The sequence below is a fragment of the Bradyrhizobium sp. STM 3557 genome (genome assembly GCF_045571465.1).
Taxonomy (GTDB): domain Bacteria; phylum Pseudomonadota; class Alphaproteobacteria; order Rhizobiales; family Xanthobacteraceae; genus Bradyrhizobium.
In genome coordinates this window covers 1,817,711-1,873,188 of record NZ_CP120697.1, presented here as the reverse complement: position 1 = coordinate 1,873,188, position 55,478 = coordinate 1,817,711, and the positions used below count along the sequence as shown (strand labels likewise).

Below are 55,478 nucleotides of genomic sequence, written 5' to 3'. Positions count from 1 at the left end.
TGCAGCAGGTCGACATTGGTGCCCTTCACCGAGACGATGGTGACACCGAGCGCAAGCGAAGCGAGATAGAACGTCGCAAGCGACGCATCCTCCTTCACCCCGGTCGAGCGCGAGACGAGGCCGGCAAGCAACGCCACCGCAAAGCCGGCGACCAGGCCGCCCGTGGTCATCGCGAACAGGTTGAGACCTGAGAGCAGGAAACCGATGGCGGCGCCTGGCAGGATCGCATGCGCCATCGCATCGCCGACCAGACTCATCCGGCGCAGCATCAGGAACACGCCGATCGGGCCGCCGCCGAGCGACAGCGCGATCACGGCGGCGAACGCGCGGCGCATGAACTCGAACTCGGAAAACGGGCTGAGAAGGATCTGGCTGATCATCATGCCGCCCGCGACGGCCGGTGGGTGGGCACGCAGGCGGCTGCGGTGTCGTCGAAGGCCTCGCACATCCGGCGCGCGGCGAGCAGGTTCTCGGACGTCAACGCCTCGGATGTCGCGCCCCAAGCGACCGGCTCGCGCGCCAGCAGCAGGCTTTGCGGGAAATGCGCGCGTACCATCTCCAGATCGTGCAGCGCCGCCAGCACGGTGCGTCCTTCTGCATGCCATTGCGCGATCAGCGCCAGCAGATCGGCCGAGGTCTTCGCGTCCATCGCATTGAACGGCTCGTCGAGCACGATCACGCGCGCGTCCTGCAGCAGCACGCGCGCGAACAACAACCGCTGCATCTGCCCACCCGATAGGGTGCCTATGCCGCGATTCTCGAATCCGGTCAGGCCGACCGTCGCGATCGCCAGCGCGATTGTCTTGCGTGCCGCCGCACCAACGCCGCCGAAGATGCCGGTCGCACGCCACAGCCCGGTGCTGACGAAATCGATCACCGAGATCGGGAAGCTGCGATCGATGTCGGCGACCTGCGGCAGGTACGCGATGTCACGCGCATCAAGGCCGCTCATGATGATCCTGCCGGCGAGCGGCTTGAGCAGACCGACGATGCCGCGAAACAGCGTCGACTTGCCGGCGCCGTTCGGGCCGACCACCGCGAGCAGCGCGCCGGTGTGCACCACGCCTGTGAGATGATGCACCGCCGGGTGACGGTCATATCCGAGCGTGACGTCGTCGAAAGTGAGCTGCGCGGCCATGGCCCTCATCTCATCGCCAGCCAGACGACGGCCCACAGCCCGGCGCTCGCAGCCGCGGCGGCCGCAAGGCGCGCCATGACTGGCATGCGCAGGATCGACCATGACATCGGCTGCGCCGGATGCGGCATTGCCGGACCGTGGCTGTGCCCGTGCCCGGAGGCGCGGCCATGACCATGGCCGTGATGTGGATCGGCTGGAACCATCTGATGATGTTATATTATAACATTACAGCTGTCCAATACCGGGCAGAGTTGTCCAACAACCACCTCGTTTACAATCGAGGTATTATAACACCTCTACGGAACTCGTGCGTCAGCTCAGCCAGCGGATCAGAGCCAATCCCGCGAACAGCCCGGCAATCGACAGCATGACCGACCCGGCGACGTAGGCGGCCGCAAGCTCCAGCGCGCCCCGCTCATAGAGCAGCGCGGTGTCGAGCGAGAACGCCGAAAAGGTCGTGTAGCCGCCAAGGATGCCAGTCATCAGGAACAGCCGCCAGGGCTGCGAGGCCTCCCCCTTGAAGGCGAGGTAGCCGGCGATGAGGCCCATCACGATCGAGCCTGTAATATTGATGATGAAGGTGCCCCAGGGAAAGGCGGTCCCGATGCATTTGGCGCAGGTGACGTTGACGGTGTGGCGGAGCGAGGCGCCAAGCCCGCCGCCGACGAAAACCAGGAGATAGTTGAGCACGCTGCGTCCGCTTGTTGCATCCGGCCATGCTGTTGTGCCGTATGCCGGCGGCTGCCGCAAGCAGAAGGGCGGCAGCTTGCGCCGCCGCCCCCCAAACATTCTCCCTCATTGCGAGGCGTCTAACGCAACCTCATTGTCATCGTCCGCGAAGGCGGACGATCCAGTACGCCGTGACATCTCGGTTCGATCTCTTCCGCCGCGGCGTACTGGATGCTCCGCCTGCGCGGAGCATGACGGTGGTGGAGATGGCGGGACCTCAGCCCACCTTGCCGAACAGCTCGTCGACATACTCCCAGTTGATGAGGTTCTCGACGAAAGCCTTCAGATAGTCCGGACGGCGGTTGCGATAGTCGATGTAGTAGGAATGCTCCCAGACGTCGCAGCCAAGGATCGGCGTGGCGCCGTGCACCAGGGGATTCTCGCCGTTCGGCGTCTTGGAGATCTCGAGCTTGCCGTTCTTGACCTGCAGCCAGCACCAGCCCGATCCGAACTGACCGGCGCCCGCGGCGGCGAAATCGGTCTTGAACTTGTCGAAGCCGCCGAGGTCCTCGTTGATCTTCTTCTCAAGCCGGCCCGGCAGCTTGGAGCCGCCGCCATTCGGCTTCATCCAGCTCCAGAAATGGATATGGTTGTAGTGCTGACCGGCATTGTTGAACACCGCAGCGTTCTTGTTAAACGACCCCTTCACGATCTCTTCGAGAGACTTGCCTTCGAATTCAGTCCCCTTGATCGCATTGTTGCCGTTGGTCACGTAAGCCTGATGGTGCTTATCGTGATGGAATTCCAGCGTCTCCTTCGACATATAAGGCCCGAGGGCATCATAGGCGTAAGGGAGGGGGGGAAGGGTAAAGGTCATGGCGTGATTTCCGCAACTTGTGGGAGGACTGGACTTAACGGGACCCCCTTATAGAAGGTTCCATGAGTGTAAAACACCGTGAATTTGGAAAAAGCAGGCCCACTCCATGAGCATCGAGATCGAGGTCCTGAATGGCGATGCCGCCTGGAAGCTCGCCGAGCCGCTCTACCAAGCGATCTGGCCGCCCGAGGTCGTCGCCACATTGCCTTGGGCCGGCGTCACCTTTGCGCATGCCGATCTGCGCGTGCTGGTGCAGGACGACGCCGGCGACGTGATCTGCCATGTCGGCCTCTATCGCCGCATCATCACCTGGAACGGGCAGAAGATGCATGTCGGCGGCATCGGCGGCGTGCTGACCCGCGCCGACGTCCGTAATAGAGGCCTTGCGACGATCGCGCTGAATGCGGCGATCGAGACGTTTCGTGCCGAAGATTCGGTCAATTTCGCGATCCTGTTCTGCGAGCCCTATCGCGCGCCGTTCTATATGGCGCGCGGCTTCAGGCCGTTCGAAGGCGACGTCTATGTCGAGCAACCAGACCGGGGCCGTGTGCGATTCGATGCGATCGCACCTTACGTGCATGATCTTAAGCGCACCGCGCCGACCCGCGGCACGCTCGATCTCTGCGGCCTGCCCTGGTGAGGCGTCCGTCTCTGAGACAAGGCGGCAAGGCATTGAGACGCATACCGGCGCGAGCGAGATCGACACCGGCTCGTGATGTGAAGTCATGGGACAAAACGGCGCAAGCCGATTGCGCGGCCGTCATTTGCTGATATGGAAACCACCTCGATTCAGGGGGCACCATGATCAGTCAATTGCGTTTCGCCGCGCTCGCTCTCGCGGCCTTGTTCATCGTCGCGCAGCCAGCCTTCGCCGCCGACGATGCGGCCGGCACTTGGCTCACCCAGGCTGGGGACGCCAAGGTGAAGGTTGCAAAATGCGGCGGCGGCCTGTGCGGCACGGTGGTCTGGCTGAAGCAGCCCACCGACACGGACACCGGCAAGCCAGCGGTCGACAACAAGAATCCTAACCGCGAGCTGGCGAACCGTCCGATCATCGGCCTGCAGCTGTTCGAGAGCATGCACGCCGATGGCCCTAACCGATGGTCGGGCCGGATCTACAACGCCGATGACGGCCAGAGCTACGACAGCCACATCTCCGTGCTGGGCCCCGACGCGCTCAAGGTCGAAGGCTGCGTCGGCTCGCTCTGTGGCGGCGAGACCTGGACACGAGCGAAATAGTTTCAGCCCGTGGCTTTCAGCGCCGTGGCCGCGGATGCATAGCCGCCGCGGGCACCGTCGATGAAATGCACATGATCTGACCGCACCGCCGATGGTGTGAAACAGGTCATCATGGCCGCATCCTGGGGGTGCAGGCCATAGCGCACGATGCCGCGCGCGGCAGCCTCGGTCAGCCGCGCGTTCAGCTCGTCCGCCAGTTCCTGCGTGCAATCCAGGATCATGCGCAGGGCGTCATCGTATTTGCGGAAGTCGGAATTCTCGACCACCTGCTGCCGATAGACGGCTGGAACGAAGCGGCCGACCCGAATGCCGAAGCGCATGATCGCATAATAAAGCAGCGTGCGGCCGAGCACAGAGGCGCGCCGTCGCGCCAGCGAGCCGCCACGCGCGGCACGCGCCTCGAAATCGACGCCCTGCGGTGGCCAGCGCAGCGGCGGTCCGCCCGCCGGCACCGGGCGGCCCGCATCCGGGCTGCGCTCGACCAGTGCGACGATCTTTTCAATGGTCTCGCGATAGGCGGCTGGATCGGCCCCGCGCGCCGGCAGCACCAGCACCGAGAGGATCAGCCCGCGCGATGCGGTCATCTCCTCGAACCGGCAGGAGAGCCCGGACAAATCGGGCTGCGTGCCCGGCGGGGCCGGCGCCACGGCGAACTCGCCGCGCTTCATCGCGGCCTCCGCCCAGCCGAGCCCGCCGCCGGAAAACATCGCATAGGACAAGTTGGCGGATGGACCAAAGCGCGCGATGCGGACGTCGAGCCCCTCGGCGCGGATCGCAGCGATCGGCACCAGCGCGACCCGCATCTTGAGCCCGAGATCCTCGGCGACCCAGATCGCGGTCGCCGCCAGCGCCGCGCGCGCCACCGCGACCTGATCAGGGGCAACCGCAAAGCTCGCGCCATCGCCGCCGAACACGAAGGGAAATTCCCGGCCCTCCAGCGCATTGGTCACCGCCGCAATCACCGCGGCGCCCGCCATGTTCACCGCCTTGTAGCGGCGCTCGGCGATCGCCTTGGTCGACTCTACGACATCAGCGACGCCGACCGTCCAGTCGTCCGGCAGCGGCCTGTAGAGCGCAGGGTCCATGAGGCGAGCGAAGCTGCGGAAGACGGGAATGGAGCCGTAGAAGTCGGTGGCATTGGCGTTCGACATGGATCGATCATCCATCCCCATTGCGACCTCGGCAAGGAGATACGGCCCGCAATCACAGCGGGTTCAACTTGCGCAAATTGAATTCAAATTCACACGAAAGCAAAGACCTGCCTGCGGGATCACAGCTCGACCTCATCGAAATATTGCCCGGGCCCTGCTACGCTCGACCGATGAATGTGCAGAACCCACCTGCCCCCGGCCTTAACGCCCACGCGCTGCAGCTGGCCGACCGCATCAACACTGCGGGTTTCGAAGGCAATGTGCTGTCCGCGACGCCGCTCGCGGTGCGTATCGGCGAGACCGGCATGGCGGTGGTGTTTCGCTATGGCGTCGTGGTGTTCATGGGCCTGTCGCCGCAGGAGGAGAGCGCGTTCCTCGATCGGCTGAGGCCCCGCCTGTTCGGCGTGATCAGCCCGCACGAGGAGGAGACGGCGAAAATCCAGCTGGCGCGCGAGGCCGAGGAGATCCCGGTTGGCGGCCCGGTCCTGGTCCGCGAATTCTCGCTGGAGCGGCTGTTGATCGTGGCCGACGCGCTGGCCAAGAGCGTCGTGCTCGGCCGCGGCGAGCGCGAGATCGCGGGCGTGTTCGATATCATCGATCCGTTCGCGCGCGAGCTGGCCAAATTCGGCCGCACCTCGAAGAGCCGCACCGCGATGCTCAAGCTGCTCGGCGAGGCTCTGCTGGTGCAGCACCGGGTCTCCGGCCGCGTCGCGGTCGGCGAGAAGCCGGATGCGCTGTGGGACCGGCCCGACCTGGAGCGGCTCTATGCGCGGCTCGAGGACGAATACGAGCTCAGCGAGCGCGTCGAGACGTTGAACCGCAAGCTTGCGGTGATCGCGGAGACGGCGACGACGCTCGCCGACATCATCGACACCAAGCGCTCGCTGCGGCTCGAGATCATCGTGGTGATCCTGATCGCGGTCGAGGTCGTGGTCGCTGCCTACGACATCTATGTGCGTGGCGGGCATTGAACCGGAAGCACCGTATCGCCGACCAAAATCCATGGTTGTGTCGGGATGCCGACACACAGACATCGTATCGCGATCAGGCCGTAGCCCGTCGGGATCGGCCAGGCCGTCTCGCCCGGCGGCCGTGATGCACCGGTCGCGTCCGGCGACGTCGGCCGTTGCACCAAATAGCGCCGACCGGCTGAACAGGCGCAGGAGGGTTTGTCGTGACGCTGCCTTACGGATTCGTCAAAGCCAAGATGGCCTCCGAGCCGCATTTGAAGCCCAGCCGTCACCATCACGAAATCCAGTATCACCTGCATTTCAGCCTGCAGGTCGATGGCGGCAACTGGGACGTCGCGGTCAATGTCGGCACGAATGACGCCGACGACTTGCTCAAATACAAGCTGGTGTTCGACTTCCGTCACCCGATCATCCAGACGCTGGCAAGCGCCGAGCCCGGTCCGCATGATCTGACCGACCAGGACGCGCTGCCTGCGCTCGACTTCCTGCGCAGCACCGACCTGCTCAGCAACACCGGCAAATGGCGCGACAGCGACGTGATGGACGGCTCCGACCAGACCGAGCCGGTGGCCTCGCTGAAGCGGCTGCTCGTGCGCGCCCATCGGGAAAGCCGGGATGTCTACATCTTCGGCCGCTTCTACAGCGAAAGCAACGGCATCCACGACGTTCATCTCAACCAGGGCTCGACATCGAGCTTCATTCACCGCGCCGGCGACGATTCGAACGACCACAACGACATCTGGCAGGACGGCGCCGTCATGGTGGATATCGGCGAGCCGGAATGGGCGGCCTATTTCTCGGCGTTCAACCAGCAGCTCGTTCCGACCGACGAGCTCGGCAATCCGCTGCCCGACAGCGTGACAATCTGAGGCAGCCTATTCCAGCGCACTGACGTTCCAGGTGGCGTGGCGTACGCCCGGCATTCTGGCAAGATCGGCGGCGACGCGGTCGAGCTCCGCAGCATCGACAGCCAGCGGCACCAGCGTCGCGATGATCTCGACATTGTCCTCGGAACGATAAGCGACCTCGGTCTCGCGCACCGGGTATTTGGCGGCTTCCAGCCGCTCGTCGAGCGCTTCCCTGATCTCGGCAGCACGTAAGCCATCCGTGGTCACCACGATCTCGTAACTGGCCTCGGACGAATGCACGTTGAGGGGGATGCGGTCGATGGCGTTGACCAGCGGCCGCAGCAGCGTGTTGCCGGCCAGCACGAACACGGTCACCGCCGCCGATTGCGCTACCAGGTCGGCGCCCGCGCAGGCGCCGACCGCGGCGGACGCCCACAGCGTGGCAGCCGTGTTGAGGCCGCGCACGTTCATGCCCTCCTTCATGATCGCGCCGGCGCCGAGAAAGCCGATGCCGGACACCACATAGGCGACCACCCGCACGCTGCCGTCCGTGCCGGTCAAATGATTGCCGAGGTCGACGAAGGCCGCGGCGCCGACCGAGACCAGCACATTGGTGCGCAGGCCGGCCGAGCGCTGCCGGTACTGCCGCTCGGCGCCAATCAAGGTGCCGAACACGAAAGCCGTGAACAGGCTGACCAGCGTATCGAGGAAGTCATAGAGCTGGAACGTATGCAGGAACTTCATGAACGCGCCTCGACCTCCTCATTTGCCCACCATGCGGCAAGGCCGCTCATTCCCTTGGATGGCCGACCATATCGGGCAGTTTCCTGCACGAATTGGATTTGATCGGAATCAAACGTCGTCTCGCCCGGTTCAGCTAGGCTGCCGTGCTTAACAGAAGAATGACAAGACGAACATGTCGGGCCAACGGGACCACAGCCCTGCCGTCCGACCCGGAGAGGACGTTGTCAGCGCCGTCGAACTGTCGCAGCAGTTGACGGCCGTCGTCGATGCCTGGGCGGAGGCACATCGAATCACGCGCGCCGACGCCATCCGCCGGCTATTGGAGCTTGCGCTCGCAGCATCACCGCCGATTCCGGCGGAGACCCCGTCCGGCGATCCCCTCGCGATCGAGCGGGAGGCGATCAGGCAGATCGAAGAGATGCTCGATCCTGCATTGCCGGCTGGCGAACGTGAGCGCCGTATTCGCCGCCTGACCGAGGGGCCACCGGAATTTTCCAAGCAGCGGGTGGATCTGCCAAAACATCGGACCTGAACGTCAGGCGGCCTGCACCGTCACCGCCTCGTAGATGTCATCTTCCTGCGCCGTGTGCATCCGCACCAGAATCTCGATCGCCTCGATGGCGCGCTGAGCATCGCGAACGACATAGCGATCGATCTTCTCCGAAGGCAGGTCGCCCGCGATCCGGTCGAGCAGCCTGGCGAGATGGAGAATTTCCCGATGCGCGCGGCTCATTGCCGCCAGGCCGTGATGCTCGTGCAGCAGCCTCGCGAGCTTCGGATAGATCGAACCTTCATCGTCGCGCTCATGTGCGACCACCCGGTCCTGCACCAGCTGATTGGCTTCCGTGATCAGGCCGGTGCAACTCTCGGGCGCGGTGTCATCGAGCGCGTCGACGATCGCACGCAGGCGGTCGAGGCTGCGGATCAGGGTCTGATGCTCGTGTCGCAGCCCGCGCCCATCCTCCATCGTGATCCGTCCCGCGGCATGAGGATGCGCCGGCAATAGCGCCCGCAAGGCATTGAGGATCACGGCAACGTCGATCGCCTCCTGCACCAGCGCCGCAGGCACCGGCTGCAGCCAGCCGAATGCCGCAGCGCCCATTGCCAGCAGCGACAGGCTCATGCCGGCGACGATGCTTTGCACCGCGATCCGCCGCGCACGCTGCGCGATCATGATGGCTTCGCCGACCCGGTCGAGCCGATCGGCAAGGATCACGACGTCGGCGGCTTCCGACGACGCGCTGGCACCGCGCGCGCCGAGTGCGATGCCGACATCGGCCGACGCCAGCGCCGGCGCATCGTTGATGCCATCCCCGACCATGATGGTCGGCTGCAACCGCTGCTCGGTCCTGACCGCATCGACCTTGTCGGACGGCACGCGGTCGGCCAGCACCGCATCGAGATCGAGCGCCGCACCGATCGCCTGGGCCGCCGCCGCGCGATCGCCGGTCACCATCACCATGCGCGCGATGCCGGCCTGGCGCAGCAGCCGGATCGCGCGCGGCGTGTCTGCGCGCAATTCGTCGGCCAGCAGCAGCGCGCCGATCAGCCGGTCATCGACGGCGACGAACACGATCAGCGCGGCGCGCCATGATGCGCGCCGGATCGCGCGGCGTGCCCAGGGCGCGGGGCTCGCCTGGCCGAGAATCATGTCAGGGGAGCCCGCGCGAACGTGACGGCCCTCGATGGTGCCCTCCAGCCCCGAGCCCACGCATTCCCTGACGCCCTCCGGCACCTTGAGTTTCAATCCACGCGCAGCCGCGGCCTGCACGATCGCCTTCGCCACCACGTGATGCGAAGCCTGCTCCAACGAGGCGCCGAGCAACAGCGCGAGGTCGGCGCTTTCTCCTGGCGCGGCCTCGACTGACAGCAGGCGGGCGCCGCCGACCGTCAGCGTCCCCGTTTTGTCGAACAGCACAGTACGCGCCCGCGCCAGCGCCTCCAGCTTGCCGCCGCCCTTGACCAGGATGCCCGCACGTGCGGCGCGCGCCACCCCGGCGATGAAGGCCACCGGCGCCGCCAGGATCAGCGGACAGGGTGTCGCCGCTACCAGCACCGCAAGGCTGCGGGTCAGGTCGCCGGACGCGAGCCAGGCCAGCGCCGCGATCAGGAGGCTTACGGGCAGGAAAACAAGCGCATAGCGATCGGCGAGCCGAACGAACGGCGCCTTGGCCGTCTGCGCCGCCGTCACCAGCCTGACGATCCCGGCATAAGTGCTCTCGCCGGCCGTCGCCGTCACCGCCAGCTCGAAAGTCTCGCCCGCATTGACTGCGCCGGACAGGACGGCAACGCCGCGCGATTTTGTGACCGGTATCGGCTCGCCGGTCAACGCCGACTCATCGAGCACGGCAACGGTCGATTCGACGACACCATCGACCGGCACGACCTCGCCGGCCCGCACCATCAACCTGTCACCGACCGCGACCTCCGCAACCGGAATATCTTCGATGCCGCCACCAGTCCGGCGGTGGGCCTCGCGCGGCGCGCGGTCGACCAGCGCCCGCAGATCATGCGCGGCGCGTGCGACCGCGATGTCCTCGAGCACATTGCCACCGGAATACATCAGCGCCACCACGGCGCCGGCGAGCGGCTGTCGCAGCGCGACGGCCGCGCTCATCGAGACCAGCGCGATCGCATCGACTCCGAGCCGGCCATCCAGCACATCGCGGACGATCGAGACCACAAGACCCAGAATCACAGGCAGGGTCGCCAGCGTGAAAGCAAGGTCGGCAAGGTCGGAGCGGTCAGCGGCATGGGCCAGACCACCGGCGGCAAGACCTGATACAGCGATCGCAACCAGCATCCATCGCAGAATGCGCTCAAGCATGATCGGCAGATCCGTGAACGATAGCGATCGCTATCGCCCGAAATCTCCCCTCATGGCTTGACCGAAATCAACGCTTGAACCGCAGCCGGAGGCTTGCCGCGTGAGGCGGTGTCAATCGGGAGGGTTAACCGGATGACAGTTTGCTCGTTGCGATTTGAAATCTGTCCTTTACGAAGTTGAGGCGAATTGGCGCTAGCCTGACTGCTGACGAACAGCCCAGGCGAATGCCGGCATGCCGATTGACGGGACGATTACGAGACGAGCGCTGCTGCGTGCGGCCACCTGCACCGCGATGAGCGCGCTCGCAGGTCCCGGACTGGCCGAGGCGGCCTATCCCTCGCGCAGCGTGACCTGGGTTCTTCCCTTTGCGGTGGGAGGAGCGACCGGGCGTCTCGCCCGCCCCATCTGCGAGCGGCTCAGTAGCCGGCTCGGCCAGCCCTTCATCCCTGAGAACAGGCCAGGCGCCGGCGGCAATGTCGGCACCAAGAGCGTCGTCGATGCCGCACCGGACGGCTATACGATCCTGGCGACGTCGACCGCGAACGCCATCAACGTCACGTTCGATCCGTCGCTGCCGTTCGATGCCGCGCACGACCTGATCCATGTTGCCACGCTGGCGCGCACGCCGCTGCTGCTGCTGGTCAGCAACGAGCTGCCCGTCAAGACGCTCGCCGAGTTCCTCGCTTATGCGAAGGCCAATCCGGGCAAGCTCAGTGTTGGCTCGGCCGGTCCCGGCACCGTTCAGCACCTGTCGGCGGAGCTGTTTCGTGCGATGGCCGGCCTGGAATGGACGCATGTGCATTATCGCGGCTCCGGCCCCGGCCTGGTCGATCTGTCGTCAGGCCATGTGCACGCGATGTTCGACAATATCGCCTCATCCCTCGAGCTGCTGCAGGGTGGCAAGATCCGGGCGCTTGCGGTCACGACCCGCGACCCGTCCAAGCTGATGCCCGATCTGCCGCCGATCTGGACTGTGCTGCCGGGCTTCGAGACATCAGGCTTCTACGGCGCGGCGGTACCGCGCGGCACTCCGCAGGAGATCGTCGACTTGCTCAACCACGAGATCAATCTGGCGATCGCCGATCCCGCGATCCGCAAGGCGTTCGACGAGATCGGCGCCATTCCGATCACGTGCAGCGCCCGCGACTGCGGCGGCGTGTTCGCCGCCGAGATCGTGCGCTGGCGCCAGCTCATCGCGCTCTCCCGCGCGAGCAGCAACGGCTGATCAGGCGGCTACGCCCTGCAGGACCAGCCGATTGAGCCTTGCCGCGAACGCGGCCGGATCCTCCGGCAGCTCGCCATCCAGGATTTGCGCCTGCTCTAGCAGCAGGAAGGAGAGATCGTCGACTTTGGCCTGATCGGCCGCAGCCTTGGCGGTCGCCAGGACGAGCGGATGGCGCAAATTGATCTCCAGGATCGGCTTGCTTCGTTCGCCGCGCGCCTGCTGCGACAGGATCCGCTCGAGCTCACGATCCGGACCATGGCCGCTTGCGACGAGGCATGACGCGCTGGTAGTGAGCCGCGTCGACGCCTTCACATCGCTCACGCGCTCGCCAAGGCTTGCCTTGATCAGCGCGATCGTGTTGGCCTCGTCGGCCGCCGGCTCGTCCTTCTTCTCGGCCTTCTCCTCTTCGGTCAGTGGAATCGGATCGAAATTGATGTCGCCCTGGCTCAGCGACTTCAGCGGCTTGCCGCCATATTCGAGCCGTGCCGAGGTCCAGAACGCGTCGACCGGATCGGTCAGCAAGAGCACCTCGACGCCGCGCGCCTTCGCCGCCTCCAGCCGCGGATTCGACTTCAAGCGCTCGACGCTGTCGCCGACCAGGAAATAGATCTCGGTCTGATTTTCCTTCAGGCCTTCGACATATTGCTTCAGCGACCTCCGCTCGCCGCTGGTGGTGGTGAAGCGTGATAGCGCCAGTAGCTTCTCGCGGCGCTCAAAGTCCTCGTAGATGCCTTCCTTGATGACGGGACCGAAGGCATCCCAGATCTTGTCGAAATTCTCCGTATCCTTCTCGGCGAGTTGCTCAAGCTCGCCGATGACCCGCCCGGTCACGGCCTTGCGGATCTGTGCGAGCTGCGGATTGTTCTGCAACATCTCGCGCGAGATGTTGAGTGGCAGATCCTCGCTGTCGACCACGCCGCGGATGAAGCGCAGGTAGGCCGGCATCAGGTCGGCATCATCGGTGATGAAGACACGCCGGACATAGAGCTTGACCTTGCCCTTGCGCGCCGGCTCGAACAGATCGAACGGCTTGGTCGAGGGTGCGAACAGCAGCACCGCGTAGGAATAGCGGCCCTCGGCGCGATAGTGCAGCGTCATCGCCGGCTCGTCGAAGGCATTGGCGATCGACTTGTAGGCCTGCTTGTAGTCGTCGGCGGTGAGCTCGGACTTGGAGCGCTGCCACAGCGCGCTGGCCGAATTGATCTGGCGCGGCTCGCCCTCTTCCGGCACCAGCAGAATCGGAAACTGGATGTTGTCGGAGTAGACGGTGACGATGCGCTCGATCTGATAGGTTTCAAGATACTTCTTGGCGTCCTCCTTGAGGTGCAGCACGATCTCGGTGCCGCGGGTGACGCGAGCCGCCTCCTCCTCCGAGGCCGGCGCAACCTCGAAGCCCGAGCCGCCCGACGAGGTCCAGGTCCAGACCTCGTGCGAGCCGGCTCTCCGGCTGATGACGCGGATGCGATCGGCCACCATGAAGGCGGAATAGAAGCCGACGCCGAACTGGCCGATCAGGCCGGCGCCATCCTTGGCCTCCGACAGCTTCTGCACGAAAGCCTTGGTGCCGGAGCGGGCGATGGTGCCGAGATGGTCGATCAGCTCCTGCCGCTCCATGCCGATGCCGGTGTCGGCAACCGTCAGCGTATCGGCGGCCTTATTGGGAATGATGCGGATCTTCGGCGCCTCGCCGTCGCTGATCAGCTCCGGCCGGGCGATCGCCTCATAGCGGAGCTTGTCACAGGCGTCAGAGGCGTTGGAAATCAGTTCACGCAGAAAGATGTCAGTTTCCGAATAGACCGAATGCACCATCAGGTGCAGCAGTTCGGAAACTTCGGCCTGGAAAGGTTGGGTCACGGGGGCGGTGTCGGTCATCGTCATACGTCGGCCCAAAGAGTGGAAGGGAAAACGTCGATATAGCGCCGACACCGCCGGGATCAAGTGTGCGAAGCACGCCCCCTTCACGCTGGCACAAGGGCTTCGCGCTGCGGCCGTGCCGTGAACGTGAAGGCCACCGCGACCGCGCCAAGAGCGACGCCGGAGGCGCCGAGATAGAGCCACATGTAGCTGTTGAAGGCATCGAAGATGCGGCCGCCCGCCCATGGGCCGAATGCCATGCCAAGGCTGGACGCCATGGTCATGGCGCCGAACAAGGTGCCCATGATGGCCTGGCCGAAGGACTCGCGTGCCAGCACCGCATACAGCGGCATCACGCCGCCGTAAGCGGTGCCGAACACGACGGCCAGCGCGTAGAACTGGCCGAGACGGTCGACCACGAGATAGGTCGCGATCGCGAAGGCCTGCACCAGCAGCCCCGCGATCAACACCCGCTTGGCGCCGTAACGGTCGGCGAGCAGGCCGAGCAGGATGCGGCCGCCGAGCCCGGCAAGCCCCTCGACGCTGTAGATCGAAACCGCTTGCATCGGCGGGATGCCGCAGCCAATCGCGTAGCTGACCATGTGAAAGATCGGCCCGGCGTGCGCGGCGCAGCAGAGGAAGAAGGTGGACGACAGCACGACGAACTGGGGCGAGCGGAAGGCTGCGCTGAGCGACAGCGCCGGCGCCCCGGACGACGCGCCTGCCAATGCGGTCTCCCGCGCCGCGACCGGCGGCCGGCGAACCAGCAGCGATGCCGGGATCAGCAGCGTCCAGGCACCGATGCCGATGATCAGCATCGCGCTGCGCCAGCCATAGCTCGCGATCAGCCAGCTTGCGAAAGGCGAGATCGTCATCGGCGCGACGCCGACGCCGGCCGACACCAGCGACACCGCCAGGCTACGGTTCTCCGTGAACCATCCCGTGGCGGCTGCGATCATCGGCGCGAAAAAGGCGCCGGCCGCCAGCCCGACCAGAAGGCCATAGGTGAGCTGGAACTGCCAGAGCTCACTGGTGCGGCTCGCCAGCGCCAGCCCCGAGCCGAGCAGCACCGCGCCGGCAAGCGTCACCAGGCGCGGGCCGATCCGGTCGCTGAGCGCGCCCCAGCCGAAGCCCGCAGCGCCCATGACCAGGAAATCCAGCGTCATCGCAGTCGATATGCCCGTGCGCGACCAGCCGGTCTGCCCCGACATCGGTGCCAGGAATATTGCCAGCGAGAACATCGCGCCGATGGCAACGCAGGTCATCAGGGCGCCCACCGCGACGATGACCCACCGATACGACAAGTTCATCTGCTCTCTCCCATTTTCGTCCTGTTCCCCTGCAAGACGAATGGCGGGTGTCGTTTGCGACAGTGCCTCGGAATTTTTTTCGGGGTGGGCCGCGGCCTCGCTGCTCCCGATGCAGCCGAGCTGGTCCCTGCCAGGATTTGGAAAAGTGAAGCAGCAGAACGCATGATTTGATCTTGATCAAAGCGCATCAGCCAGCATGCAGGCAAGCTGATTGGTTGGCCCTGCCAAAAGAGCGCTGATTTGTCAGTTGCACATGCAACTAATCATACTGACGCGATCATTTTCACTGTGACAACATCATTGTGTCACGGCACGTTCACGCAAGCAAACTACGCGTCCCGCCATTCGACAATGGCGAAGGACATTCGCATGACCAGCTTCAAGCGGACACTGCAGACGCAACGCTTCGACGATTATCGCTACTATCACCAGAGCCGGATCAATCAGACGCTGCATCTGATCAGCGCCGTGATCTTCCTGGTCTGCTACGCCCTCCTGTTCAAGGATCCCGCGCTGTCTGGACTGGTCGGCTGGCTCGCGATGCTGACGCGCCAGACCGGACATTTCTTCTTCGAGCCGAACGGCTATGACGAGGTCAACGGGGTCAGCAACGAGCACAAGGAAGCGATCAAGGTCGGGTATAACCAGAAGCGCAAGATCGTGCTGCTGGTGGTGTGGGGCTTGGCGCCGGCCTCGCTAATTCTCGCGCCCACGCTGTTCGGCCTGTTCCCACCGCCGGCCGGCCGGATGGACTTCGTGCGCCATGTCGGGGTGCTGTGGCTTCTGGTCGGTATTGGCGGCGGCCTGTTCCGCATGATCCAGCTGTTTGCGATGCGAGGCGTCGGCATCGGTTTGATCTGGGTCACCAAGGTGCTGACCGATCCGTTTCACAATATCGCGCTCTACTGGCGATCGCCGCTGGCGCTGCTGCGTGGCGAGATGATCGACCCGACGATCAAGGGCGCGCGGTGGGCCGAGGAGGAGACGGACGGCGACGCCGAGCCGACGCCGCACCTGACCTGAGGGGGCGGAATACAATTCACACGCGTGAAATGGAACAAGTGCGAGCTTCTGAAGTTGCGGCCTCAGTGCTGGTGGCATTCAGGAGCTCCTCCCCATGTGTGACTACAGCTTGCATACCGTCGCCTCCCGAGACGCCGAGATCTCCGACGTCCTGGTGTCGTGCCGCTTCCCCGACACCGAGACCCGCGGCTTCTGCACGGCCGACGATCCCTTGACGGCGGTGTGCCTGCGTCCGGGCACCGAGCTCGCCTTCGAAGCCGACGTGCGGGTGAAGGGCTTCATCTTCCGCCGCAAGATCGGCGCCCATCTGGCGCGCTTCCGCCAGGTCGACATCCACAGGCCGACCGAGCACCACGACGCGCTGGAATTCTCCAACGGCCGTATCGTCAAGGTCACCGACCTCGCGACCGGCCAACGCGCCCGCGTGCTGCAGCTTCCGGCCGAGCCCGCCATCAAGCGCGCCGCGACGCCCGAGATCGTCGACCTGCGGGCACCGCTGCCCTAACCGTCGGGCAATTTTTTCGCCAAGGCGGGGTTGGGAAACGGCCAGCCTTGGCGCATATCTGCCTTCAGGGCAAGCCGTCGCGGTGCCCTGAAGGGCTGTGCAAAGATGCAGACAATGCAGACCCGCGCGGCCGGTCGTGGCGGAGCGCCTGACGTGATGTTCTCGCCGCTTTCCGGTTGGACGCGCGAGCAAAAACATGTTGTCGCCGCAACTTTCCTCGGCTGGACGCTGGACGCGTTCGATTTCTTCCTGCTCGTCTTCGTGCTGAAGGATATCGCAGCCGAATTCCAGACCGAGATCTCCACCGTCACCTATGCGATCCTGCTGACGCTCGCGATGCGGCCGGTCGGCGCCTTCATCTTCGGGCGGGCCGCCGATCGCTGGGGCCGCCGGCCGACCTTGATGGTCAATGTGTTGCTCTATTCGGCGCTCGAATTCGCCTCCGGCTTCGCGCCGAGCCTGACCGCGCTGATCGTGCTGCGCGCGCTCTATGGCATCGCGATGGGCGGCGAATGGGGCGTCGGCGCCTCACTGGCGATGGAGTCCATCCCGCCGCATGCCCGCGGCTTCGTCTCCGGCCTGCTGCAATCCGGCTATCCAACAGGCTATTTCCTCGCCTCGATCGTCTACGGCGTGCTGTTCCAGTATATCGGCTGGCGCGGCATGTTCATGGTCGGCATCATTCCGGCCCTGCTCGTGTTCTACATCCGCCGCACCGTGCCGGAATCGCCGGCCTTCGAGCGCAGCCGCCTCGCCGAGCGATCGGGCACACTGCAATTGCTCCAATCGCATTGGCGGCTCGGCATCTATGCCGTGGTGCTGATGACGGCGTTCAACTTCTTCAGCCATGGCACCCAGGACATCTATCCGACCTTCCTGGAGGTCCAGCACAAGCTCGGCACACACGCCGTCAGCCTGATCGCGATCGTCTACAATATCGGCGCGATCTGCGGCGGCATCCTGTTCGGCGTGATGTCCGAGCGCTTCGGCCGGCGCTTCTGCATTGTCGCAGCCGCGATCCTGTCGCTTGCCGTCATCCCGCTCTGGGCGTTTGCGGAGAGCATCGTCTGGCTCGCCGCAGGCGCATTCCTGATGCAGTTCATGGTGCAGGGCGCCTGGGGCGTCATTCCCGTGCATCTCAACGAGCTGTCGCCACCTGATGCGCGCGGCACCTTTCCTGGATTCGTCTACCAGCTCGGCAATCTGATCGCCTCCGTCAACGCGCCGCTGCAGGCCGGCATCGCGGCGCATTTCGGCGGCAACTATGCGCTGGCGCTCGCTGCCGTCGCCGGCACCGTGGCGATCGTGATTGTCGTCCTCACCGCGCTCGGCCGCGAAGCCCGCGGCATCGACTTCGCGCCGGCAGCGGCAAGTCCCTGATCATGCGATCGGCTCGCCGAGGGTGTGCATCAGCCGGTTGGCCCAGCCAAAGATCGCTGCGGACAGCACCAGATCAAGCTGCTCCAGTTCGCTCAGTCCCGCATCCCTGAGCGCCTGCGCATCGCAGGCATCAGCCTCGATCGGCGTGGTCGAGAGTTTTGCGGCGAAATCGAACAGCGCCTGGTTGCGCGGCTCGAGCTTGGCCGCGCGCTCGTCGGTGAAGATCGCAGCGATGATGTCCTCGCGCTTGGTATGATTGATGAAGCGCGAGGCATGGACCGCGACGCAATAGATACAGCGGTTGACGATCGAGGCGCCGATCGCCCCTAGCTCGCGCTCCGCTGGCGGCAGGCCGTCCTTGCCGTACATGATCAGGTTGAACAGCGGCGAGCGCACCTCGAGCGATTCCGGATCATGCGCCAGGGTTCGCACATAGGGCGAGGCGCCGGTGTTCGACGGTGTCACCTTCATCGCGGCAAGCTGCTCGGGCGTAGCAGTCGCAAGCTCGACCGGCGCCACATAGGGCGACCAGGTCGGCACGTTGGCGGTGAAACTGTGAATCGGCTGGCTCATTGCACGTCCTTCAGCAGCTTGAGGCCGGCGATCACGCGCAGCTGATAGTTGACGAAAGCCGCAAGTTCGGAGAGGCGGACGATGTCCGGCTCGCTGATGCCGACTGCCCTCAAGGCTTCGATGTCGCCCTTCGTCGCCTTGCGCGGCGCAAGCGTCAACAGATCGGCATGGCGCGCCATCGCGTCCTGACGCGGCTCACCGCATGTCCCTCCCGGCTGCGCCAGGACAGCGACATCCGCATCTTCGGAATGCGCAAGATAGACGTCGTAATGAGCAGCCGCCGCGTCGTTGCCGACATGGCGGCACATCCGCGCCGCGAGCGCCGCACGCAGTGCGTGGCTCAAGCCGCCGGGCTCGCGCGGCACCAGCACCGCGTCATGCGCGGCTTCGCTCAGCCGCATCACCTCGGCGCGCGTCTTCAGAGCTGCGCTGAGCTTGGAGCCGGCCGGCACGCCGGCGAGGGTTTCGATCAGCGTGGTCAAGCGGCACCTCGTGACAGCAAGGGATTGTCGGCGTCATCGATGACAAGATCGAGCGGCTCGCCGCGCTCCAGGAACGCAGTCAGTGCAGCCTCGTAGGGCGCCGGATCGAGGCCGCGCGCGGCAAGCCAGTCCGGCGCATAATAGCTCTGGCGATAGCGCTCGCCGGAATCGCAGATCAGCGTCACCAGCGATCCGGTCTCGCCTCGCTCACGCATCTCGGCCGCCAGCCGGCACAGCGCCAGGAAGTTCGTGCCGGTCGAGCCGCCGACGGCGCGGCGCAGCCGCCGCGACAGCACGTTCATCGCTGCGATCGAGGCTGCGTCCGGCGCCTTCATCATGCGGTCGACGACTCCAGGCATGAAGGACGGCTCGCAGCGCGGCCGCCCGACCCCCTCGATCAGCGAGGGGCGCTCGCAGACCTGCGTGCAATCGCCTTTGCAGAACGCGTCGAAGAACGCGGAATGCTCGACATCGGCGACGCACAGCCTGCTCGGGAAACGACGATAGCGCAGATAGCGCCCGATGGTGGCGGACGTGCCGCCGGTGCCGGCGCCCATCACAATCCACACCGGCAGCGGATGGCGCTCGCCGGCGAGCTGGCTGAAGATCGACTCGGCGATGTTGTTGTTGCCGCGCCAGTCGGTCGCCCGCTCGGCAAAGGTGAACTGATCCATGTAGTGACCGCCGAGCCGCGTGGCGAGCGCGGCGGCCTCCGCATAGAGCGCCCGGCCGTCGTCGATCAAATGGCACTTGCCGCCATAATGTTCGATCGCAGCGATCTTCTCGGCCGAGGTGGTGCGCGGCATCACCGCATAGAACGGCACGCCGATCATCTGCGCGAAATAGGCCTCCGACACGGCCGTCGATCCCGAGGACGCCTCGATCACCGGCGTGCCCTCGCGGATATGCCCGTTGCACAGCGCATAGAGGAACAGCGAGCGCGCCAGCCGGTGCTTGAGGCTGCCGGTCGGGTGAGTCGACTCGTCTTTCAGATAGATGTCGATGCCGGGAAGCGCAGGCACGATCAGCCGGATCAGGTGCGTGTCGGCGGTGCGGCACTGGTCGGCCTCGATGGCCGCCACGGCCTCGTCGACCCAGCCGCGCCGGTAGCGCGGCGCGGACGCGCAGGTCTGGACAAAGGCAGTCGGTCCGATCGGCATGAGGGCAAAAGGATCATAATTCATTTTGCGCATCAAGTTTAATCCGTCATTCTACTGATGAATGATACGGCAGGACGAGACGAAACTTTATGCTTTCGGCAAATGCATATTGATGGATAATCCAGCTTATGCATGATGAGGTGATCGATATCAGGCTGCTCGAAGCCTTTGCCGCGGTGATGTCGGCCGGCAGCATCACCGGCGCGGCGAAGCTGCTCGGCCGCTCGCAGCCGGTGGTAACGCGGCAGATCCAGGATCTCGAGGCTGACGTCGGCTATCTCTTGTTCTCGCGCAACGGCCCGCGCATCAGCCCGACGCCGAAGGGCATCCTGTTCCACGCCGAGGTCGAGCGGCTGCTGCGCGGGCTGAAGCACATTCGCGAGCGCGCGGACGCGATCGGCGCCGGCGCCCTGCCCGTGCTCAGCCTCGCTGCGATCCCTGCGCTCGCCGCCGGCATCGTGCCGGTCGCACTCGCCACTGTCGACCGCGGCCTGATGCCGAGCCAGGTCCATGTCCAGGCGCTGTCGGCGGAGAACGTTGTCCAGTCGGTGCTGGCGCAATCGGTCGATTTCGGCCTCGCCAGCCTGCCGGTTCAGCATCCCGGCCTCGACATCCAATGGGTCTGCGAGGTGCCGTGCGTCGCGTGCCTGGCCGCCGATCATCCGCTGGCAAAGAAGAAGGTGATCCGGCTCAAGGATCTCAACGGTCGCCGCCTGCTGACCATGGCCAATCCGTATCGGCTGCGGCGGCGGGTCGAGACCGCGCTGGAGCGCGCGGGCGTCGCGCCGACCGAGCTGATAGACACAAACGCCTCGCTGACCGCGATTGCGATGGCCAAGCAGTCGCTTGGCATCGCCATCGTCGAGCCCGTCTTGACCGCCAGCCTGCAGCTGGACGGCGTCGTGACGCGCCGCCTCGACGCGACGATCCCGTTCCTGTTCGCCGCGATCTCGCCTGCGGGCCGCGAACTGACTCCAACTGTCGCCGCACTGAACGATGCGCTGCGCGCAGCGATCACGCTGATGCCGGGCGCCAAGCTGCATGAGGGCGCCGCCGCGCTCGACGATTTCACCGATCATGCCGACCAGTTCGAGAGCACCGAGTAGATGATAGCGATGACGCCCGACGCCGCCGGCCTTGCGGCCCTCGAGGAGCGCCTGCGCCAGGATCTCGCCTGGCTGGAATGGCCGGCGAAATCCTGGGTGCCGCGCCGCGTCGTCGACGGACAGGACGTGATCGACGTCGTCATCATAGGCGCCGGCATGGCCGGCCTCACCGCCTCCGGCCTCTTCAAACGCATGGGCGTCGACAACCACCTGGTGCTCGATCGCGCCGCGGCCGGCCGCGAGGGGCCGTGGGTCACCTACGCCCGCATGCGAACCCTGCGCTCGCCGAAGGAATTGACCGGTCCGGCGATTGGCCTGCCGGCGCTGACCTTCCGCGCCTTCTACGAAGCGCAGTTCGGCAGGGAGGCGTGGCAGAAGCTCGACCGCGCGCCGCGCACGCTGTGGATGGATTACCTCATCTGGTACCGCAAGGTGCTGAACCTGCCCGTTCGCAACGAGGTCAGCGTCACCGCCATTCATGGGCGGTCTGACGACCTGCTCGCGCTCGACATCGCCGAAGGCGGCGCGCCGCGGCGCCTGCTGGCGCGCCATGTCGTGCTGGCCACCGGCCGCGACGGTCTCGGCGGCCCCTCCGTGCCCGATATCGCTGAGAAGATCGATCGCCGGTTCTGGGCCCATACCGCCGAACCCATCGAATTTGCTGCGCTCGCTGGCAAGCGCGTGGCCGTGGTTGGCGCCGGTGCATCCGCCATGGACAACGCCGCGACCGCACTGGAGGCGGGAGCTGGCCGGCTCGACCTGTTCATCCGCCGCGCGGACATTCCGCGCGTCAACAAGTTCACCGGCATCGGCAGCCAGGGCGTCGTGCACGGCTTTGCGGGCCTGCCAGACGAATGGAAGTGGCACTTCCTCGACCACACCCTCAAGGCTCAGACACCGCCGCCCCGGCCGAGCGTGCTGCGCGTCTCGGCGTTTCCGCAGGCGCATTTTCACCTCGCAAGCCCAATAACCGATCTCGGCATGGACGGTGAGCAGATCGTCGTGACCACGCCCAAGGGCCGCTACGCGACCGACTTCATCATCTTCGGCACCGGCTTCAAGGTCGACCTCGCGCTGCGGCCGGAGCTCGCCGCGTTCGCGCCTCACATCCGGCTGTGGCGCGATCGCTTCGTAGCGCCGCACGGCATGGACAATGTCGAGCTCGAGACCTCGCCCGATCTCGGCGAGGCCTTCGAATTCCTGGAGAAGGTGCCCGGCACCTGCCCCGCGCTGGCGCGCCTGCACTGTTTCAACTATCCGGCGACGATGAGCCACGGCAAGCTCTCCGGCGACATTCCCGCGATCAGCGAAGGCGCCGACCGGCTGGCGCGCGGCATCGTCCGCCGCCTGTTCGTCGAGGATCGCGCGCGCCATTTCGAGAACCTCAAGGCGTTTGCAACGCCCGAGATCCTTGGCGACGAATGGACCGATGCCGACGCAGAGCCGGCGCACGCATCTCATCTCGGCATTCCCTCATAGACATTCTCAACTCATTCGCTTCCACGGGGCATTCGCACATGCAGACGACGAACAGGACGGCCATCGTGGCGGCAATCGCCGGCAATGCGATGGAGTGGTACGATTTCACGGTGTTCGCGCTGATGACCCCCGTCATCAAGAACCTGTTCTTCCCGGTCGATCCCAGAGTGCCCGGCAGCGAGATCAATGCGCTGCTGCTCACCACCGCGCTGTTCGGCACCGGCTTCTTCATGCGGCCGGTGGGCGGCATCGTGCTCGGTTATTTCGGCGACATCCGGGGACGGAAGGCGGCAATGACGCTCGGCATGGCGCTGATGGCGCTGTCGGTCGCGCTGCTCGCGCTGACACCGACCTACGCCACCGCGGGAATCGCCGCGCCGCTCATCGTGCTGCTCGCTCGCCTGCTGCAGGGTTTTTCGGTCGGCGGCGAGTTCGGCACCTCGACGGCCTACCTGATCGAGGCGGCACCGCCCGGTCGCACCGGCTTTTACGGCTCCTGGCAGATTGCCGGACAGTTGATGGCCAATGTGCTGGGCGCCGTGCTCGGCGCCATGCTGACGCTCACCTTCACCCAGGACCAGCTCAATGCCGGCGCCTGGCGCATCCCGTTCATCGTCGGCCTCATCATCGTGCCGATCCTGTTCGTGATGCGCGCCCGCATCGTCGAGCCCGAGGCATCGCGGCAGGCCCGCGCCTCCGCCCACAAGGAGCGCTTCGGCGCCGCGCTGGCCTATCCCGGCCGCAACTATCTGGTCGGCATGGGCATGGTGGTCGCGAGCGCGGTCTCCTTCTACGTCACCTTCGGCTATACGGTCACCTACGCCAAGGAGGTGCTGAAGCTGCCGCTGATGGAGAGCTTCCTGGTGCAGATGATCGCGGCGATCGTGATGGTGATCGTTGTGCCGCTTGCCGGTGCCGCCGCCGACCGCTATCCGCGCAAGCCGCTGCTGCTTATCTCGCTGATCGGCTATTTCGTGCTGCTGTACCCGCTCTATGCCTGGGTGATCGCCGCGCCGTCGATCGGCAAGCTCCTGGTCTGCCAGGTCGTGATCGGCTTTTTCGGCGCCTGCTTCCTCGGCGTCTACTGCACCACTTTGGTCGAGCTGTTTCCGGTGCGCATCCGCTCGACCTCGCTGTCGATCGTCAACAACGTCGCAGTCCTGATCTCCGGTGGCTTCGCGCAGTTCTTCGTCACCTGGCTGATCGCGCTGACCGGCTCGGCGCTGGCGCCGATCTATTATGTGATGATCGGCGTCGGGCTCGGGCTGATCTCGGTGATCGCGATGCGCGGCGAGACGGTAGAGGTGTGAGCTGCACGGAACGCTCTGCCGTCATTACGAGCCAACGGGTCCGCGCGAACGCGCGGCCCGATGACAGGCTCCGCGACATGTCCGCCATAGCCCGAAGGGCGACGGCGGAAGCAATCCAGCCTTGCGGTCACTTCACCCTGGATTGCTTCGTCGCCTTGCTCCTCGCAATGACGGCTGAGGCTGGTTCCTATTCGAATGTCAAATAACTGAGGACAGACGATCGCATCCTCGCGGCATGATCTGCCCGAGCTTTGCGAACGCGGCCGCCCTCGAATGAGCAGAGGGCGCAGGGAAGGCCGGGTGCAGGCCGCACCCATGCTCCGCGTGCAACAAGAAAGCACGCGGCAGAACCACTGGTACGAGCCGAACAACCGGCCTTCCCTGCGCGGCGGTTTTAACGCTTATACGTGCTCTCCTCGAGGACCGGCGTTCTTGCCCCCGTGTCGCGACAACGCGCGAGGCGCGTTGCGCTGGGCATCAGCAACGGGATGCCAGGACCACACGATTTCGCCGTCCGCATCATGCCGTTCGTCCGCGTGTGAAGCACACGCTGCGACATGACACGTCCACCGCATCTACGGCCCAACGTTCGTGACGATCGCGAAGCGCCCCTCTTGGCCGGGCCGAGACGGGCGGAAATGTGCAGCTGATTTGCCCGACGACGCAAGCTTATTCTTTTTATCCGAAGGGCTGGACAGGCTTTGCAAACCACGCCCGTCGGGCAAATCGGTCCCTCGCGGCAGCGCCGGTCTGGCGCTCGAACAAACAGGTTGAGCCGGGCTGGCCTATGGCCGGTCGAACCTGCTAGCTTGCAGTGATCATCGTTTGACCGGGGGGCCGTATCGATGAACATCGCCGTTGTCTGCACCGTCGTGCTCGGCCTGTTGCTGTTCGGGCTCGGTCTCAACGTCTCGGTGACGCGCAAGCGCTACGCCAAAGGCATCGGTCATGATCTGGGGGCCGACGACCCGGTGCACCATGCGGTACGTGCGCACGGCAACACCGCCGAGTACGCGCCTTTCCTGGCCGCGCTATTCCTATGGTACGCGGCGCGTGGCGCCCCCGTCTGGATCAACGTCACGATCGTGATCGCCACACTGGCCCGCCTGCTGATTGCCGCCGGCCTGTTGTGGGGTGGCCCGCTCAATCTGGCCAATCCACTTCGCTTCATCGGCGCATTGGTCACCTACCTTGCGGGGCTGGTGCTTACGGTGTCGCTGCTCGCGGCCTGAGAGCGAGCCGCGGAAGCACGCGTCGCACCGTGTGGAGCGACAGTTCGCAATCCGTACAGACTATTCCGCGTCAGCGTAGTCCACACGCGATCGAGCGCCCGGCAGATCGCTTCGCTCATCGACAACCAGTCATGCAACTGGGGCGTTTGTCCCGGGAGGTCGTGACCTATGCCCACAGGCCGTAGTCCCGACGATAGTCAGCCAATACTGCCGCTCTATGTCGAAGAGCTCGGCGTCAGCGACCATGCCGCGATCTTGCAAATGGTCCGGCATGGCCTTCGGCGCGACCTTCTTCACCGCAGCGCCGGCGGCTATGTCGGCGGCCATATCGGCGAGGTCGGTGTTCCTGGTGACCTGCGGCTGATGGCGTGTAGTGCGATCGGCAATGTCGTTGTCGCGAGAGGGGTGAAGAGAGGGCTAGCGGCGGTATGACTGCGGTAGCCCGCATGAGCACAGCGACGTGCGGGTACCCTTTCGGTGATCCCGGATATCGCTATCGCTCATCCGGGCTACGCAGGCAACGACCGACGGCCGCGGAGTATGGCGCAAGGCCGGGACGACAGTGGAATTCGGAGCTTCGGCCCAGGGCACCTCACGCGATCGCGGCGAGATAGCGCTTCACTGACGACTCGAATGCTGCCTTCGCATCCGATTCGATGTTGCGCTCCCACCAGGCACCGTAGACGCGATCGAAGCCGAGCGGTGCTGTCACATCGGCAATGCGGCGCACGGCGGCGGCGCCGAGCGGGATGTAGTTCGGATAGGAATACATGAAGCTGACGTGGCGGCGATCCATCGCCACCATGGCGATGTCGCCGACCAGCAGCGCGCCCTTGCCCTCCGCACCCTTGCGCCAATGCAGCACGGACGCGCCGGGGAAATGCCCGCCGGTCCGATGCAGCCGGATGTCGTCGGAGATCTGCAAGCTGTCGCCGGTCCAGGGCACGATGGAAGGGTGTGGCCGCGTGACGAAGGCACGGTCCTCGCCGTGCAGATAGGCCGGCACGCCGCCGAACGCCTCGCTCCAATCGGCCACCGCCCCATAGTAATGCGGATGCGAGATCGCGATCGCCTTCAAGCCGCCGAGCGCACGCAGGTGGGCGATCGCCTCGTCCGTCGCGAGCGGCACGCAATCCCACATCACGCAGCCGTCGGGCTCACGCACCAGCAATGCGCGCTGGCCGATCGCAAAGCTCGGCTCGACCTGCAGGCCGGTCAACCCGAGATCGTCGCGCCAGATCAGCCTGTGCCGCTGCGACATCTCTTCGCGGCTGAGGAAGCTCTGCCCGCTCCAGTTCACGAACTGCCGCTCGTCCTCGCAGATCAGGCAGGCAGTCGGCGGATGGGCGGCGTCGGGAAACTGCGCGCCGCATTGGGAGCAGGACCAGAGAGGCATGGCAACGCACCTGATAAGAGACCAGAGACTTCAGCCGCCTCAGCCTATCACGGTCATGCCCTGCATTGCACCGCCTCGGCATCGTCGCATAACCTCAACTGCCGCCACTCCAGAGGTTGCTCATGCCTTCCATGTTCCGCCGCGCTTATGTCCACCGCCTGCCGATGCGCAGCCCCGACGACACCGGCGCGCTGGTGGCGGCGATCGGCCGCGGCGACATCGACCCCAAGGGCATCGTCGCGATTCTCGGCAAGACCGAGGGCAATGGCTGCGTCAACGATTTCACCCGCGCTTTTGCGGTCCGCGCGTTGCAGCAGGCGCTCGCGGCGCATATCGACCCGAAAGCCGTGGGAGAGATCGCGATGGTGATGTCGGGCGGCACCGAGGGCGCGCTGTCGCCGCACATGATCGTGTTCGAGACGCGGCAGGCCACGGAGGGTGATGCAGATGGGCCGTTCGCGACATCGCTCGCGCTGGGACGGGCGCGTACGCCGGTGCTGGCAAGCGAGCATCTCGGCCGCATCGCGCAGGTCGAGCAGGTTGCCGAGGGCGTTCGCGCCGCGATGGCAGATGCCGGGATCGCCGATCCCAACGACGTCCATTATGTGCAGGTGAAATGCCCGCTGCTGACGATGGAGCGCATCGAGGCAGCGGAAGCGCACGGCGCCCGCACCGTGGTGCGTGACACGCTGAAATCGATGGGATTCTCGCGCGGAGCTTCGGCACTTGGCGTTGGCGTCGCACTTGGCGAGATATCGCCAGGGCAGCTCTCCGACGAGATGATCTGCCGGGATTATTCCGTCCATTGCGGACGCGCCGCGACCTCTGGCGGTGTCGAGCTGCTTGATCACGAGATCATGGTCGCCGGCATGTCGAGCGCGTGGCGCGGGCCGCTCGCGATCGATCATGCCGTGATGGGTGACGCGATCGATATCGAGCCGGCGCGGTTGGCGCTCGCGCGGCTGGGGCTGCCGATCGCCGGACAGGTGCCGGCAGCCGAACGCGGCCGCATTGCTGCGGTGCTGGCGAAGGCGGAAGCCGCGCAATCGGGCCAAGTGCGCAGGCGCCGCCATACCATGCTCGACGACAGCGACATCTCTTCCACGCGCCACGCCCGCGCCTTTGTCGGCGGCGCGCTCGCCGGCCTGTTCGGCTTCACCGACCTGTTCGTCTCCGGCGGTGCCGAGCACCAGGGCCCCGACGGCGGCGGCCCGATCGCGATCATCGTGTCGCGCGCGTAAGCCCGGCGCTCGACGTCGCCTGGCGTGCGGCGCCTGCGGGCAAATGAAAAACGACGGACGAATTGACATTCGTCAATGCGAGGAGCGTAAGCTCCGAAGCAATCCAGTCTTAGTTCGTGCGAGATTCTGGATTGCTTCCGCCGTCGCCCTTCGGGCTATGGCGGACACGTCGCTTCGCTCGCAAAGACGCGCCACTAAGCCGGCGTTAACGGGTGCAGTCTTGTAGCCCGGGTGAGCGGAGCGACACCCGGGGGGTCACGGGCACAGGCCCCGGGTATCGCTTCGCTCACCCGGGCTACATCCTTCGCGTATGAACCGTCTCGTCGTTGCGAGGAGCGTCAGCGACGAAGCAATCCAGAATCTTTGCGCGGCCCTGGATTGCTTCCGCCGTCGCCCTTCGGCTATGGCGGACACGTCGCGGAGCCTGTCATCGGGCCGCGCGTTCGCGCGGACCCGTTGGCTCGCAATGACAGAGATTGCGGGTCACACGTTGAGATTCATCCACACCGCCTTCGGCTCGGTAAAATTCTCCAGCGCTGCGGTGCCGTGCTCGCGGCCAAGGCCGGAGTCGCGCTCGCCGCCCCAGGGCAGCCGCACATCGGTGTAGCCATAGGTGTTGATCCATACCGTACCGGCGCGCGCCCGTTTGGCGAAACGCTGCACGCGGCCCATGTCGCGGCTCCAGACGCCGGCAGCCAAGCTGTAGGCCGTGCCGTTGGCGATCCGCAGCGCGTCAGCTTCATCCTTGAACTTGATGACGCTGACGACGGGGCCAAAAATCTCCTCCTGCGAGATCCGCATCTCGTGCTTGACGCCGGCGAACACCGTCGGGCTGATGAAGTAGCCGCGACCGCCGACGCGTTCGCCGCCGGTCACCAGCGAAGCGCCCTCTTTCTGCCCGATGTCGATGTAGTCGAGGATGCTGCGCATCTGCTTCTCGGAGATGACGGGACCAAGCGACGTGCCGCGATCGAGCGTGTCGCCGATGCGCAAGCTTTGCGCCCGGTCGGCGAGCCGCTCGACCACCGCGTCATAGACGCCCTCCTGCACCAGGACGCGCGAGCCGGCCGAGCAGACCTGGCCAGCGTTGAAGAAGATGCCGGCCGCTGCAGCTTTCGCCGCCGCATCGAGGTCTGCATCGTTGAAGATCACGTTGGCCGACTTGCCGCCGAGCTCCAGCGAGACGCGTTTGAAGTTGCCCGCTGCGCCCTTCATGATGCCGCGGCCGACGCCGGGCGATCCGGTGAAGGTCACCTTGTCCACGTCTGGGTGGTTGACCAGCGCATCGCCGACCACGCGTCCGGGGCCAGTCACGATATTGAGCACGCCCGCCGGCAGGCCGGCCTGAATCGCGAGCTCGCCGATCCGCAGCGCCGACAGCGAGGTCAGCTCGGCCGGCTTCATCACCACCGTGCAGCCGCAGGCCAGCGCCGGCGCCAGCTTCCACATCCCGATCATCAGCGGGAAATTCCACGGCACGATCGCGGCGACCACGCCGACCGGCTCTCGCACCGTGTAGGTCAGCGCATCGTCGCGCGTCGTGACGACGTCGCCACTGATCTTGTCGGCCCAGCCGGCGTAGTAAGTGAGCGTATCGATCGCGGCCGGGAAGTCCTGTCGCAAGGTGGCGGCGATCGGCTTGCCGGCGTCGAGGCTTTCGAGCTCGACGATCTCCTCGGCATGGTCGCGCAGCAGCTGCGCCCATCGCAAGAGGATCTGTCCGCGCTCGGACGCGCGCATCGTGCGCCAGGGTCCCTCGAAGGCGCGCCGGGCGGCGGCAACCGCGCGATCCACATCCTCGGCACCACCTTCGGCCACGGTGGCGATGACCTGCTCGGTCGCGGGATTGAGCGATTTGAAGCTGCGCCCTGATACCGACGGCACATGCCGGCCATCAATCAGAAGTTTCAACGGCTTGGCGAGCCAGGCTTCGGCGGCCGATTGCCGGTCATAATCATATGCAGTCGACATCATATTTCCTCCGTATCTTGTATGCCAAGATAGAAGGAAATGTTTGACCGTAAATATGATATCTTCTGCCTATCCTCGCGCGAGATATGAACTCGCCTTCATAAGGAACACAGATGCTGCGGATCGAGATCGAACCTGTCTGGCGCTTTCACAGGGATGGCCATCCGCAGAGCATCGTGGTGATGCTCGGCGTGCTCAGCGAGATCAGGAAGACCGGCAAGATCACCTCTGCCGCCAGCGACGCCCACCTCTCCTATCGCCATGTCTGGAATCTGATCGAGCAATGGTCCGCGTTCTTCGGCGTGCCGCTTGTGGAGACCCAGCGCGGCAAGGGCTCGCGTCTGTCCGCCTTTGGCGAGAAGCTGGTGTGGGCCGGGGAGCGCATGCAGGCCCGGCTCGGCCCACAGCTCGAGAATCTGGCGCAGGAGCTTGCCACCGAGATCAAGCCGTTCCTGCAGCAGCGCCCTTCCGTGATCCGCGTGCATGCGAGCCACGGCTTTGCGGTGGCGAAGCTGCGCGAGCTCTTGGATCGCGAACCCGGCATCGGCGTCGATCTTCGCTATGTCTCGAGCCAGCATTCGCTGGTGTCGCTGGCGCAAGGCGCCTGCGATCTCTCGGGCCTGCATCTGCCGCGCGGCGAATTACGCGCGCAAGGCATCAAGGCGTGCCGCGAATGGCTCGATCCGAAGCAGGATCGCGTGATTAGCTTCGTGACCCGCGAGATGGGGTTGATGGTCAAGCGCGGCAATCCACTCGGCATCAACGGACTTGCCGATCTCGCCACCAGCAAGGCGCGCTTCGTCAACCGCGATCATGATTCCGGCACGCGCATCCTGTTCGACCAGTTGCTCGCGCTGCACGGCATCGATGCTACCGACATCAAGGGCGCGCAGCAGATCGAATTCACCCACGCCGCCGTGGCCGCCTATGTCGCCAGCGACATGGCGGATGCGAGTTTCGGCGTCGAGGCCGCCGCCCGGCAGTTCGGGCTCGATTTCATCCGCATCCTCACCGAGGATTATTTCTTCGTCTGCCGGCAGACGTTTCTCGAGACCGAGCCCATGCGCCGCGTGATTGCGTTGATGAAGGGCGCCGAATTCCACCAGGCGATCGCGGCGCTGCCGGGTTATCAGCCGGCCGAGACCGGATCGGTACACACGGTGCGCGCGTTTCTCGATCGGCTCGACGCCGCGGTGTAAGGCGCGCAGCCGGCAATCGGATTGTTACTTTCGTAACTGAGACATCCGGGGTTCTCCGACTTGTGAGTATCTGCGGCAGGCCGACTCACGCAAAGCTTGGTCCGGAGCGCGCTACGACCCCCGCGACGATCCGCAGGAGCCACCGCGTGGAGGCGGATGCGAATTGCCGTACGTGTCTCTATTGCGGTGTGACATTGAAGCCGCTTTGCCATATTGCACCATCAATGTCCGGCGCGCGGCCGGCGCTATCGACTTGGAGGATGAAGTGAGCACTGCCGTCGTTCTTGTTGCGATCCTGGGCTCGTTGCTGCTTGGCGTGATCTCGCCCGGGCCGAGCTTCGTGATGGTGGCGCATACCTCGATCGCCCGGTCGCGGCGCCACGGCGTGGCGTCGGCGCTCGGGATGGGCGTCGGCGGCGTGGCGTTTGCATCACTGGCGCTGGTCGGCCTGCAGGCCCTGCTGATGCAGGTCACGTGGCTCTATCTGATCCTCAAGATCGTCGGTGGCGCCTATCTGATCTATATCGCCGTCCGACTGTGGCAGGGCGCACCGCGTCCGTTCGCGATCGCGCCCGCAACCTCGATGGCGCCGTCAAGCGTCGCGCGCACGTTCTGGCTCGGCCTTGCCACGCAGATCAGCAATCCCAAGGCCGCGATTGTCTATGGCAGCGTGTTCGCCGCCCTGCTGCCGCCCGCCCCGCCGTTCTGGTTGCTCGCCCTGCTTCCGCCGCTGATCTTCGCACTGGAGGCCGGATGGTACGTGATCGTCGCCATCATCTTCTCGTCGGATCGGCCGCGCAGCGCCTATCTGCGCTCGAAGTCCTGGATCGACCGCGCCGTCAGCGGTGTGATGGCCGGGCTCGGCGTTCGGCTGCTGGTGGATGCCGCCGGGCGCTGACGCACGGCCAAGAGGCTGCACAAGCCGGCTCCCCTTCAGCCGACTTGTGGCGAGCCAGCACTCATTGCTCGCCCGGGACTATCCTTGCAAGGCCGTTTCGCGCAAGGATGTCCTGCCCCTTGTCCGAGAGCAGGAACAGCGCAAGACGCGCGGCGGCCGGATTGTCCGTGAGCAGCGCCAGCCCATAGGTCGCGACGACGTCGATCTCCGGCGGCAATCGCGATACTTCCAGTCCCGGCACTTCGCTGAGGATCTGCTCGTCGCCGCTGCAGTATGACAGCAGGATGTCCGCCTGATCGGCGAGGAAGATGCTGGCGGGGGGCGTGTGGCCGTCGATCGGCGCCATGGCGGTCGGACCGCCGATCAGCCGCAAAGCCTTCCGGCTGAGCGCAGCTTCGGCGCCGGCGCGGACCTTTTCGGCACGCTTGAACACGGCAAAAGCGTAGTCGCCGCCGGGGTCGATGCCCGGCGTGGATGTCGCCAGCCGCATATTGGGATCGAGCATCTTGTCGATCGCATTGGCCTGCGTGAGACCGACGGCGTCGCGGCTGATCAGACAGAGATTGTTGCGCGCGAACGGGATCACGAGCGTCTTCGGCCTCTGTGCGGCCAGCCTACGCGGATGCTCCATGTTGGCCGAAAGATAGAGATCCGCGGCTTCCCCTCTCTCGATCCGCTCGCGCAAGCCGCCGGAAGGACCGAACGTGGGATCGGCAATATCCGTTGCACCGAAGCCCGCGACCCTGATCGCCTGCGTGAGCGGCGCAACCAGGCTTCCCGCCGCGTAGACATGCGCAGGGATGCGGGCAGGCTGCGCCTGAGCGGGCGCGAGAGCGATCAGGACGAAACACGCGGGGATGACGGACAGCAGTTGTTTCGCAGCGTGGACCTTCAGTTGCACCGAAACGCAAACGGCATCAGCTCAGCCGAACGTGAAGGCGTAGGCCTGCACGCCGCGATCCAGGAACTGGATTTCGAAGGTGTGGTCCGCCACGCGGCCGGTGTCGCGAATGAGCTGATAAAGCCGCTGGCCGGTGACGCTGCCCTCGCCATTGGCGTCGACATCCATGCCATGGGCAGCGGCTGGCGGCTTGCCGTCAATGGCCACGCGAAACCGGATCGGCTGTCCCTCCTCGGCCGGCCCGAGCACCAGATGCAGGTCGCGTGCGTGGAAGCGATAGACGATCTTGCCGTCCGGCTCGTTCAAGGTCGCGCGTTCCGGACCGATGGTCCAGTTGCCGACAAGCGACCAGTCGTTCAGCTGCAGTTCGCCGGCGGCATAGGTGTGAGCGGCATCCTGCACGATGCCGCCGGGCGATCCGAACCGGTTGCTGCGATCGTAGCCGAGATAGGTCTCCGGCGATTTGACGTCGGCCGCGACGGACGGCGCCTCCGCGCCCGACGCATTCACCGCGACCATGCCGCCGGGAACGTCACGCTGACCGGCCTGGCTAAGCAGCTTCTGGATGACCCGCTCGGACTCCGCGTAGTCGCCCTCGCCGAAATGGTGATGGCGGATATTGCCGCTGGCATCGACGAAATAATGCGCCGGCCAATATTCGTTCTCGAACGCCTGCCAGATCTTGTAGTCGTTGTCGACCGCGACCGGATAGTCGATCTTGAAGGTCGAAATCGCCTTGCGCACGTTGCCGACATCGCGCTCGAACGCGAATTCGGGCGCATGCACGCCAATCACGACCAGCCCGTGATCGCGATATTTCTGCGCCCACGCGCGCACATAGGGAATGGAGCGCAGGCAGTTGATGCAGGAATAGGTCCAGAAGTCGACCACGACCACCTTGCCCTTCAGGCTCTCGGTCGAGAGCGGCGCCGAGTTCAGCCATTGCACGGCACCATCGAGCGGCGGCATCGGGCCTTCCGACTGCAGGTCGGCATCTGCGGCTCCGGACGCCGCCGGCTCCGCCGATCCCCCGGTCATCGCGACCGAGTTCTGGCGCGGATGCAGCCGGTCGAGCAGGCCCTGCTCGATCGCATTCGTCCCAGTCAGCGAGAGATTGGTCAGGACGCCGGTGTCGAGGCCGAGCGCGATCGCCGCGATCGCGACCAGCACCGCCGCGCCCAGCCCGCGCCTGATCCATTCACCCAGGCCGATCGAGCGCTTCATCGCCGCGAACACCCGCCCGCCCACGACGAGCGCCAGTGCCAATGATGTCGCGGCGCCCGCGGCATAGGTCAGGAGCAGCAAGGTCGTCGTCGCGTTCGCGCCCTTCAGCGCCGCGCCCGTTAGGATCAGCCCGAGAATGGGACCGGCGCACGGCGCCCACAGGAAACCTGTGGCCACGCCGAGGACGAGCGGCACGAGGAGCGAACCATCGGTTTTTCCATCGCCAACCTGCGAGAGGCGCGCGCCGACGCGGACCAGCGGCGCCATCGCGCGATCGGCGAGAGCGGGAAACAACAGCGTCAGCCCGAACAGGGCCAGCAGGATCAGGGCTGCGATCCGGCCGTATTGATTGGCCGACACCACCCAGCCGCCGGCGACCGACGCGAACGAGGCGACCACCGCGAACGCGAGCGCCATGCCGGCCAGCATCGGCAGGCCATTGCTCAGGAACGGCCGGTCCGCCCGCGCCAGAACGAACGGGATGACCGGCAGGATGCAGGGGCTGACGATGGTCAGCACACCGCCCAGATAAGCGAGCAGGAACAGGATCATGGGACGGGCCGTCGATCTCTGGTATGAGGCTCGACCATTATAGGAGGATTGGGCCGCAATTGTTACGCCGCGAGCGGGAAAGGTCACGCAGCATTATTGCCTCACGTATGTGACCGCCTCTCCCCTTGCAGGGCGGATTATGTCACGTCACCAACGCCAGCCAGCGGTCGGTCGCGGCAATCGCCGCGGCCCACAACGGGCCGGCCGGCTGACCACGATGCAACGCCTTGCCGACCTCGCAGATCGCAAGAAACGCGCTGGAGCGCGCCTCCTCGACCTCGATCGGCTGGTCGCCACTGTCGCTGCGCACGAGGCCAATGAGGCTGTTGAGGATCGGCAACGCGGCATCGGGCGTTTCGGCCTGCGCCGCCTGCAACGCCGCGTGCACCTGCCTTGCCTTCTCCGCTTCCGTCACGCCGTCCTCTTGCCTGATCGGCCTTCGATGCAAACCGCCGATGGCCCACAATTAGCAAGCGAATGAGGGCGGAGCAACGCGGAGGATGAGAAGCGCTCGGCATGCATCGCACCGATCTTCTCATCGTCGCGCGCAAGGCAGATTGTCGCAGCGCCACGGCCTTCTCCAACGATCTCAGTGATCATCTCGTTCGAACAGTTCCAGACTGGAGGTATTCCAGCGCCATCCCCATCGTGCTGCGAAAACGGCTGCGATAGAGCGGGCCCACAAAAATCTTACCGGCCAAGCCGGCGCATCTTTAGGGCTCGCAGCGTGACACCAACATTCCACTCGCATTCCAGCATTCGACTTCTGTTGACCCAGACCATCTGCCTCGGCGCTGCCAGCACACTCGCGCTGTCCCTGCCAACCAGCGCCGCACGCGCGCAGATGTCGTTGCCACCCGTCAATGTCGATGCGCCGCAGAAGCGCGCGCGCCCCGTCGTGGCCCAGCCATCGCGGCGCACGGCGACGACGCGCTCTGCACGATCAAACGGCGCGGCACGCGCACCGCAGGCTACCTCGGCTGCCTCCGCATCGTCAGGCGCTGGCACCGGCGAGCGCGCCAATGGTCCGGTGCACGGCTTCGTCGCCACCCGCTCGGGCACCGCGACCAAGACCGACACGCCGCTGATCGAAACGCCGCAATCGGTCTCGGTCATCACGACCGATCAGGTCAGGAATCAAGGCGCGGTCTCGATCGGCGAAGCGCTGCGCTACACCGCAGGCGTCAGTGGCGATGTCAATGGCGGCTCGGATACGCGCTTCGGCGGTCTGCAGATCCGCGGCTTCGACATGACCATGCCCGGCCTCTATCTCGACGGCCTGCGCGTGCCCGCCAGCAACTACGTGCACTTCAACGGGCTCGAGCCTTACGGCGCCGAGCGGCTCGAAGTGCTGAAGGGACCGTCGTCGGCGATGTATGGCGGCAGCGGCACCGGGGGCATCCTCAACTACGTCACCAAGCTGCCGACGGCGCGAGAGTTCGGCGAGATCTCGATGTCGGGCGGCAGCTTCAACCGCTATCAAGGCCAGTTCGACGTGGGTGGCTCTGCCAACAAGGATGGCACCGTGCTGTGGCGCCTGACCGGCGTCGTCCGCGACGGTGAGACCCAGGTCGATTTCACCAAGGATAATCGCGTTTTCATCGCGCCGGCCGTCACCTTCAAGCCGAACGATGACACCACCATCACGCTGCTGGCGAACTATCAGCGTGACCAGGCCGGTTGGGGCCTGCAGTTCCTGCCGGCATCGGGCACAGTGTGGCCGAATGACGGGCGCATCATCCCGGTCAACCGCTTCGTCGGCGTGCCAGGCTTCGATGCGTTCAACACGGAGATTGCGACCGCCGGCTATCAGCTCTCGCATGACTTCAGCGACGACATCACCTTCCGGCAGAACCTGCGCTACGCCTGGCAGCACAATCTGGAGAAGGTGTTCTATGGCGGCGGCTATACCGACGAGCCTGCGGGCACGCTGGCGCGCTACGGCAGCACCAGCGTTTCGAACATCAATTCGTTCGCGGTGGACAACCAGCTGCAAGGCAAGTTCACGACCGGCTTCCTCAACCATACCACGCTGGTCGGCCTGGACTACCGCAACACCGATTTTCGAGACACCGCCTACAGCGTCACGACCTCGCTTCCGACCATCAATGTCTTTAATCCGGTCTACTCCTATGACTGGACCATCGGCAGCCTCAGCGACAATACCGGCATCAAGCAATCGCAGGTCGGGCTCTATGCGCAGGACCAGATCAAGCTGGGCCGGCTCTCGTTCCAACTCGGCGGCCGGCAGGATTTCGTCAGCACCCGGCACGATAATGGCATTGCCAACACGACGACATCGACCGACGCCTCGGCGTTCACCGGCCGGGCCGCCGTCATGTACAATTGCGACAACGGCATCGCGCCCTATTTCAGCTATTCCGAATCGTTCCTGCCGTTGCTCACACCCGGCCGGACCGGACAGTTGCTCAATCCCGAGACCGGCGTGCAATACGAGGTCGGCGTCAAGTATCAGCCGGTCGGCCTCAACGCGTTGTTCACGTTGGCCGCGTTTGACCTGACACGCGACAATGTTGCGGTCTACGTCCCCGCCGTCGGCTACTACGACCAGCTCGGCCAGGTGAAATCGCGCGGCGTCGAGCTGGAAGGCACGATGTCGCTCGCCGACGGCTGGAACCTGCGCGCCGCCTATGCCTATGTCGACGCCGTGGTCACGCAAGACCCGGTCAATGTCGGCAAGGCGCCGACCACGGTGCCGCTCAACCGCGCCTCGCTGTGGAGCGACTACACACTCGCGAGCGGGCCGCTCGCCGGCGTGCAGTTCGGCGGCGGCATCCGCTATGTCGGCGCGACCTGGGGCGACGACGCCAACACGTTCAAGGTCGGCGCCTCCACCGTCGGCGATCTCTTGCTCGCCTACAACAGGGACAATTGGCGCCTGGCACTGAACGTCACCAATGTCGCCGATACGCGCTATGTCGCCGCCTGCTACAGCCTGTCGGGCTGCTTCTACGCGGAAGGCCGCAAGGCGATCGCGAAGCTGACCTACCAGTGGTGATCGGCCGGACTCTCCGCTCGACCCGCCGCGTCAGACGTGCTGCCTGGCCATGAATACGAGAATGAGCGCGGCGATCTCGTCGTTCTTCTCATCCAGCGCGAAGTGGCCGGCGTCCAGCAGATGGATCTCGGCATCCGGCAGATCGCGGCGGAACGCTTCGCCGCCTGCGGCAATGAAGGAAGGATCGTTCGCGCCCCAGGCGATGAGGGTCGGCGGCTTGTGCTGGCGCAGCCACGCCTGCCAGGCCGGATATGAGGCGACGTTGGTCCGGTAGTCATAGAGCAGATCGGCCTGAATTTCGCGCTGGCCTGGCCGGGAGAGATGGGCGAATTCGTCGGTCCAGGTGTCCGGGTTATAACGTTCCGGATGGGAGGTGCCGAGCGTGTGCCGCTGCTCGGTGGCAGCCAGCGAGAGGAAGGTATCGACCACGCTCACATGCGCGTCCCGATCGGCCCAGTATTGCGCGATGCCGGCCCACTTGGCCCCCAGCCCTTCGGCATAGGCATTGGCGTTGGAAATGATCAGCGCCTGCAGCCGCTCCGGATGCGCCAGCATGATGCGGAAGCCGACCGGCCCGCCATAGTCGTGCAGGAACAGGCTGTACCTTGCAATACCCAGCTGCTCGAGCAGAGCATTGGTGGTCTCAGCCAGATGGTCGAACGTGTAGGTGTAGGACGACGGGGGCGGCGCGTCGCTGTGGCCGAAGCCGGGAAAGTCCGGCGCGATCAGATGGTAGCGCGTGGCAAGCAGCGGAATCAGCGTATCGAACTCGCGCGAGGACGACGGAAAGCCGTGCAGCAGCACGATCGTCGGCGCGTCCTTCGGCCCGGCCTCGCGATAGAACACGCCGACCCCATCGACGCTCGCGCGGTGATAGGTGGTGGTCGCACTCGTCGATTCCATGGGGGCAGCCTCCACGATATGTGCGGCAATGAATGCGACCGCGGCCGCAAGCAGCAATCGGACCTTCATTCTTCGTCACTCCGTCGCGACGCCCTGAGCAGATGAGAAAGCGCCGTTGCCGAAACAATGGGGTCGCAAGGCTTGGCCGGCCATATCCGATTTTCGGACAGTTTATGCTACGGATTGCAATAATCCCCCTGGAGCTGCCCACATGGACCGCCTCGATGCCGTGACCGTCTTTGTCGCCGTTGCCGAGCAGGAGAGCTTTGCGGCAGCGGCGCGCAAGCTGTCGCGCACGCCGGCCGCGGTGACGCGGGCGATCGCCGAGTTGGAAGCCAGCCTGAGCGCGCGCCTGCTCAACCGGACCACGCGCTCGGTGGCGCTGACCGAAGCCGGCCAGCTCTATCTCGAACGCGCGCGCAAGCTGCTCGCCGCGCATGCCGAGTTCGAAGGCGCGGTGCCCGACGATCATGAGCCGAGCGGCGTGCTGCATGTCACGGCTCCGGTCAATTTCGGTCGCCAGCACGTGATGCCGCTGTTGTACGATTTCCTGGGACGGCACCCGCGCGTCGATGCCCGGGTGCTACTGCTGGACCGTGTCGTCTCGATGGTGGAGGAAGGGCTCGACGTCGGCGTGCGGCTCGGCCGCTTGCCTGACTCATCGCTGCGGGCGACACGCGCGGGCAGCGTGAAGAGGGCGATCTACGCCAGCCCCTCCTACATCGCCCGGAACGGCCTTCCGGCCTCGCCGCCCGAATTGATCCAGCACAGCACCATCTCGGCCGGGGCCATTAATCCGCACGCCGATCGCTGGTCGCTCGAGGGCCCGAGCGGCACGTTGCACGTCGCCATCAAGCCGCGGCTGGTTGTCAACACCACGGAGGCCGCTGCCGATGCCGCTGCGGCCGGGCTCGGCCTCGCCTTTCTGGTGTCCTATCAGGCCGCGCAGCATGTCGCCGCCGGACGGCTGGTGGAGGTGCTGTCCGACTACAGCGTCGAGCAGATCCCGATCCAGATCATCCAGCCCGCCGGCCGGTTCACGCCAGCCAAGGTGCGCGCCTTCATCGACGAGATCGGCGCCGGCCTTCGGCGGCAGTTCGGTTGAGCGGCAGCACGTCGCGCTTTGTGCGCCGCACCCAATTCCGCTGCCATACCTTTGTACTGGCCCAGCACAACCGTCTGTTCACGCAAAACTGAGCGAGCGTGATCGAATTGCGTCCCACGTCTGTAATGACCGCGGCGGCGCAGCCGAGCGGAAAACGCACGGCTCCGAGCCTTGCGCGAACGCGACGAGGGGAATCATGAGGAACGACAAGGGCGGTCTTTCGATCTGTCGCCGCCAGCTATTGGCCGGCGCCGCGTATTTCGCGCTCGGCATCTCGCGCTCCGGCGCCACGATCATCCTCGATCATCTGCCATGGGCGCCCAATTCGGGCGACCCGCCACCTCCTGCAAGGCCGGGCCCCTGGCACTTCTTCACCGGTGAGGAAGGCCGCACGGTCGAAGCGCTCGCCGATCGCATCATCCCTCCTGATCCACAAACACCCGGCGGCACCGACGCCGGCTGCGCCGTGTTCGTCGACCGGCAGCTCGCCGGCCCCTATGGACGACAGGAAGGTCTCTACACCCGGCCGCCTTTCATGAAGGGGGCGAAGAACCAGGGTCACCAGTCCGAGCAGGGACCAGCGCAGCAATATCGCGATGGCCTCGCCGCGCTCAACGCGAGCTGCAAGGCCCAGCTCGGCAAAGCCTTTCACGAGCTTTCGGATGCGGACAAGGACCGCGTCCTGCATGAGCTCGAATCCGGAGAATTCAATTTCGACGGCACCGATGGCAAGGCGTTCTTCGCCCAAGTCGTGAAAGATGTTCAGATGGGCTTCTTCGCCGATCCGATCTATGGCGGCAATCGCGACCTGGTCGCATGGAAGATGATCGGCTTTCCGGGCGCCCGCTACAACTATCTCGACTGGGTCAAGCGCCACAACGAGCCATTTCCGTTGCCGCCCGTCGGCATGACGGGGCGTATCGAATGGACGCGGAGGTGATGCATGGCCACGAGATTGCCCAGGAAGGATGTCGTCATCATCGGGCTCGGCTGGACCGGCTCGATCATGGCCAACGAGCTCACCGATGAAGGATTGGAGGTGATCGCGATCGAGCGCGGCCCATGGCGCGACTCGGCGACGGATTTTCCGCCCACCTACATCCAGGACGAATTGCGCTATCGCGTTCGGCACGAGCTGTTCCTGCGGCCCGATCAACTGACCTTCACCTTCCGCAACAAGATGGACCAGACGGCGCTGCCGATCCGGAGTTGGGGCGCCTTCATGCCGCCCAACGGCGTCGGTGGCGGTGGCGTGCACTGGAACGGCGAGATGTGGCGCTTCCTCCCCTCAGACTTCGTGCTCAAGACGCACCTGACGGAACGCTACGGCGCCGCCTTCCTTCCTGAAGACATGACCATTCAGGACTGGGGCATCACCTATGACGAGCTGGAGCCGCATTACGACCGCTTCGAATATCTGTGCGGCACGTCCGGCACGGCGGGCAATCTGCGCGGCCAGATCATGGACGGCGGCAATCCCTTCGAAGGGCCGCGGTCCCGCCCCTACCCGACCCCGGCACAGCCACAGCCCTTCAGCCATACGCTGTTCGGCAAGGCCGCGCGCGAGCTCGGATACAAACCGTTTCCGCAACCCTCCGGCAATCTGTCCGAGGCCTATACGAATCCGCTTGGGCTGAAGATGGGGCCGTGCACCTATTGCGGCTTCTGCGAATGGTTCGGCTGCGCCAATTATTCCAAGGCGAGCCCGCAGACCACCATCCTGCCCTATCTGGTACGCAAGCCGAACTTCAGCGCCCGCGACAATTCGGAAGTAATCAGGATCAATGTCGAAAAGTCGGGTACGCGAGCGACCGGTGTCACCTTCGTCGATTCCAGCGGACAGGAGTGGGAGCAGCCGGCCGATCTCGTGATCCTGTCGGCCTACACGCTGTTCAACGTCCAGCTGCTGCTGCACTCGCAGATCGGCGAGCCCTATGACCCGGTCAAGGGCACCGGCACGGTCGGCCGCAACTACACGCACCAGACGATCTCGACCGTCAACGGCTTCTTCGATCCGAAGAAATTCAACTTCAATCCGTTCATCGCATCGGGCTCGATCGGCATGTGCATCGACGAGTTCAACGGCGACAATTTCGACCACGGGCCGCACGGCTTCGTCGGCGGCGGATATATGGGCCAGGTGCAGACCGGCGCCCGTCCGATCGAGAGCACGCTGGTCCCGCCGGGAACGCCGAAATGGGGCGCGGCGTGGAAGAGTGCCGTCAAGGAGAACTATCTGTCGACCGTGAAGCCGGGCACCGGCGTGCACGGCAGCTTCTATGCCTATCGCGATATCTATCTCGACCTCGACCCGACCTTCACGGATCGCTTCAATCGGCCGCTGATGCGGATCACGATGGATCTCAAAGAGAACGAGCTCAAGCAGAACAAGTTTCTGACCGACAAGTTCGCCGAGATCATCAGGGCGATGGGCGCGGACAAGCTCGCCGTGCAATACCGCACGGGCCCGTACGACATCACCACCTATCAGACCACCCACCTCAACGGTGGCGCGGTGATGGGGACCGACCGCAACACCAGCGTCCTCAACCGCTACTTGCAGAGCTGGGACGTGCCGAACCTGTTCGTGCTGGGCGCCAGCGCGTTTCCGCAGAATGCCGGCTACAACCCGACGCTCACCGTCGGCGCACTGGCCTATTGGGCTGCGGACGCGATCCGCAGCAAATATCTCAGGAGTCCCGGGAGGCTTGTCGATGCGTAAGCGCTTGCTGCTCGCCTTGGTCGCCTCCAGCGGCCTGCTGAATGCGATCGCCTCGTCCGCAGCTATCGCCGGCCCGCAGGATTTCCCGCAGGTCGAGCGCGGCCGCTATCTTGCGGTCCTCTCCGATTGCGCGAGTTGCCACACCGTGCCGGGCAGCAACCAACCATTCGCCGGCGGCCGCTCAATCGAAACGCCGTTCGGCAACCTCGTCGCGCCGAATATCACGCCCGATCTCGAGACCGGCATCGGCAGCTTGAGCGACGAGCAATTCGAGGCCGCCGTCCGCAAGGGCATCCGACGCGACGGCTCGCGGCTCTATCCGGCCATGCCCTACAATGCCTATACCAAAATGTCGCGCGACGATGTGCTCGCGATCCGCGCCTATCTGAACACGCTGACGCCGGTGCGCAACGCCGTCGTCGCCAACACGCTGCCGTTCCCATTCAATATCCGTACCGCAATGCGGGCGTGGGACGCGCTCTACTTCACCGAAGGCGAATACCGGCCGGACCCGAGGCAGTCGGCCGAATGGAATCGCGGCGCCTTCCTGGTCAATGGCCCCGGTCATTGCACCGCCTGCCATACGCCTAAGACGTTCCTCGGCGGCGACAAGACCGACCAATATCTGCGCGGCAGTTATCTGCAGGGCTGGTTCGCGCCCGACATCACCAATGATGCGCGCCTTGGTCTCGGTCGCTGGTCGAAGGAGGACGTCGTCGCCTACCTGCGCTCCGGTCATAATCGCATCACGGCCGCGACTGGGCCGATGGGCGAGGTCGTCACGCTCTCGACCTCCTACATGACGGATCCGGATCTCAAGGCCATCGCGGCCTATTTGAAGTCCCTGCCTGGGAAGTCCGAGGGACCTGGGCAGCTTAATGGGAACGAGCCGCCAATGGTTGCTGGAGCAGCCATCTTTCGCGATCAGTGCTCGGCATGCCATGGCCTGGACGGCAAGGGCGTCGCCGAGCTGTTTCCATCCGTCGCCGATTCCTCGATGGTCCGGTCCGACGATCCGACCACCTTGATCCGCATCATCCTCAGGGGCGCGCGAAGTGTCGCGACCGACGCCCAGCCCACCGCGCCCGGAATGCCGTCCTACGGCCGGCAGCTCGACGATGCTGAGATCGCGGCTGTTCTCACCTACATACGGAATAGTTCGAGTGCGGCAGCCGGCGCGGTCACTGCCGACCAGGTCTCGAAGGTCCGGCAGGATACCGCGACCCGGCCAGACTGAATCCGCCGCAACCCGCCATCGCACTGTTTTCCCGCGACGTAGCAGCACCGCCGATCGATGCCTCGCCGAAGCAATCCAGGCCTTCATCACCGATGACGGTCTGACTGATGCCGACGCGAACGCGATCGAACGGATGGGCATCAAGATCATCATTGCCACGTAGGGATGGCGGCCATCATTGGAACGCCGGCCATCACGGGCCGTTCTTCCTGATCGTCTGTCCACCCGCGGGTTCCACGGGCGCGGTGCACCGCCGCTGCTTGATGCGAGCCCCGTGGCAAGGCAACAGGAGATCACGGCATGAGCGATTCCCGTGACATCCAGCACGGTGTCAACGATCCGGTCAGCGGCGTCGACGTCAAGCGCCAGTTCAACGAAAACCAGACATCCCACGAGCGGGCGCAGCAGGCGGCCGACGTGCGCGCCATGCCGACCTCGGTGCCCGACGAGCCGTTCTTGCCCGAGCGGCTGCGGCGTCCGCCGACCGATCCGCTCAACGCCCGCACCGGCCGCAAGCCGACCGACTGACGCATTGGATTTGTAACAGCGGATTTGTAACAGCGCACTTGCCCGCCTCCGTTCCCGTAATAGGAACAAACAGCTTCGGAAGAAGGTTGACCAGGCACACCATTGCGCCGCGCCTCCGTTCGAGTGCCCGGCTTAGATCAGAGGGATCCGGATCATGAAACGTGTTGTCATCGCTGTGAGCTGCGTGCTTCTCGCGGGCCCCGCCCTTGCCCAGTCAGTAGGCGAAAAGACCGGGGTGAATTCAGCGCTCGGCGTGACGCCGAGCACGGCCGACTTCGTCAAGGAAGTCGCCACCAGCGACTTGTTCGAGATCGAATCGAACAAGCTGGGTGAGCAGAAGGGGACTGCCCAGGAGAAGACCTTCGCCCAGCAGATGGTGACCGATCACACCAAGACCAGCAACGAGCTGAAGAGCATGGTCGAAAGCGGCAAGATCAAGGCCACATTGCCGACGGCGCTCGACAGCTCGCACCAGAGCAAGCTCGACAAGCTCAGGGAGGCCTCGGGCAAAGATTTCAGCTCGGATTTCAATTCCTATCAGGTCAGCGCGCATAAGGATGCGGTCTCGCTGTTCGAGCGCTACGCCAAAGGCGGTGACAATCCCGAGCTGAAGGATTGGGCCGGCAAGACGCTCCCCACGCTCCAGCACCATCTCGAAATGGCGCAGGAACTGGGCAAGGCGCCAAGCGTCGGCCAGTCCAGCAAGTAACAAACACTGCTCAGCGATAACGATCCTGGCGCGCGCCAGGATCGTTGGTTCGTGAACGGCGGACCGTCGATACGTGGCAACGCGGCCCTGCTCCACGCGTTGGCGAGAGCGAACCAGCGGAGGAGCACACATGAGCAACAAAGATGAATCGGTGGTCTCGCGCCGGCGCGTCATGCAGTCGACGGGCGCGGCGTTCGCGGCAGCCGCCCTGCCCGCGACAGCGCAAGGAAACGAGCAGATGGCAGAGCAGGACCTGATCGATCCGACCGGCCGCTATCCCAAGCCTCCATTCAAGCGGCAATCGCAGCCCTGGCCAGGGTTGGCCAGCCAGATGGACCCGCCGCCGGATCATGGCGAGACCAGTTACAAGGGCTCGGGGCGACTGACGGGCCGCAAGGCGCTGATCACTGGCGGCGATTCCGGCATGGGCCGCGCCGCGGCCATTGCCTTTGCGCGCGAAGGCGCCGACGTCGCCATCAATTATTTCCCGACCGAGGAGCCGGATGCCCGGCAGGTGATTGCGCTGATCAAGCAGGCGGGCCGCGTCGGCTTGGCGATTCCCGGCGACCTGCGCGACGAGGCCTTCTGCAAGAAGCTCGTCGAGCAGGCCGCCAGCGGGCTCGGCGGCCTCGACATCGTGGTCAGCAATGCGGCGCGGCAGCAGGCGCACGACTCCATCCTCGACATCTCGTCGGAGGATTTCGACGCGACCATCAAGACCAACATCTATGCGCCGTTCTGGATCATCAAGGCGGCGCTGCCGCACCTCAAGCCCGGCGCCTGCATCATCGGCACCGCATCCGAGCAGGCCTACGATCCCTCTCCGGACCTCTACGATTATGCGCAGACCAAGGCCGCGACCATGAACTATGTGAAGTCGCTGGCGAAGCAGCTCGGGCCCAAAGGCATTCGCGTCAATGCGGTCGCGCCGGGGCCGATCTGGACTCCGCTGCAGGTCTCGGGCGGCGCCTCGCTGGAGAAGCTGGAGAAGTTCGGCGGCCAGACCCCGCTCGGACGCCCCGGCCAGCCGGCCGAGCTGGCCTCAATCTATGTGCAGCTCGCCGCGGCCGATGCGAGCTATGCCAACGGCCAAGTCTATGGCGCGGCAGGCGGTTCCGGACAGCCGTGAGGCGTGAAATTTGGCTCAGCGCATGCCGAGGGCGTTTTCCAACTGGCGCTTCGTCATCTTCGAGCGGCCCGCGATGCCGCGCTTCCTGGCGCGCGCATAGAGCTCCTGGCGGGTATGACCGTCGGCCTTGCGGGCCCGTGCATTGGCGGCGCGGCGGCCGCGCGCTGTGGTCTTGCGGGCATTGCGTCCACCCATGGCACGGGTGCTCTCGCGTCTGCGCGAGGCGCCGACGTGGGACTTGCCCTCCCGCTCCTGCTGCGCCGTGCGGCCCTTTGCTTCCTTGTTCTCGGTGCGCCGGAGATTCCGACGATTGCGCCGGCCGCTTTCATATTTCGACGCACCTGCCTCTTCGAGTGCGATCGCGATCGCCTGGCGTCGGTTCTTGACCTTGCCGGCCCTGCCAGCGCGGCCGCTCTTCAGTTCGCCATGCTTGAACTCGTGCATCACACGGCCGGTGATCCGCCGCTGTCGTGGAGACTGCTTTGCCATGCTCATCCTCCTTCGACTGAAGACCGCTCGTCGACTGAAAACCGCGGGCGGTGCGTGATGTTCCGCTCAGATGGCGCTTTTCCCGATGGCACGGCAGCCGGCCTGACGCTGCGATTATTCCAGCGCGACGTAATGGAGATAGTCGGGGTTGAACAGAGCTGCGCTCTTGAGCGCATCGAGATCGTTCACGGTCAACATACGATCGCGCAGCACGATCAGACCCGAGGAGCGCAGCTCCTGCAGCGTTCGATTGACGTGGACGACGGACAGGCCGGTCGCATCGGCCAGATCGAGCTGGGTGACCGGAAACGCGCAGGCGTGGCCATCCCACAGGCCGACCGGCCGGAGCCGCTCGATAAGCTCGCACAAGAGATGCGCGACCCGCTCGAAGGCATCGCGGCGTCCGAGATTCATCGTCCACTCGCGCTGGATCGCCGCATTGGACAGCGTCTCGCACCAGAACGCCTCGGCGAGCGTTCGATCGCTAGCGATAAAGATCTCGAAATGTTCGCGGTCGATCTCGGCGAAGGTGACGGGCGTCAGACACACGATCGAATGGTCCATCCGACGCAACAGGTAGATCAGAGCATCGCAGGTGTCGCCGGGCAGCGCGAAATTGACGATCTGGCGGCGGCCGTCCTCCAGCGCCTTGTAGCGGGCCATCCAACCAGTGAGAACGATGCGGATGCGATCGGCGGGATCGCCTTCGCATGACAGCTCCTGCCCCGGCGCGGCAACGATGACCCGGCCACGGACGAGGTGTTCGAGACGGTCAGCGGCTTCTGCCGAGATCTTCCGGAATGCGCTCAAGCGGCGGATGACGACGTCCGCCGTCCGCTCGCTCGTACGCGTCCCGGTCATCACTTCGCCATTGCGGGGCTCTGGACGATTCCCCGGCCCAACGGCAGCACGATCGTGAAGTGAATTCCGGAAGGATTGAACAGCAACGACGTCCTGCCCTTCAATTCGAAGGCCAGCGTCCGCTCCAGGATCTCCGTTCCAAATCCGGATCGTTTCGGCGGCTTCACCTGCGGCCCCCCCTTTTCTCGCCAATCAAAAATCAGTTCCGGCGAATTGACGCTATTGTCGATGCGCCAGTTGATCTCGACGCGGCCGGACGGCTGGCTGAGCGCGCCGTATTTCACCGCATTGGTCGCCAGCTCGTGAATGGCGAGCGACAGGGTTTCGGCCGCCTTCGGCTGCAGCCGCAATGTCGGCCCGGAGATGCGCACCTGCTCGCCTTCGCGGGCATGATAGGCCATCAGCTCGTCAGCAAGCAAGAATTCAAGATCGACGCCGGCCTCGGGATCACGCGTCACCGCCGCCTGAGTGCGGGCGAACGCGCTGAGCCTGCCATCGAGATGGGCCGCGTACTCGTCCACCGTCGAGCTCGTCTGCGCTGAACGGCGTGCGATCGAACGAACGACTCCCAGCGTGTTGCGCACGCGATGCTGCAGCTCGGCCAGCAGCAGGCGCTGGCGCTCCTCGGCGCGCGTGACCGCGGTGACGTCGATGAATGTGATGACGACACCGGCAATGAAATTGTCGATGCTGCGGTAGGGCAGCATGCGGACAATGTAGCGCGTGCCGGTGTCGGGCGCGATCAGCTCGCGCTCTGTGCTGGCCAGCGTCCGCAGCACCTGGCGGACGTCTTCGTAGAGCTCCTCGATCGGAACTTTAGCCTTGATGTGAGCGACCGGCCGGCCGACATCGGTCTCCACCAGGTGCAACACCTGAGTGATCGCCGGAGTGAAATTCATCACCCGCAGATTATTATCCAGGAAGACGGTGGCGATCTGCGTGCTCTCCAGGAAATTCTTCAGGTCGCTGGTCGCGCGCGTCAGCTCCTGGACCCGATGCGCAAGCTCGCCATTGACAGTGGTGAGCTCCTCATTGACGGATTGCAGCTCCTCGCGCGAGGTCTCGAGCTCCTCGTTGGCCGACTGCAGCTCCTCGTTCAGCGATTGATATTCCTCGTTTGAGGATTTGAGCTCCTCATTGGTGCTCTCCAACTCCTCGATGGTCGCCTGCAGGCGCTCGCGCGAGGCCCGAAGCTCGCTCTCCAGCCGTTCGACATGCTCGCTGCGCACCAGCGCGCTGTTGCTGCCGGACAGCCGCGTGGAGGCGCGCAATGGCCCTTCCTTGAATAGGACGATGAAGTTACGCTGCCCTTCCGGAGAGTCCTCGATCGGCTCGATCGTGATGGCGACCATCACGGTATGGCCGTTCACGCCGAGCGAGACCTGGTCGGTATGGACCGCCTCATTGTTCTCGCGCGCGCGGCTCAGCGCGGTGCGTAGCTCGAGCCTGAGGTCGCGGTGAACGAGGCTGAGCAGATCCAGCGTCGCGGCACCCGCGGTCGGCTCGATGAAGCGCCCTGTCCGCCCCGAGAAATGCAGGATGTGGAAATTGCCATCGGTGATGACATAAGCGGGCGCATAGCGCTCGGCGATCCGCTGCGCGCGCCGCTCGAGGCCGACATCCGGGCCAATGCTCCGAACCGGCGGCAGCTCGACCGGGACCCGCCCCGCCGCGGCCGTGATCGGAAACTCCGGCGGCAGACGCGTGCCCGTTTCGAGCTTCTTGAAGATCCGGGCGCGGCGATCGAGCGGGGCAAACAGCTTCGGATGCCGCGTCACATTCTCCGAATTGCCGAGGAAGAGGAAGCGGCCGGGCAGCAGGGAGAAGTGAAACAGCGGAATGACCCGGTTCTGCAGCTCGGCGTTCAGATAGATCAGAAGATTCCGGCACGACACCAGATCGAGCCGCGAGAACGGGGCGTCCTTGATGACATTGTGCTGGGAGAAGATGCACATCTCCCGCAGCTCCTTGACGACACAGTAAGTGTCGCCCTCGCGCACGAACCAGCGCGCCAGGCGCTCGGGTGGAACGTTGGCTTCGATATCGGTGCGATAGCGCCCGACCCTGGCGGCGGCGAGCGCGCGGCCGTCGATATCGGTCGCAAAGATCTGCACCGTGGGCGGCGAGTCAAGCCTCGCCATGTGCTCGCGCAACAGGATCGCGATCGAATAAGCCTCTTCACCGGTGGCGCAGCCCAGCACCCAGACGCGCACCTGCTGGCCGGCCTGCTTGCCCTCGAAGATCTGCGGCACCACCTCCTTTTCCAGCAATTCGAACTCGCGCTTGTCGCGGAAGAACTCGGTGACGCCGATCAGAAGATCATTGAAGAGGTGCTGGACCTCGTCCTTGTCGTTGCGCAGGAAATCGACATAGGACGAGATCTGGTCGATCTGCACCACCTGCATCCGGCGCTGGACGCGGCGCAGGAAAGTATTCTGCTTGTAGCCGTGGAAATCGTTGCCGGTCTTGTTGCGCAGGATGTCGGCGATGCGGCCGAGCGAGGCGGCCGCCGCCGCAAGAACCTCGTCAAAACCCTGCCGCTCCTCAAGCCGGCGCAGATGCCGGGCGTAGACCTCGATATGCTCCGGGATATCCTCCGCGGCGAGCACGAAATCCGCGATCGCGGCGGCCGTGCTGCTGTCGGTCAGTTCTTCGCCGTGCTGGCCGGCAACATGCTCGGCAATCGCCAGGCCGCCATGGTCCTTGAGCGTTGCGACGCCGAGCGTTCCTTCCCCGCCCGTTCCGGACAGGACGACGCCGATCGACTGCTCGGCGCGCTCCTCGGCCAGTGACACCAGGAAACTGTCGATGGTGGCCCGCTCGCCCGGCGCCTGCTCGGCCGATCGCACCGAAAACCGGTCGCCCTGCAGCGTCGCGATCATGTTCGGCGGGCACAGATAGATCGTCCTGCCCTGGATCTCGGCGCCGTCCTGGAGCATCTCCAGCCGCACGCCATCGAGCGGCCGCAGCACATTGCGCAGCCGGGACTCGTCCAAGGCCTCGCGCATCTGCAGCACGAGCACGGCCGAGAGATCATTGCCGAGCGCGAGCTTCGAGAGGAAACGCTCGAGGCTCGCCGTATTGCCGGTGGAGGCGCCGACGCCAATGATCAACGGCCGCCGCGCTTTGGCGGCTTCAGCCGGCTGGAGTTCTCCACCATGGGTCATTTCGGGCCGTATCTTATTGCGCTGCAAGGAACAACGCTGTACGTTTAATCCAATCAATTTGCGAGCGGAATAGCAGTTCCCCTGGGTACCACATCTCGCTGTCGACGCCGGATATGAGCCGGGCGTCGGTCCGTGCCGAATAGCAAATATCTTCATTCGGACGCTACCAGGATGACGCCCAGACCACTCACCTTGCCCGTATTGCAGATGCAGCTGGATCAGCTGATGCCGGGTCAGGGTTTGCATCTGCCTATGGCGGAGGTCGACCGCATGTTCGGGCTGAACGACGTGGCAAGCGGACGCATCGGGAATTTCGCCAAGGGTCACCACTGCGCTTTCGCGTGGTCAGATGCCGGCGTGCAATTCCTGAAGTTGCCTGCCCTCGATCGTTGAACACGCCCATGCAGTCCTATGTCTCCCCGAGCCTCGCGCTGAGGTGAGCCAGCCTTTCCACGATCAGGCGGCGGTGCCGCTCCCACTCCGCCAAGGTTTCGCGCAGCAGTGCCGCAAAGCGCTCCGCTTCCCCGGTCGGTCTGCCGGTTTCTTGCAATGTCGAGATCAAGTGTTCCTGGTTGAGCAGACGCACCCGGCCGGCGAGAATATTGATGTCCGCCTTCCAAAGCTGAGTTTCCTCGAAATATTGTTCAGCCGTAATCTGTTCGCGAGAATACGGCGTGGGATTCGGCATGCCGGTCATCCTCGCATTGGCAATGGATCGAGCGATTTGAGAACGGCCTGCCGGATCACCTCGGAATATCTCCGATATTCCTCGGCCCTGGCCTCGTACATCTCCGCGACAGCCGATCGGCCGTGCCGCCGCGCATCTTCCGCCATTCGCCGGACCAATTGAACCCGCTCGTCGATGATGCGCAAGGCGACCCGCATGGCCTCGTCGATGCGGCTTTCCTGCTCCTTGGCCAGCACGTCCGCACCAAAGGCATGCCCGACCTGACAGCGAAACCGTAGAGGATGTTCGGCCTTCAGGGCGGACAGGACGCCGCCGCAGCTCGGGCAAGTGAGCGCCGCGGGATTGGCGATGGTGGACAGCGCCTCACTATCGATCCGCTCTCCCGCGGCGATCTGCACCTCGAGCTGAATGTCGGGCGGCACCGGTCCCGCCTCGCCGGCTTGGCCGCTCGCCAGCTCCGCAAGCACGTCGCCGATCTTGGCGCCGGCCACGCAGAAATCGACCGAGCTTGCCTCCAGTGCGCGGCGCGGCATCTCGTCCGCCAGCGCGTCCGAAGGCTCCTGCACGACGGCCAGGCCGCCGCACCTCTTGATGGCCTCGAGGCCTGCCGCGCCGTCGGACAAGAACCCGCTCAGGACCACGCCGATCACCCTCGGCCCGTAGGCCAATGCTGCGGAGCGGAACAGGGCATCGATGGCCGGACGGACCATGTTCTCACGCGGGCCCCGGCCGAGCACGAGGTGCCCTTCCACGATCAGCAGGTGATGATCCGGTGCTGCGAGATAAATCGTACCATGCTCGATCGCAAGCCCGTGCACGGCCTGTTTCACCGGGAGCCGCCCCGCAGCGGCAGCGACCGTCGACAAGATGCCGATCCCGCGCGCGGGAATGTGCAAGACGATGAAGACGGCCGCCGGAATATCGGCAGGCAAGGACCCGAGGATATCCTTCAGCGGCGCGGTCGCCCCCGATGAGCCGCCAATGACGATGATGTCGCGGTTAGGCAACGCCTGTTCCTTCTTGCGATCGATGGTTCGGGAACCCTGCTCCTGCTATAAAGTTGGTCAACAAGCCCCAGATCATGGGGTTGTTCCTAAAGGTTCAGCCGCCGGACAGCAGGAGAGCTTCATGCCACAGAATGCTGCCACCGCACGCAATGCTGCAGAATCCTTCGCCGGGCGGAGCGTCCTCATCATCGAGGATGAGTACTTTCTGGCGGATGATCTCGCCAACGAATTCGCGCGGCGAGGCGCCGAAATCATCGGTCCGCTCAACCAAGTCGCAGAGGCGATAGAGCTATTGAAATCGGGCGCAAGGATCGATGCCGCTTTGCTCGACATCAACGTCAGGAATGAGCGGATCTTCCCTTTGGCCGATGCTTTGCGCCAGCGCAACATCCCCTTCGTCTTCACCACCGGCTACGACAAAGACTGGGTTGGTCCCGAATTCGCCGATGTTCCTCTCTGCGAGAAGCCGCTCGATCTGCCCGCCGTCGTCAATTGCCTGGCCGGACTGATGCCGCGGTCTTGAATCGTGCGACACGGGGGAACCATCAACTTTCCTGCCATTCCCTGACCCGCGACGGCAGCTCGAACACGAACTGGCTGTCATTGCCGCAACCGCCGCATCGATAGAAATGCCGCTCATAGGCATCTTCGCGATGCAGCTGTCGGGGTTCGACGAAGGCCAACCGCATGCCAAGCTCACAGCGCGGGCAAGTTCGATAGTCGAATTCCGAGGTTCCGGTCATAGAGCTGCTGATCATAACTGGATATCGCGCTTGTTCGGGGCCGCCGCCCACAAGGTGTTTCGGCGGCCACATAAGTTGCCCATCGGACACTGTCACTGCGTCCGATGTGAGCGAGCGATCAAAGCGTGGGAATGTACATCGCCAAGCCCCCGGTCCGGCACCACGATAAATCGATCTCAGTTCTATCGCTGTTCTATCGCTTCAACATTTCGTCGAGCTGAGCCACGGCTTCAGCCTCGCGCGCGCGCTTCAGCAGCCGTGCCTGATCTACGCCGGGCGGCAGCTGCCTTGCAGCAGCCCGCGCCTCGCGCGCCGCTCGCAATAAACGCTCACTCAGAGGTGTGTCTTGCTTGAAGCGACGGCGCTGCTTCTTCGAACCGTTCGTTGTCATGTACAATATCACAACCTACGCGTCCAAGCCATACTCAATCTAAGGTGGGCCGCCTGCTTGCTGCATCAACATAAGTGAATCAGGGGCCCTGGCATCTGCATGATCCTGCAAGGATTTCTGTAAGCATCGGATAGGAACGTCCGCCTCCAGATCTGATTGAGCCACGCATCAATCTCGAAGGAGTGCAGACATGCAGAAGACGTTGATAGCCATGATGCTGGCCGCCTCGGTTGCGGTCGCGTCATTTGGTGCGGCCTTGGCACAAGGTGGAGGCGGCGGTGGTGGTGGCGCTGGCGGCGGTGCTGGCGGAGGAGCCGGTGGCGGCGCAGGCGCGGGAGCTGGTGGTGCCGGGGCCGGAGCCGGCGGAGGTGCCGCGGGTGGAGCGGCCGGCGGAGCGGGATCCGGCGCATCGGCCGGAACGGGAAGCGGGTCGGGCAGCGCCGGCGGCGCTGGAATCGAGCACCCTCAGCGTGGCGGTCAGGGCGCTGCGAGCCCGCGCGGAATGAGGAACGAGACGACGCCTCGGCAATAGTCACGCCAAAAAATACCACGCTTCTTGGTCCTACGAGCCGGGATGGAAGCGGCCAGATGGGCCAAGAAGCGCGAGTTCAGGGAGGTTCACGATCTGGTAGTTGGGCGACTCTTGTTTGGGCTTGGTTGGCTCTGATCCAGCGTCTGCACTCGCCTGATTACCTTCATTCCTACTAAGCTCATGACTGTCCGATTGGTCCTGACGGCCGCGGAGCTCTCCGTGCCCGCAGTTTGTCACGGCGGCGGCAGGCCAAGTCCGCGCCACCGCCGACTTTGCGCCGCTCAGGCGGCCTGGCGCTGCTCGTGCTGCAGATAGGCCATGGTGACCTTCTCGACATTCGCGTCGATCCATTCGGCCATCCGTTCCTCTTCCTTCAAGCAGGCTTCGAGGGGAGCCCGCGCCTCGTTGACGCCGGCAGCCCCGCAGAGCGCAAGCAGCGACTTGTAGGCGGCGATCTCAAAGTGCTCGAATGCATTGTTGGCGAAGGTGTTCTTCAAAATCTCATCCCCCGCCATCGCATGTCCCATCGCCATCAGGTTGGCGACGGCCGATTGAGCCGTATCCTTGAGGCTGGAAGTGCTTTCGCCGCATGCACCCAGGCATTGCTCAAGCCGGCGCAGTTGCTCATTGGTTTCCTGCAGATGCATCTGCACCTTCCCTTTCACATCCGGATAGTCGTCCAGGCGCTCCGACTGGCGCTCCATCAGCTCGCGCGCCTGAATTTCCATCGCGTGCGCGTTGCGAAGCCCGGTAATGAAGATGTCTCGTGCCGTGTTGCTCATCGTTGTGATCCTTATCGCCAACTGGCGTTGTCATCGATGTCCGCCCAACCGGCTGTGCGTTCGATTGTTCCTAATCGTTCATGATCGGCGACGAACCAGCTGGACAGCGCTATTCTCGACCGTGCCGTCATTGCGGGACCAGTCCACGCGCAACGAGCAACAGGTGGTGAGCAACATGCCCTCCAAGAGCGCCGGCATCCTCGCGTTTCGGCGGACCGCGAAACAGCTCGAAGTGCTGCTGGTTCATCCGGGCGGCCCGTTCTGGCGCAACAAGGATCTCGGCGCCTGGTCGATCCCGAAGGGCGAATACGAGGCGGACGAAGATCCGGAAGCGGTGGCGCGCCGCGAGTTTCGCGAAGAACTCGGCGTGGACATGACTGCGACGCTGCGTCCGCTCGGCGACATCAAGCAGAAAGGCGGCAAGATCGTCACGGCTTTTGCCGGCGAAATCGATATTGAGACCACGAACATTCAAAGCAACACGTTCGAAATCGAGTGGCCGCCGCGCAGCGGCCGCAAGCAGACATTTGCAGAGGTCGACCGCGCCGAATGGTTCGATCTCAGGGCCGCGGGCGCCAAGATCAACGCGGCGCAACGCAGCTTCCTCGACCGTCTCGCAGCGCTCAACGATGCAGCGAGCGGCTAGCCTATCCAAGCGGCTCGCCTAGATCACCCGTGCTTCACCTCCACCGCGATCGAGTGCTACCCGCACCGGAATCGATTTCGCGGCCGGAGTCTTGCTCTTCTCCTCGTGATGCCACAGCGGAAGCAGCGGATTGCATTCCGGATAGTAGCCGGCGATGCAGCCCTCCGGCAGGTCATAGCGGACCACCCGCAGGCCGCCGACCTTGCGAACCACGCCGTCATCGACCGCGGTCGACAGCATGACCACGCTGCCCTCCTTCAGGCCGAACCGCTCGATGTCGTTGGCGTGCATCAGCACCACATGCCTGGAGCCGAAGATGCCGCGGAAGCGATCGT

The 55,478-nt window shown here is 64.8% G+C and carries 55 protein-coding genes (2 of these 55 running past the window's edge); 29 read left to right on the top strand and 26 right to left on the bottom strand.

Annotated features, from left to right (window positions below):
* The 4 genes from P6U24_RS08520 to P6U24_RS08505 form a co-directional block, all read right to left on the bottom strand.
* Positions 1 to 383: the 5' portion of a metal ABC transporter permease gene (locus P6U24_RS08520; protein ID WP_407158694.1), read on the bottom strand. It extends 490 nt beyond the left edge of the window; 383 of the gene's 873 nt are visible here — the first part of the coding sequence; the start codon lies at positions 381 to 383; its stop codon lies beyond the left edge, outside the window.
* Positions 380 to 1,138, bottom strand: coding sequence for a metal ABC transporter ATP-binding protein (locus tag P6U24_RS08515; RefSeq protein ID WP_407158693.1), 759 nt, complete (start codon positions 1,136 to 1,138; stop codon positions 380 to 382). Before P6U24_RS08515 ends, P6U24_RS08520 begins: the two co-directional genes overlap by 4 nt.
* Before the next feature lie 312 nt (positions 1,139 to 1,450).
* A complete protein-coding gene (gene crcB / locus P6U24_RS08510) occupies positions 1,451 to 1,828 on the bottom strand; it encodes a fluoride efflux transporter CrcB (RefSeq protein WP_407158692.1) in 378 nt (125 codons plus the stop codon).
* A gap of 256 nt (positions 1,829 to 2,084) precedes the next feature.
* A complete protein-coding gene (locus tag P6U24_RS08505; RefSeq protein ID WP_407158691.1) occupies positions 2,085 to 2,684 on the bottom strand; it encodes a superoxide dismutase in 600 nt (199 codons plus the stop codon).
* Positions 2,685 to 2,790: 106 nt separating this feature from the next.
* Here P6U24_RS08505 and P6U24_RS08500 point away from each other — a divergent pair, with 106 nt between their 5' ends.
* Together P6U24_RS08500 and P6U24_RS08495 are read left to right on the top strand one after the other, a co-directional pair.
* Positions 2,791 to 3,324, top strand: a complete 534-nt coding sequence (locus P6U24_RS08500) for a GNAT family N-acetyltransferase (protein WP_407158690.1) — start codon at positions 2,791 to 2,793, stop codon at positions 3,322 to 3,324.
* 161 nt (positions 3,325 to 3,485) lie between these two features.
* Positions 3,486 to 3,923, top strand: a complete 438-nt coding sequence (locus P6U24_RS08495; protein ID WP_407158689.1) for a DUF2147 domain-containing protein — start codon at positions 3,486 to 3,488, stop codon at positions 3,921 to 3,923.
* A 2-nt stretch (positions 3,924 to 3,925) separates the two neighbouring features.
* On the opposite strand, the gene P6U24_RS08490 is transcribed toward P6U24_RS08495, so the two are convergent.
* Positions 3,926 to 5,074 carry a DUF3095 domain-containing protein gene (locus P6U24_RS08490; protein ID WP_407158688.1) on the bottom strand — a complete coding sequence of 383 codons (1,149 nt, stop codon included), beginning with the start codon at positions 5,072 to 5,074 and terminating at the stop codon, positions 3,926 to 3,928.
* A gap of 170 nt (positions 5,075 to 5,244) precedes the next feature.
* Between P6U24_RS08490 and P6U24_RS08485 the strand changes: the two genes are divergently transcribed.
* Complete coding sequence (locus tag P6U24_RS08485; protein WP_407158687.1) at positions 5,245 to 6,045, top strand: RMD1 family protein; 801 nt, start codon at positions 5,245 to 5,247, stop codon at positions 6,043 to 6,045.
* A gap of 203 nt (positions 6,046 to 6,248) precedes the next feature.
* Complete coding sequence (locus tag P6U24_RS08480; protein ID WP_407158686.1) at positions 6,249 to 6,914, top strand: DUF2278 family protein; 666 nt, start codon at positions 6,249 to 6,251, stop codon at positions 6,912 to 6,914.
* 6 nt (positions 6,915 to 6,920) lie between these two features.
* Here P6U24_RS08480 and P6U24_RS08475 read toward each other — a convergent pair whose 3' ends face one another.
* Positions 6,921 to 7,637 (bottom strand): MgtC/SapB family protein, encoded by a 717-nt coding sequence (locus P6U24_RS08475; RefSeq protein WP_407158685.1) that lies wholly within the window; start codon positions 7,635 to 7,637, stop codon positions 6,921 to 6,923.
* Positions 7,638 to 7,809: 172 nt separating this feature from the next.
* On the opposite strand from P6U24_RS08475, the gene P6U24_RS08470 reads away from it, so the two are divergent.
* The gene (locus tag P6U24_RS08470) at positions 7,810 to 8,169 is read left to right on the top strand and encodes a hypothetical protein (protein ID WP_407158684.1); all 360 of its coding nucleotides are present in this window, start codon (positions 7,810 to 7,812) and stop codon (positions 8,167 to 8,169) included.
* Between the two features lie 3 nt (positions 8,170 to 8,172).
* On the opposite strand, the gene P6U24_RS08465 is transcribed toward P6U24_RS08470, so the two are convergent.
* Entirely contained in the window at positions 8,173 to 10,464 is a 2,292-nt protein-coding gene (locus P6U24_RS08465; protein WP_407158683.1) for a heavy metal translocating P-type ATPase, read from the bottom strand.
* A gap of 232 nt (positions 10,465 to 10,696) precedes the next feature.
* Here P6U24_RS08465 and P6U24_RS08460 point away from each other — a divergent pair, with 232 nt between their 5' ends.
* Positions 10,697 to 11,689 carry a Bug family tripartite tricarboxylate transporter substrate binding protein gene (locus P6U24_RS08460; RefSeq protein WP_407158682.1) on the top strand — a complete coding sequence of 331 codons (993 nt, stop codon included), beginning with the start codon at positions 10,697 to 10,699 and terminating at the stop codon, positions 11,687 to 11,689.
* Here P6U24_RS08460 and htpG read toward each other — a convergent pair whose 3' ends face one another.
* Complete coding sequence (gene htpG, locus P6U24_RS08455) at positions 11,690 to 13,567, bottom strand: molecular chaperone HtpG (protein WP_407158681.1); 1,878 nt, start codon at positions 13,565 to 13,567, stop codon at positions 11,690 to 11,692.
* Between the two features lie 80 nt (positions 13,568 to 13,647).
* On the bottom strand, positions 13,648 to 14,853 hold the full coding sequence (locus tag P6U24_RS08450) for an MFS transporter (RefSeq protein WP_407158680.1): 1,206 nt from the start codon (positions 14,851 to 14,853) through the stop codon (positions 13,648 to 13,650).
* A 369-nt stretch (positions 14,854 to 15,222) separates the two neighbouring features.
* Here P6U24_RS08450 and P6U24_RS08445 point away from each other — a divergent pair, with 369 nt between their 5' ends.
* From P6U24_RS08445 to P6U24_RS08435, 3 genes are all read left to right on the top strand, one after another.
* Positions 15,223 to 15,876 carry a hypothetical protein gene (locus P6U24_RS08445; RefSeq protein ID WP_407158679.1) on the top strand — a complete coding sequence of 218 codons (654 nt, stop codon included), beginning with the start codon at positions 15,223 to 15,225 and terminating at the stop codon, positions 15,874 to 15,876.
* 94 nt (positions 15,877 to 15,970) lie between these two features.
* Entirely contained in the window at positions 15,971 to 16,381 is a 411-nt protein-coding gene (locus P6U24_RS08440) for a hypothetical protein (protein WP_407158678.1), read from the top strand.
* A gap of 156 nt (positions 16,382 to 16,537) precedes the next feature.
* On the top strand, positions 16,538 to 17,761 hold the full coding sequence (locus P6U24_RS08435) for an MFS transporter (protein WP_407160395.1): 1,224 nt from the start codon (positions 16,538 to 16,540) through the stop codon (positions 17,759 to 17,761).
* Here P6U24_RS08435 and P6U24_RS08430 read toward each other — a convergent pair whose 3' ends face one another.
* The 3 genes from P6U24_RS08430 to P6U24_RS08420 are packed head-to-tail and all read right to left on the bottom strand — an operon-like array spanning position 17,762 to position 19,976.
* On the bottom strand, positions 17,762 to 18,334 hold the full coding sequence (locus P6U24_RS08430) for a peroxidase-related enzyme (RefSeq protein WP_407158677.1): 573 nt from the start codon (positions 18,332 to 18,334) through the stop codon (positions 17,762 to 17,764).
* Complete coding sequence (locus tag P6U24_RS08425) at positions 18,331 to 18,816, bottom strand: CMD domain-containing protein (RefSeq protein WP_407158676.1); 486 nt, start codon at positions 18,814 to 18,816, stop codon at positions 18,331 to 18,333. Before P6U24_RS08425 ends, P6U24_RS08430 begins: the two co-directional genes overlap by 4 nt.
* A complete protein-coding gene (locus P6U24_RS08420) occupies positions 18,813 to 19,976 on the bottom strand; it encodes a PLP-dependent cysteine synthase family protein (protein ID WP_407160394.1) in 1,164 nt (387 codons plus the stop codon). The genes P6U24_RS08425 and P6U24_RS08420 overlap by 4 nt, the downstream gene beginning before the upstream one ends.
* 128 nt (positions 19,977 to 20,104) lie before the next feature.
* Here P6U24_RS08420 and P6U24_RS08415 point away from each other — a divergent pair, with 128 nt between their 5' ends.
* From P6U24_RS08415 to P6U24_RS08395, 5 genes are all read left to right on the top strand, one after another.
* The gene (locus P6U24_RS08415; RefSeq protein ID WP_407158675.1) at positions 20,105 to 21,082 is read left to right on the top strand and encodes a LysR family transcriptional regulator; all 978 of its coding nucleotides are present in this window, start codon (positions 20,105 to 20,107) and stop codon (positions 21,080 to 21,082) included.
* Complete coding sequence (locus P6U24_RS08410; protein WP_407158674.1) at positions 21,083 to 22,561, top strand: NAD(P)-binding domain-containing protein; 1,479 nt, start codon at positions 21,083 to 21,085, stop codon at positions 22,559 to 22,561. It begins immediately after the preceding gene.
* A 38-nt stretch (positions 22,562 to 22,599) separates the two neighbouring features.
* Positions 22,600 to 23,871: a citrate-proton symporter gene (locus P6U24_RS08405; protein ID WP_407158673.1), complete on the top strand. Its 1,272-nt coding sequence runs from the start codon at positions 22,600 to 22,602 to the stop codon at positions 23,869 to 23,871.
* Between the two features lie 845 nt (positions 23,872 to 24,716).
* Positions 24,717 to 25,103 carry an MAPEG family protein gene (locus tag P6U24_RS08400; protein ID WP_407158672.1) on the top strand — a complete coding sequence of 129 codons (387 nt, stop codon included), beginning with the start codon at positions 24,717 to 24,719 and terminating at the stop codon, positions 25,101 to 25,103.
* Between the two features lie 168 nt (positions 25,104 to 25,271).
* Positions 25,272 to 25,535 (top strand): hypothetical protein, encoded by a 264-nt coding sequence (locus tag P6U24_RS08395; protein WP_407160821.1) that lies wholly within the window; start codon positions 25,272 to 25,274, stop codon positions 25,533 to 25,535.
* 160 nt (positions 25,536 to 25,695) lie between these two features.
* Here the strand turns inward: P6U24_RS08395 and P6U24_RS08390 are convergent, their stop codons facing one another.
* Positions 25,696 to 26,499: an MBL fold metallo-hydrolase gene (locus tag P6U24_RS08390; RefSeq protein ID WP_407158671.1), complete on the bottom strand. Its 804-nt coding sequence runs from the start codon at positions 26,497 to 26,499 to the stop codon at positions 25,696 to 25,698.
* A gap of 122 nt (positions 26,500 to 26,621) precedes the next feature.
* Between P6U24_RS08390 and P6U24_RS08385 the strand changes: the two genes are divergently transcribed.
* Positions 26,622 to 27,740: a ring-opening amidohydrolase gene (locus P6U24_RS08385; protein WP_407158670.1), complete on the top strand. Its 1,119-nt coding sequence runs from the start codon at positions 26,622 to 26,624 to the stop codon at positions 27,738 to 27,740.
* A gap of 483 nt (positions 27,741 to 28,223) precedes the next feature.
* Here P6U24_RS08385 and P6U24_RS08380 read toward each other — a convergent pair whose 3' ends face one another.
* Entirely contained in the window at positions 28,224 to 29,711 is a 1,488-nt protein-coding gene (locus tag P6U24_RS08380; protein WP_407160393.1) for an aldehyde dehydrogenase family protein, read from the bottom strand.
* A 113-nt stretch (positions 29,712 to 29,824) separates the two neighbouring features.
* On the opposite strand from P6U24_RS08380, the gene P6U24_RS08375 reads away from it, so the two are divergent.
* On the top strand, positions 29,825 to 30,910 hold the full coding sequence (locus P6U24_RS08375; RefSeq protein ID WP_407158669.1) for a substrate-binding domain-containing protein: 1,086 nt from the start codon (positions 29,825 to 29,827) through the stop codon (positions 30,908 to 30,910).
* A 265-nt stretch (positions 30,911 to 31,175) separates the two neighbouring features.
* On the top strand, positions 31,176 to 31,808 hold the full coding sequence (locus P6U24_RS08370; protein ID WP_407158668.1) for a LysE family translocator: 633 nt from the start codon (positions 31,176 to 31,178) through the stop codon (positions 31,806 to 31,808).
* A gap of 61 nt (positions 31,809 to 31,869) precedes the next feature.
* Here the strand turns inward: P6U24_RS08370 and P6U24_RS08365 are convergent, their stop codons facing one another.
* The 3 genes from P6U24_RS08365 to P6U24_RS08355 form a co-directional block, all read right to left on the bottom strand.
* On the bottom strand, positions 31,870 to 32,709 hold the full coding sequence (locus P6U24_RS08365; protein ID WP_407158667.1) for a substrate-binding domain-containing protein: 840 nt from the start codon (positions 32,707 to 32,709) through the stop codon (positions 31,870 to 31,872).
* Between the two features lie 21 nt (positions 32,710 to 32,730).
* Entirely contained in the window at positions 32,731 to 34,485 is a 1,755-nt protein-coding gene (locus P6U24_RS08360) for a cytochrome c biogenesis protein DipZ (RefSeq protein WP_407158666.1), read from the bottom strand.
* Between the two features lie 142 nt (positions 34,486 to 34,627).
* On the bottom strand, positions 34,628 to 34,900 hold the full coding sequence (locus P6U24_RS08355; RefSeq protein WP_407158665.1) for a hypothetical protein: 273 nt from the start codon (positions 34,898 to 34,900) through the stop codon (positions 34,628 to 34,630).
* A 615-nt stretch (positions 34,901 to 35,515) separates the two neighbouring features.
* Between P6U24_RS08355 and P6U24_RS08350 the strand changes: the two genes are divergently transcribed.
* A complete protein-coding gene (locus tag P6U24_RS08350) occupies positions 35,516 to 37,504 on the top strand; it encodes a TonB-dependent siderophore receptor (protein ID WP_407160392.1) in 1,989 nt (662 codons plus the stop codon).
* Positions 37,505 to 37,534: 30 nt separating this feature from the next.
* Here the strand turns inward: P6U24_RS08350 and P6U24_RS08345 are convergent, their stop codons facing one another.
* Positions 37,535 to 38,476 (bottom strand): alpha/beta fold hydrolase, encoded by a 942-nt coding sequence (locus tag P6U24_RS08345; protein WP_407158664.1) that lies wholly within the window; start codon positions 38,474 to 38,476, stop codon positions 37,535 to 37,537.
* 142 nt (positions 38,477 to 38,618) lie between these two features.
* Here P6U24_RS08345 and P6U24_RS08340 point away from each other — a divergent pair, with 142 nt between their 5' ends.
* From P6U24_RS08340 to P6U24_RS08310, 7 genes are all read left to right on the top strand, one after another.
* The gene (locus P6U24_RS08340) at positions 38,619 to 39,512 is read left to right on the top strand and encodes a LysR family transcriptional regulator (protein WP_407158663.1); all 894 of its coding nucleotides are present in this window, start codon (positions 38,619 to 38,621) and stop codon (positions 39,510 to 39,512) included.
* A 196-nt stretch (positions 39,513 to 39,708) separates the two neighbouring features.
* Entirely contained in the window at positions 39,709 to 40,452 is a 744-nt protein-coding gene (locus tag P6U24_RS08335) for a gluconate 2-dehydrogenase subunit 3 family protein (RefSeq protein ID WP_407158662.1), read from the top strand.
* 3 nt (positions 40,453 to 40,455) lie between these two features.
* Positions 40,456 to 42,234, top strand: a complete 1,779-nt coding sequence (locus P6U24_RS08330) for a GMC family oxidoreductase (RefSeq protein WP_407158661.1) — start codon at positions 40,456 to 40,458, stop codon at positions 42,232 to 42,234.
* A complete protein-coding gene (locus tag P6U24_RS08325; RefSeq protein ID WP_407158660.1) occupies positions 42,227 to 43,471 on the top strand; it encodes a c-type cytochrome in 1,245 nt (414 codons plus the stop codon). The genes P6U24_RS08330 and P6U24_RS08325 overlap by 8 nt, the downstream gene beginning before the upstream one ends.
* 300 nt (positions 43,472 to 43,771) lie before the next feature.
* Positions 43,772 to 43,999, top strand: coding sequence for a hypothetical protein (locus P6U24_RS08320; protein WP_407158659.1), 228 nt, complete (start codon positions 43,772 to 43,774; stop codon positions 43,997 to 43,999).
* A gap of 154 nt (positions 44,000 to 44,153) precedes the next feature.
* Positions 44,154 to 44,708, top strand: coding sequence for a DUF4142 domain-containing protein (locus P6U24_RS08315; RefSeq protein WP_407158658.1), 555 nt, complete (start codon positions 44,154 to 44,156; stop codon positions 44,706 to 44,708).
* Positions 44,709 to 44,838: 130 nt separating this feature from the next.
* On the top strand, positions 44,839 to 45,837 hold the full coding sequence (locus tag P6U24_RS08310) for an SDR family oxidoreductase (protein WP_407158657.1): 999 nt from the start codon (positions 44,839 to 44,841) through the stop codon (positions 45,835 to 45,837).
* A gap of 15 nt (positions 45,838 to 45,852) precedes the next feature.
* Here P6U24_RS08310 and P6U24_RS08305 read toward each other — a convergent pair whose 3' ends face one another.
* The 3 genes from P6U24_RS08305 to P6U24_RS08295 form a co-directional block, all read right to left on the bottom strand.
* Entirely contained in the window at positions 45,853 to 46,326 is a 474-nt protein-coding gene (locus P6U24_RS08305; RefSeq protein WP_407158656.1) for a DUF6496 domain-containing protein, read from the bottom strand.
* Between the two features lie 114 nt (positions 46,327 to 46,440).
* Positions 46,441 to 47,187: a Crp/Fnr family transcriptional regulator gene (locus P6U24_RS08300; RefSeq protein WP_407158655.1), complete on the bottom strand. Its 747-nt coding sequence runs from the start codon at positions 47,185 to 47,187 to the stop codon at positions 46,441 to 46,443.
* Complete coding sequence (locus P6U24_RS08295; protein WP_407158654.1) at positions 47,187 to 50,354, bottom strand: CheR family methyltransferase; 3,168 nt, start codon at positions 50,352 to 50,354, stop codon at positions 47,187 to 47,189. Before P6U24_RS08295 ends, P6U24_RS08300 begins: the two co-directional genes overlap by 1 nt.
* A 207-nt stretch (positions 50,355 to 50,561) precedes the next feature.
* Between P6U24_RS08295 and P6U24_RS08290 the strand changes: the two genes are divergently transcribed.
* A complete protein-coding gene (locus P6U24_RS08290) occupies positions 50,562 to 50,747 on the top strand; it encodes a hypothetical protein (protein WP_407158653.1) in 186 nt (61 codons plus the stop codon).
* A 16-nt stretch (positions 50,748 to 50,763) separates the two neighbouring features.
* Here the strand turns inward: P6U24_RS08290 and P6U24_RS08285 are convergent, their stop codons facing one another.
* A complete protein-coding gene (locus tag P6U24_RS08285; protein WP_407158652.1) occupies positions 50,764 to 51,042 on the bottom strand; it encodes a hypothetical protein in 279 nt (92 codons plus the stop codon).
* Positions 51,043 to 51,047: 5 nt separating this feature from the next.
* Positions 51,048 to 52,049 (bottom strand): chemotaxis protein CheB, encoded by a 1,002-nt coding sequence (locus tag P6U24_RS08280; protein ID WP_407158651.1) that lies wholly within the window; start codon positions 52,047 to 52,049, stop codon positions 51,048 to 51,050.
* Here P6U24_RS08280 and P6U24_RS08275 point away from each other — a divergent pair.
* Positions 52,024 to 52,572, top strand: coding sequence for a response regulator (locus P6U24_RS08275; protein ID WP_407158650.1), 549 nt, complete (start codon positions 52,024 to 52,026; stop codon positions 52,570 to 52,572). The genes P6U24_RS08280 and P6U24_RS08275 overlap by 26 nt on opposite strands.
* A 413-nt stretch (positions 52,573 to 52,985) precedes the next feature.
* Here P6U24_RS08275 and P6U24_RS08270 read toward each other — a convergent pair whose 3' ends face one another.
* Complete coding sequence (locus P6U24_RS08270; protein ID WP_407158649.1) at positions 52,986 to 53,183, bottom strand: hypothetical protein; 198 nt, start codon at positions 53,181 to 53,183, stop codon at positions 52,986 to 52,988.
* A 278-nt stretch (positions 53,184 to 53,461) separates the two neighbouring features.
* On the opposite strand from P6U24_RS08270, the gene P6U24_RS08265 reads away from it, so the two are divergent.
* Complete coding sequence (locus P6U24_RS08265; protein ID WP_407158648.1) at positions 53,462 to 53,689, top strand: hypothetical protein; 228 nt, start codon at positions 53,462 to 53,464, stop codon at positions 53,687 to 53,689.
* Positions 53,690 to 53,996: 307 nt separating this feature from the next.
* Here P6U24_RS08265 and P6U24_RS08260 read toward each other — a convergent pair whose 3' ends face one another.
* Positions 53,997 to 54,497: a ferritin-like domain-containing protein gene (locus P6U24_RS08260; protein ID WP_407158647.1), complete on the bottom strand. Its 501-nt coding sequence runs from the start codon at positions 54,495 to 54,497 to the stop codon at positions 53,997 to 53,999.
* A 175-nt stretch (positions 54,498 to 54,672) separates the two neighbouring features.
* Between P6U24_RS08260 and P6U24_RS08255 the strand changes: the two genes are divergently transcribed.
* Positions 54,673 to 55,143, top strand: coding sequence for an NUDIX domain-containing protein (locus P6U24_RS08255; RefSeq protein ID WP_407160391.1), 471 nt, complete (start codon positions 54,673 to 54,675; stop codon positions 55,141 to 55,143).
* A gap of 18 nt (positions 55,144 to 55,161) precedes the next feature.
* Here P6U24_RS08255 and P6U24_RS08250 read toward each other — a convergent pair whose 3' ends face one another.
* A protein-coding gene (locus P6U24_RS08250; RefSeq protein WP_407158646.1) for an FdhF/YdeP family oxidoreductase crosses the window boundary here: on the bottom strand, positions 55,162 to 55,478 show its final stretch. The gene runs 2,005 nt beyond the window's last position; 317 of the gene's 2,322 nt are visible here — the last part of the coding sequence; its start codon lies off the right edge, out of view; it ends in the stop codon at positions 55,162 to 55,164.

What these genes read in the sequence shown, in the direction of transcription:
- P6U24_RS08515 (WP_407158693.1), bottom strand. Translation starts at nt 1,138, where the DNA reads ATGGCCGCGCAGCTCACTTTCGACGACGTCACGCTCGGATATGACCGT.
- P6U24_RS08505 (WP_407158691.1), bottom strand. Translation starts at nt 2,684, where the DNA reads ATGACCTTTACCCTTCCCCCCCTCCCTTACGCCTATGATGCCCTCGGG.
- P6U24_RS08500 (WP_407158690.1), top strand. Translation starts at nt 2,791, where the DNA reads ATGAGCATCGAGATCGAGGTCCTGAATGGCGATGCCGCCTGGAAGCTC.
- P6U24_RS08495 (WP_407158689.1), top strand. Translation starts at nt 3,486, where the DNA reads ATGATCAGTCAATTGCGTTTCGCCGCGCTCGCTCTCGCGGCCTTGTTC.
- P6U24_RS08490 (WP_407158688.1), bottom strand. Translation starts at nt 5,074, where the DNA reads ATGTCGAACGCCAATGCCACCGACTTCTACGGCTCCATTCCCGTCTTC.
- P6U24_RS08485 (WP_407158687.1), top strand. Translation starts at nt 5,245, where the DNA reads ATGAATGTGCAGAACCCACCTGCCCCCGGCCTTAACGCCCACGCGCTG.
- P6U24_RS08475 (WP_407158685.1), bottom strand. Translation starts at nt 7,637, where the DNA reads ATGAAGTTCCTGCATACGTTCCAGCTCTATGACTTCCTCGATACGCTG.
- P6U24_RS08470 (WP_407158684.1), top strand. Translation starts at nt 7,810, where the DNA reads ATGTCGGGCCAACGGGACCACAGCCCTGCCGTCCGACCCGGAGAGGAC.
- P6U24_RS08465 (WP_407158683.1), bottom strand. Translation starts at nt 10,464, where the DNA reads ATGCTTGAGCGCATTCTGCGATGGATGCTGGTTGCGATCGCTGTATCA.
- P6U24_RS08460 (WP_407158682.1), top strand. Translation starts at nt 10,697, where the DNA reads ATGCCGATTGACGGGACGATTACGAGACGAGCGCTGCTGCGTGCGGCC.
- htpG (WP_407158681.1), bottom strand. Translation starts at nt 13,567, where the DNA reads ATGACGATGACCGACACCGCCCCCGTGACCCAACCTTTCCAGGCCGAA.
- P6U24_RS08450 (WP_407158680.1), bottom strand. Translation starts at nt 14,853, where the DNA reads ATGAACTTGTCGTATCGGTGGGTCATCGTCGCGGTGGGCGCCCTGATG.
- P6U24_RS08445 (WP_407158679.1), top strand. Translation starts at nt 15,223, where the DNA reads ATGACCAGCTTCAAGCGGACACTGCAGACGCAACGCTTCGACGATTAT.
- P6U24_RS08440 (WP_407158678.1), top strand. Translation starts at nt 15,971, where the DNA reads ATGTGTGACTACAGCTTGCATACCGTCGCCTCCCGAGACGCCGAGATC.
- P6U24_RS08435 (WP_407160395.1), top strand. Translation starts at nt 16,538, where the DNA reads ATGTTCTCGCCGCTTTCCGGTTGGACGCGCGAGCAAAAACATGTTGTC.
- P6U24_RS08430 (WP_407158677.1), bottom strand. Translation starts at nt 18,334, where the DNA reads ATGAGCCAGCCGATTCACAGTTTCACCGCCAACGTGCCGACCTGGTCG.
- P6U24_RS08420 (WP_407160394.1), bottom strand. Translation starts at nt 19,976, where the DNA reads ATGCCGATCGGACCGACTGCCTTTGTCCAGACCTGCGCGTCCGCGCCG.
- P6U24_RS08415 (WP_407158675.1), top strand. Translation starts at nt 20,105, where the DNA reads ATGCATGATGAGGTGATCGATATCAGGCTGCTCGAAGCCTTTGCCGCG.
- P6U24_RS08410 (WP_407158674.1), top strand. Translation starts at nt 21,083, where the DNA reads ATGATAGCGATGACGCCCGACGCCGCCGGCCTTGCGGCCCTCGAGGAG.
- P6U24_RS08405 (WP_407158673.1), top strand. Translation starts at nt 22,600, where the DNA reads ATGCAGACGACGAACAGGACGGCCATCGTGGCGGCAATCGCCGGCAAT.
- P6U24_RS08400 (WP_407158672.1), top strand. Translation starts at nt 24,717, where the DNA reads ATGAACATCGCCGTTGTCTGCACCGTCGTGCTCGGCCTGTTGCTGTTC.
- P6U24_RS08395 (WP_407160821.1), top strand. Translation starts at nt 25,272, where the DNA reads ATGCCCACAGGCCGTAGTCCCGACGATAGTCAGCCAATACTGCCGCTC.
- P6U24_RS08390 (WP_407158671.1), bottom strand. Translation starts at nt 26,499, where the DNA reads ATGCCTCTCTGGTCCTGCTCCCAATGCGGCGCGCAGTTTCCCGACGCC.
- P6U24_RS08385 (WP_407158670.1), top strand. Translation starts at nt 26,622, where the DNA reads ATGCCTTCCATGTTCCGCCGCGCTTATGTCCACCGCCTGCCGATGCGC.
- P6U24_RS08380 (WP_407160393.1), bottom strand. Translation starts at nt 29,711, where the DNA reads ATGTCGACTGCATATGATTATGACCGGCAATCGGCCGCCGAAGCCTGG.
- P6U24_RS08375 (WP_407158669.1), top strand. Translation starts at nt 29,825, where the DNA reads ATGCTGCGGATCGAGATCGAACCTGTCTGGCGCTTTCACAGGGATGGC.
- P6U24_RS08360 (WP_407158666.1), bottom strand. Translation starts at nt 34,485, where the DNA reads ATGATCCTGTTCCTGCTCGCTTATCTGGGCGGTGTGCTGACCATCGTC.
- P6U24_RS08345 (WP_407158664.1), bottom strand. Translation starts at nt 38,476, where the DNA reads ATGAAGGTCCGATTGCTGCTTGCGGCCGCGGTCGCATTCATTGCCGCA.
- P6U24_RS08340 (WP_407158663.1), top strand. Translation starts at nt 38,619, where the DNA reads ATGGACCGCCTCGATGCCGTGACCGTCTTTGTCGCCGTTGCCGAGCAG.
- P6U24_RS08335 (WP_407158662.1), top strand. Translation starts at nt 39,709, where the DNA reads ATGAGGAACGACAAGGGCGGTCTTTCGATCTGTCGCCGCCAGCTATTG.
- P6U24_RS08330 (WP_407158661.1), top strand. Translation starts at nt 40,456, where the DNA reads ATGGCCACGAGATTGCCCAGGAAGGATGTCGTCATCATCGGGCTCGGC.
- P6U24_RS08325 (WP_407158660.1), top strand. Translation starts at nt 42,227, where the DNA reads ATGCGTAAGCGCTTGCTGCTCGCCTTGGTCGCCTCCAGCGGCCTGCTG.
- P6U24_RS08320 (WP_407158659.1), top strand. Translation starts at nt 43,772, where the DNA reads ATGAGCGATTCCCGTGACATCCAGCACGGTGTCAACGATCCGGTCAGC.
- P6U24_RS08315 (WP_407158658.1), top strand. Translation starts at nt 44,154, where the DNA reads ATGAAACGTGTTGTCATCGCTGTGAGCTGCGTGCTTCTCGCGGGCCCC.
- P6U24_RS08310 (WP_407158657.1), top strand. Translation starts at nt 44,839, where the DNA reads ATGAGCAACAAAGATGAATCGGTGGTCTCGCGCCGGCGCGTCATGCAG.
- P6U24_RS08305 (WP_407158656.1), bottom strand. Translation starts at nt 46,326, where the DNA reads ATGGCAAAGCAGTCTCCACGACAGCGGCGGATCACCGGCCGTGTGATG.
- P6U24_RS08300 (WP_407158655.1), bottom strand. Translation starts at nt 47,187, where the DNA reads ATGACCGGGACGCGTACGAGCGAGCGGACGGCGGACGTCGTCATCCGC.
- P6U24_RS08295 (WP_407158654.1), bottom strand. Translation starts at nt 50,354, where the DNA reads ATGACCCATGGTGGAGAACTCCAGCCGGCTGAAGCCGCCAAAGCGCGG.
- P6U24_RS08290 (WP_407158653.1), top strand. Translation starts at nt 50,562, where the DNA reads ATGCAGCTGGATCAGCTGATGCCGGGTCAGGGTTTGCATCTGCCTATG.
- P6U24_RS08285 (WP_407158652.1), bottom strand. Translation starts at nt 51,042, where the DNA reads ATGCCGAATCCCACGCCGTATTCTCGCGAACAGATTACGGCTGAACAA.
- P6U24_RS08275 (WP_407158650.1), top strand. Translation starts at nt 52,024, where the DNA reads ATGACGATGATGTCGCGGTTAGGCAACGCCTGTTCCTTCTTGCGATCG.
- P6U24_RS08270 (WP_407158649.1), bottom strand. Translation starts at nt 53,183, where the DNA reads ATGACAACGAACGGTTCGAAGAAGCAGCGCCGTCGCTTCAAGCAAGAC.
- P6U24_RS08260 (WP_407158647.1), bottom strand. Translation starts at nt 54,497, where the DNA reads ATGAGCAACACGGCACGAGACATCTTCATTACCGGGCTTCGCAACGCG.
- P6U24_RS08255 (WP_407160391.1), top strand. Translation starts at nt 54,673, where the DNA reads ATGCCCTCCAAGAGCGCCGGCATCCTCGCGTTTCGGCGGACCGCGAAA.